Origin of the sequence: Levilactobacillus fujinensis, assembly GCF_003946335.1 — a bacterium.
Classification (GTDB): Bacteria; Bacillota; Bacilli; order Lactobacillales; family Lactobacillaceae; genus Levilactobacillus; species Levilactobacillus fujinensis.
Genome location: NZ_RHNX01000022.1, coordinates 1 through 52,378 on the forward strand (window position 1 = coordinate 1; position 52,378 = coordinate 52,378).

Genomic DNA, 52,378 nt, shown 5'->3' on the forward strand with positions numbered 1-52,378 from the left:
ATATCTGTCTAACTTTAGTTGAATCAATGAGCATCGTTGAACACCGCCTTAAGGACGGCATCCACAATATAGCCATTGGCTTTATTGTAGATGATGACTGACTTATTCTTGCCAATTTTTAGTTGGATTGCCCGGCTGGGAACAACTGTCGTTGTTCCAGCAGCCTCATGCGGCATTTTGATTTGAACGATATCTTGTTTCTCCATAATAAAAACCTCACCAATTCTATTTGATGAGATAATCATATCGTGGATTTATTATCAATCATAGACGGTCAGTTATTAGGTGCTTACTAAATACTAGCTAGTATCACAAGTATACTAGAATTTTTTCGCAGATTCGAGCGTTATGTTTTAGTGCGCCCAAATATTCTTTATTTCATATAAAAGAGGCCCAATTCGTAAATGAATTGAACCTCTGAAATTCCCTCCATCAACACCGGTTGACAAAGAGCCTTTTATTTGATGAGGTAATCATATCGTGGATTTACCGCCAATCATAGACGGTCAGTTATTAGGTGTTTACTATCATAGGACTAACTCCGATTGCTACTAAGATCACACTCAACGTTTTACCAATACCATCCACAAAATATTGTAGTTTGGATTTTGATTAGCCTTCACTAAAACGCCGATGGCAACGCAATCTTCCCTGTATCCTTATGGGAAAGTGCAAGCCCATCACGTACGAAATTAGTAACCCGTTGTAGTTCAGTCTTATTCATAACCTCAAGACTTTGACCATTAATCATCTTTCCAGTACCTTGCAGATGAGTCTGTTGAATTGAACCAGTAGCTGAACGATAATTTTTAACTAATGATGTCAAATCATCAAAGGACAAATCCGTCTGTACCTGCTTAGATAAGGAACTAATAAAGTCTTGGTTCAGCAATGTTGAAACTGAACCGCTTTGCTTAACTAGCGCTGTCAAGACCGCACGTTGTCGTGTCTGACGACCATAGTCTCCCTGTGGATCGTCATACCGCATTCGAGAATATGCTAGAGCCTTGCTACCATCCATATGAGTTTTGACACCTTTTTTAAACGTGTATCCTTCATAAGTAAAACTAAGAGTAGGCGTAACATCTACCCCCCCAATCTTATCAATTACTTTTTCCATGCCTCCCATATTAATCAGTGCATAGAAATCAATTGGTACATTTAACATGTCCTGAACTGTTATAATTGTAGTTTTTGCTTGCCCCCAAGCGTAAGCAGCATTAATCTTAGAGGGCGCTGCATCAGTAAATCCAGGAATACTGACAGCCGTGTCCCTTGGGATACTCGTCATTGTAGTCTTGTTATCCGATGGATTAACAGTAATAATCATCATACTGTCTGTCCGTCCCTTGTAACTACGACCCAAAGCACCAGTATCAGTTCCTAACAGTAAAATTGAAATTGGTTTCTTCGCGCTTAGCTGACTGCTAACATCTCGTTCTTTAGTCATACCTGCTGATTTAAAACTGTTGTTCACTGAGCTCTTAATGCTTTGATAACGGGTCATCCCATAAGCACCCGTTCCAATAAGTAATAACAGGATTACAATCAAAATTGTGTTTCGAACCTTATGTGTCTTTTTCCCATGTTGCATACTACCACTCAACCTTTCATACTCCCCAATAATGTGAACTAATCATATCTCACTTGATTTGTCGTTGAAACGCATGCAATGCGTCCTGCCACGAAATAATTTTAAATCCCGTCGCTTTAGCTTTATCCAAATTCATTACAGAGTGCTTAGGACGATATGCTTTTTGTGGAAACTGCGTTGAATCGACCGCGTTAACTTTAACATCCTGATTCTTCAAAATTTCACACGCAAATTCATACCAAGAACAACTACCTTCATTTGATAATTGATACAATCCATAAGCGACTCTTTCATTGACACAATACATCATAAATTCAGCAAGCGTCTTAGTCCAAGTAGGTCGACCTACTTGATCATTCACTACAGACAACTCATGATGTGTCTTAGCCAGATCTTGCATGGTATACACAAAATTCTTACCATATTCACCAAACACCCATGACGTTCTTATAATATAATGCTTAGACACTGTTTCTTGAACAGCCCGTTCACCAGTAAGTTTTGCACGTCCATACTCATTCTTAGGCTTTGGGGTGTCATCCTCCAAGTACTCCGCCAAATTGGTTCCATCAAATACATAGTCTGTACTGATATAAACTAAAGTCGCACCAATACTTTCAGTCGCATGTGCTAGGTTCTTAGTTCCTTGAACGTTAACCGTTTGGTTTACAGTTCTACCCGGCTCCTCTTCTGCAGCATCTACAGCTGTAAAGGCAGCACAGTCATAAACCACTTCTGGCTTCTCTTGATTAAAGAAACTAACTACCTGTTCCTTATCAGTGATATCCAACTGAGATGTATCTGTTGCCTTATAAACAATCCCATTAGCATCTAACAAGTGGCATAGCTCCGTACCAAGCTGGCCACTAGCCCCTGTTATCAAAATTTTCATTTTAATCACTCCACTATTGTCAGCCTTGAATTATTGTGCTTTTCTTATCGGCTTCCCATTTGCGCATAAATAATTGAGCCCACTAACTTACTTCTAGCACGATATCAATCGGCTCAGGCACAATCTGCTTACAATTAGCATTTCGCAGCCTACTGGCCGTTTCTAGCATACTTAGCTTCAACCTCAGCCTTTTCAGACTGCCACCACTTTTCATGGCTACGATACCAGTCAATTGTATGCTGTAAGCCTTTCTCAAAGTTAGTGAATTCCGGCTTCCAACCAAGCTCTGTTCGCAACTTAGTTGAATCAATTGCATAGCGCAGATCATGCCCTGGACGATCCTTAACATGATCATATGCATCTGTTGGTTGACCCATTAGCCGGAGAATTTCTTCTAACACTTCTTTATTATTCTTCTCACCATCTGCGCCGATTAAGTAGGTTTCACCAATCTTTCCTTGTGTTAAGATTGTCCAGACTGCCTGTGAATGGTCATTTGTATGAATCCAGTCACGAACATTTTTACCACTACCATAAAGTTTTGGCCGAATACCACTTAAAATATTAGTAATCTGGCGCGGAATAAATTTCTCGATATGTTGATAAGGTCCATAGTTATTAGAACAGTTGGAAATCGTTGCCTTCAGACCAAAGGAGCGAACCCAAGCCCGCACCAACAGGTCTGAGCTAGCTTTTGAAGATGAATAAGGACTACTTGGACGATAAGGACTGTCTGGTGTGAATTTCTCGCCCACTCCTTCGCCATGACCGGGTAAGTTTTCGCGAAGCGGTAAATCCCCATACACCTCGTCCGTCGAAACATGGTGAAACCGCACATCATATTTACGACAAGCCTGAATCAATGTGTAAGTGCCAACAATGTTAGTTTGAATAAAGGGTGATGGATCAATCAGTGAATTGTCATTATGGCTCTCGGCAGCATAATGAACAACAGCATCTGCTTTCTGAACTAATTTATCAACTAATGGTACATCACAAATATCTCCAACTACTAATTCGACACGGTCAGCTGGAAGACCAGCTAAGTTTTCACGATTACCAGCATAAGTTAATTTATCCAGCACGGTTACATGGACTTCTGGATGATTTTCCACAATGTAATGAACAAAGTTGGACCCAATAAATCCGGCACCACCCGTTACAACTAAGTTTTTCATCCTAAATCTCCCTTAAATTTCACCATAAACAAATGGATTATTCTTCTCAAATTCAGCAAATGTTGGTTGATTGGCATCCTTCTCTGAAGTGATGGCCTGATCAAAATCAATTGGCCATTGAATTCCTAGCTCCGGCGTCTTAAATGAAAATCCGCCATCGGCTGCTGCGTCATAATAATTATCGCACTTATACAAGAAGTTAACATTATCCGTCAACGTTACAAATCCATGTGCAAAGCCCTTAGGAACTAATAATTGTCGATGATTGCTTGCAGAAATAATATACCCTTCCCATTGCTTATATGTAGGTGATCCTGCACGTACATCAACAATTAAATCTAAAACAGCTCCTGAAACAACCCGAATCAGCTTAGTTTGTGCAGCCTTTCCTCGTTGAAAATGCAATCCACGTAGTACACCTGCATCAGCTGACAAAGATTGATTGTCTTGAATAAAATTAAAATTAATCCCAGCTTCTTTAAAATCACGATCTGAATAAGTTTCCGTGAAGAAACCACGCTTATCGCCAAAAATTGCTGGTTCGATGATCTTAACATCTTGTAATTTTGTTTCAGTTACCTTTAATTTTCCCATACAATCTCCTCCAATACCTTTTCATCATAGCACAGCTCCATATGACACTAACATAATTTCAGAACTTAATAACCGAACCTTAAGCTCCTCCATTCTGTAAAATAAAAGCCGCAACTCGCAAGCCAATGATATGATACCCCTTCTTATTAGGATGCAGAACACCATCCCAAGTTAGTTGGTCCACATTATTTGCATTTATAACTGAGTCAGGTCGCCAATCCAAGGTCGGAACGTTACTTTTTTTATATACAGCCGCCAAATTATCACACAGTTCACTTTCAGTATAATTAGCCTTATTCTTAGTCTGCATAGCATCCCCAGCAGTATTCGCTGCAGGTACCGGAACGATAAATGCATTCTGTGGTAAAACCCCCAGTATTTTTACTTTCGGATATGTTCTTTGAATATACTGAATTGCCGCCAATAACTTTGCTGTAACCGTATTTAATTCTGCATTGTCACTATAGTCATTAATGCCATAAGCCAGGACAACTGTGTGCACCCCTTTTAAATTATGCGTTTTTAATGCTGAAAGTAAGTCCCTATCAGAGTCGCCCGTGTTTTTACCACCGTCACGTCCATAGTTTTTTATTCTGACATTTAAGCTCTTTCCAACCCACCAAGGATAGCTTTTCTGTGCATGTTGTCCGCCAGGTAGCAGCCCGGCAGTTATTGAATCGCCAAAAAAAGCAAGGGTCTCTTCTGGTGAAGTTGTCGTTGAATCTGAAGTTGTTCTTTTTTGAGTACATCCCGTAGAAGACAACAAAATGACAAGTACAGCAAGAAATGAGATAACAACGTTCCTATGCCTTAACATTTTCATTCACACCTTTCCTCTTTCTAAATGGGTATGCTCTATTAAGAAAGAGAGAGCGCACAACGGGAATGTGGGGTATCACTACTACTGCCAGAATAGGAATCATCATTCTATACAGAATGACCATTATAATCTTTAAATATACATTAGTAGTAAACCCAGCCGCCATAATAAGAACCGGAACATTTGAATATATAAGATCAATACTGTAAAAACACAAAATAATTATGGAATTTCTTCCCAAAAGGGCTAAAAACCTTGATGTTATCTTCAAGTGCTCTAATAACTGTGACACCTTGACAATCACAAACGTTCCTGCCACAGCACTTACAATGGCTAAAAGACTATCTGGCGTTTTAAGTGACACCAAGCCAAAAGTCTGTTGCGTAGAGACTACAAACCAAATAATTAATGCCACCACAAATAACTTTCCACTTTTCCATTCGAGTAGTTTTCCCTCCTTCGCCAAATATCCAATATACATAAACACTGACGCAAAGAGTGCAGAGTTGATAGACAATGGTAAAAGCCAATAAATACTAATAAGCCTACCTAACACCGCTAGTGTACAAAATATGAGCAATCGACTTATATTTTTTGACGGAGAATCTTGTGTCTTCACAATTACAAAATTAAAAATTAATTCCGTAATTGCTAATGCCATCAAGAACCATATTGGACCTATAGCGAGAACGGTCGTTGAAAAGGGCATCCGAGGAGGAACGCCTACGCCATACAAAGTCATATTCAGTAGTGCCTTCACTGACGGAGGAAAGCCGATAGATAAAAACTTCGGAAAAAACTCTCTATATAGAAAAACTAATCCCATTAGTCCTGCAGTTGTATAGTATGGTAGTAGAATATTCGACCATGCCCCCCGTGCTTCCTTATCAAAAGTTTTCATATGATAAAGGTACCCACTAAAAATAAAAAAGATTGGCATATGAAAATTATAAATCATTCGTCCAAATGTTGAATCAGTATATTGATACAGTGAGTGCCCAATAATGACACATAGCATAGCAATAGCACGTGCGATATCAATCCACATTATTCTTTTTTTCACTATCTCACCCTTTTTTACGTATTCTAACGTATTTCAAACACGCTAAAATGACGAATCATAAAGTCAGCTTTCAGCGGATAACGTTTAGACACTACACGATTATTTTTAAAGATAACAGCTTGAACCCCATAAAATGTTTCATGTTTATTGTACAAATCGAAATATAGAAGATTTCCCTTTCTACGATATAATTCAGTTGGGCCTTCTGGTGTCTGTCCAGATTGAATAGGCAGCGTAACCGATTTAGTCCTTTTAAAAACATTTCCATCGATTGATGTTGCTCTCACAATCCGATGCCGCTGTTCATCCTTAGCCCACAATTTATACACACCATGTTGATAAACCACATGTGGATCAATTAGATTTGAAAAATCACCGTTTACTTTAATCTTTTGCAAATCACTCAATTCTCCAGTTTGAGAATTAAATGAATAGCTATATAACTGGAATGTTGACCCATCTATAGAGTTTGAACTCACGACACGGTAGGCACCACTCTTCAGTCGATAAATTTCAGGAGCCCAAATTCTCTGAAATTGACTACCTAGATTAAAACCTGGATTAATGACATAATGCCATTTTTGAAAATTTGACGTCCACATGAGCCCTTCTGTATAAATAATCCACCATCGATTCCCAACCTTAGTTATATTCGGATCACGGACAGCAATATTAGGGTAGTTTATAGCCAACCGAGTCCACTTGATACCATCATTAGATAGTAAAATACGTAGCCGATCCGTCTCACTAGTCAACTTCTTGTAATTTTGCTTATATCGACCCAAGCCCTTATTGAGTACTTGAAACGATGCCCCTATATAGTGATAATTAGCTATCTCTCGTTTCAATTGTTTGCTATTTGCTGTTGGTTTATACCGAACGACGACTTTTCTTTTCTTAGTCTCAAACCTCTTTTTTGGCTTGAAACCAATCTTATACCCCGTTATAGAAAGCTGTTTTTGACTTAACCGGCTTCCAACTCTTCCCTCAATCACTTTTTTCGGCTGAATCTGAGTACCCAGCTGGTCCAACATCGTAACTTCAATTGTAGACTTCGGCCATACTAACCAAGCACAAACACCAATCAATATTAATGAACTCACTATCAGAATTGCTTTTCGCTTTAACTTCAAGTTAATGTTCACCTACCCCTTTGGTACAAAATGCAGGCCACTAAACGTCCCCTTTAAGACCGTCAAGCTTCTTCTGAAGCGATGATTAGGCGCAACAATAATTACTTTCAGGCTAACATACAAATCACGCATAAAAGTTCTTAATGTTGTTATTCGACTTTTATGCTTACGACAAATGTACATTTCATTTCGATAGAGATAGTAATACCGTGAAATTCGACTAGCATTATCTCGATATATTAAAGGAGCTTGATTACTAGCTGATTCATGTATCACTATTGCACCAGGAACATAATACCCATTTCCAACCTTGGCTAGACGTAATGTAAATTCTGTATCATCATGCCAAATAAAAAAGTCCTCAAAAGGCAATCCAACTCTGTTTACACGCGTTCGACTGAAAAATAACGATACAAAGCTTGCTTCACGGACCTTGATGATTCCCTTCATTGTCGATTCTGACCAATCGTTAGCGATGGGAGGCACATTCATCGGGGAATTGTCTTTCCAGCGCACATTCGCTGTTAGAAAGCCAAAATTAGGTACTTGCTTACGGGCCTTGAGTAATTCCTCCAACGCTTTTTCTGTTGGAATAGTATCATCATCCATCACCCAAAAATACTCTGCTGAAGTTTCACTTATAGCTGAAGAAATTCCCCGTTTGAATCCACCTGCACCACCATAATTATTATCTAGTCGATGATAAATGAGCCGATCATCATCCATATGCTCAACAATATCTTGCGTGTCATCTGTACTATGATTGTCAACCACAAGAACATGCTCCACACTTACCGACTGACTCAGAATAGCATGTAAACATTTTTGTAGTAGTTTAACCCGGTTGTAGGTAACTACAACCGCACAAACTGAACTTTCCACAATACTAAATCCCTTCATCCTTTAAAATTCTAATCAAATACTGCCCATAATCATTCTTATTGAACCGTTGGGCTAACGCTTCTAGTTGTTGTGCATCAATATAATGCATCCGATAAGCAACTTCTTCAATGGATGCAATCTTCAAATTCTGCCTACGCTGAATTGTAGAAATAAAGCTAGCAGCGGACAGTAGGGAATCGTGTGTCCCAGTATCTAACCATGCATAACCCCTACCCAGTAAAGTTACGTTCAACTCATGATGACTTAAATACCACTTGTTCACATCAGTAATTTCAAGTTCTCCACGACCTGAAGGCTGTATATTCTCAGCGATATCAACAACATTGTGATCATAAAAGTACAATCCCGTTACTGCATAATTACTCTTAGGACTTTTTGGCTTTTCTTCAATAGAAACTACTTCATGCTTTTTATTAAAGCTCACAACCCCAAACCGTTCTGGATCAGTCACTTGATAGCCTAAGACAGAAGCACCACTATCCAATTTTGCTGCCTTTTGTAATAACGTACTCAATCCACTACCATAAAAGATATTATCTCCTAACACCAGACAAACGGAATCATTTCCGATAAACTTCCGACCGATAATGAAAGCTTCAGCCAAGCCATTGGGTTTTTCCTGAACAGCATACTGCAGGTTAATTCCAATTTGACTACCATCACCTAACAATTTTCTAAATTGGTCTTGATCTTGGGGCCTAGTAATAATTAAAATATCACGAATTCCGGCCAACATTAAAACAGAAAGTGGATAATAAATCATTGGTTTATCATACACAGGCACTAATTGCTTAGACACACCCAACGTGATTGGATAAAGTCTTGTACCGGACCCTCCGGCTAAAATAATTCCCTTCATAACTAGTCTCCCCCTCAGATACTACTTTTCAAGCTTGAGTAATTAAGCATTATTTTTAAGATAAAGGACGTCGTCGCCAAGAAAGAATGCTTATAAATTCGATTTTTTTTGATTCGCCATAGCGACTTGAACAAAGATACCTTTCCCAGTTGCGATAAAGTTATCAGTGTTTTTCTTTCCTCAATACTAAAATAATTACCATATTTCTTTAAAAGCTCTCTTGCCGTCAAAACTGTTGTCATTAATCGATTCTTTTCTGAAATAGAATTAAATCCTTTAATTTTTGCCATTTTGTTAGTGGTTGACCCCACAACATTGTTCCCATGTTGCCTATATAGCATAGTTGACGCTTTTATATAATCAACATTACCAAACTGAGCTGCTATCAAACCTAACCACATATCATGCATACATGGGATACTTATTTGGTACTTAACTAAATCTCTCAACTTACGATTTATCATTACTGTACAACCAGTAATGTCATTCGCTAAAAGTATTGACTGAACATCATCAAAGGCTGTTTTACTAAAACTGGGAGCAGATACCTCTAACTCCCTATCCGTCAATGATAAATTCGTATGCACTAAATTAGGTTCATGTTGATTTAACCGTTTCATAACTAGCAACGTCTTTTCAACCTTATCACTTAGCCAAAAATCATCTTGATCCGAGAATAAATAGTAATTTGCATCGATTCTTGACAGCATCGTCATAAAAGACTCAGCTGGTCCTAAATTAACTGGCTTTTCCTCCTCGTACAATACAATTCGATGATCATTTTTCATAAACTTACGAATAATATTTAATGTTTCATCAGTCGAACCGTCATCGCGTATATAAAGTGTCCATCCTTCATAACTTTGCTCACAAATAGATTCGATTTGTTGCTCAATAAAATCTGCTCCATTAAAAGTCGACATTAAGATAGCAACATTTTCTATACTTTTCAACTCACTCAACTCCATCTACTGCTGACTGTAAATATCTTCAAATGCACTTATAAACCTTTGCGGAGAATATTGTTGTACAGCCCGCTTTCGTGAAGCCGTCCCCATTTTAGAACGCAAGTTTTCATTTACAACTAACTTTTGAATACAGCGCGTTAAATCATCAATCTCAATTGGATTAACAAGAAAGCCATTGACGTCTGCCTGAACCATTTCAATTACGCCACCATGCCGGAACCCCACAACGGGTTTTCCCGACGCCATAGCCTCCAAAACGACCGTAGGTAGCGGATCAGGATTCGTACTTGGTAAAACAAAAACATCAAATAGTTGATATACACTAGGTAAATCGTTTCTAAAATCTTTTAATACGATTTGGCTGGCTACTCGACTCTGCTCAATTGCCATCACCAACTCTTTCTTTCTCTTTTCCTCACCAGCAAAAACACCACCAATAAAAATGAGCTTTAACTTCGAATTTTTCTTTAACAAGGGAATCATCGCCTGCAGTAATGTTGATTGTCCCTTCCAAGCGTTGATTCGGCCTATCATCCCCACCACAATATCATCATCGCTCACTTGAAATTCTGATTTCAAACCCGCCGAGACTGGCATTGGTTTGAATTTTTCCGTATCCACACCATTATAAATAACTTTAATTTTTCGCGGATTAACTAACCTAGAACTCACTAAATGATTCTTAACTTCCTTTGAAACTGCTACAATCTGATTTGCAAATCGTCCAACCATAAACGAAGTCACTAGGAACGCAATGCGTGGACTAGTAATGATTTCATGAACATGCCAAACCAGTTTAGCTCGAAATAACTTTTTGAGGTAGATTCCCTCTAAAACAGCTAAAGTATTTGCATGAATAATTGTCACATCTTGATCTTTAATTAAATCAAATATTTGTCGACAACTATGCCGATATTGTTGCAAATAGCGTAGCATTCCACGTAAATTAAAGTACTTCCGTCTCAAAATAGGGTATTCAACGATATGAACCTCAATGTGTTGTTTCCTCAACTCATCGACCAATGGCCCCTCAGTTGGTAAGACCACGATTGAATGGAATTTTTGAGGATTCAACTCAGTTACCAAGTTTATTAGAATCCGATCAGCGCCATAGAGTTCTGCTCCGGCATGAAGAAATAAAATTGTCTGCATTATCTCTCCCCTAGAAAAATGTCTTCATACTTACTAACAATGTCGTCCCAATTATAAGCTTGCCTAATTCTATTTTTTGCAAGATCACCATAGTGTTTACGTTTTATTTCATCCCACGTATCAACTTCATTAATTAAATTAGACAATACTCCCTTGTCCTTAGTCCAATACTTAGCTGCATCTTCACCTACCTCATGATTAAAACCAACATTTAATAATAAGTTTAATGACGTTGAAGCTAGTGCTTCAAGTAGAGACGGATTTGTTCCACCAACTTCGTGACCGTGAAAATACGCTAACGCATTTTCTCGAATTACTTTTAGCAACTTTTGATCATAAACTGTACCCACAAATTGTATGCGTTTATCCTGACTAAAATGTGTTTTTTGTTCCAAATAATTGTAGAACTTGTTATGCACTACATTGGTGACAATGACCAGCTTCCGTTGTGTTTTACTCTGCATAAACTCTGTAATCATCGTTTCATAATTATTTTCTGGTACAAATCTACCAACAATCAAATAATAATTATTAAGCTCTACGTGATGCTTGTCAAACCAACCTTGTTCCTTCTCTGTAATGATACTTTTTTGGTTTTCTACAGTTGCACCATAGGGCACAAAACAAGTCTTTAAACGGTCATTTTCATAATTTCTATGAATATATTTCTCAATATTTAGGCTATCACAAATTACCAGGTCCGCCTGTCGAACCATCTTTTTCTCGGATATCTTCCAATAATGACGTACTGGTTTGCTCCACTTAGCACGTAACCATTCATGACCATCTGGATTAAGATAATAAGTAACTCCTAATTGGCGCAACTTCTTTAAATACGGTGCCAGAAACGGTCCAATTCTACATGCCAATATGTATACTACAGCTGATTTGACATTATTTTTTTGGACGTGGTTAATGATCCATTTTAAAGACTTTAAATCATATAGGATTGCCTTTCCCGGTCCCACATTAGGGACGGGAATATTAAAACATGTTGCGCCATTATACGTAAATGTATTATTTTTTTTGCTATTCAAACAAGCGACATAATAATGTAGGTCTTGCGATTTCTTTAATAGTGTTAAATTTTCAACAAATGTTTCGAACCCACCATATTTAGCTGGAATACCCTTTGAACCGATAATATAAACATTTTTCATTCTCTAACGCCGTCCTCAATATTATTAGCTAAAACACAGATAACAAATGGATTATAGGCTATATCCAGCAAGTGATGATCAATAATGCTAGAGATACAAATAATTCCTAAAACTAATGGCAACAAATATTCTTGATGTTCTACGTTAAATCGAATAGCATTAATCATTCCTGACAGATAGAACACTAGAAAAACCACACCAAACCCTAGTAACATCTTAATGTATGAAGAATCAATAAAGAAGTATGATAAATTAATTCCATCTGGTGTTAACCCCGTTGGAAATGTAAGTCCCCCACTTCCTTGCTGTGAAATATATTGTCCAAACCACCGAATAGGATACTCATACAGGGCTAAATGTCCCATTGCTAATCGATGCGTAAATATACTATCAAGCTTTACAAAGATTGAATTTGTTGGTGAAAACAACCATGACAGCACAACCGACAAAAACGCCATAAATACTGGGAATAGATACAACCAACGATTAAACTTCTTCATTTGTAAGTTTGAAAGTCTCCGATAATCTATCGCAGCCAGTAAGACCAAAAATAATAACAATGTATCTAACTTAGCCCTCGTAAACAGAAACACAAGAGCTGCTAATACAATCGGAATTAATAGTTCCACGTTCCTCAGATTTTTCCCTCGAACGTACACATATGTCAAGCAAAGATAAAAAATATGGGCCGCAAAGTCCGTAGTGTACAGGAATCCCAATGCATAGCGTGTGCTACCGTTAACGAGATAATGATAATTACTGAGTACACCAACAAGGGAACTAGCAATGGTTACAACACTCAACACTAATGCAATCCAGAAATATATTCTAACTACATCACGTAATTTACAATTAAAACTACTTAACAAAAAAGTCATCAAAACGATAATAGAAGTATCTCCAGAGCTTTGATAAATTAGAATACTCATTAACAAGCCACTCAAAATAATCAGTAACTGCTTGTCAATATATTTATTCGTTAAGATTCGTATAATAAATAATGCTAAGCATATGTACTTGGCCATACTAAACAGTGCATTGGGGACCAGTGTTGAAAAGAGTGTCGTCTGCAAGAAGGTATATATGATATATATAAACGTCCCCAAATAATAGGCACCTAATGACCAGTTAAGTTCTCTGCCTCTTACATGACTAGTCATCCAACTCCCCCTCTACCCTTTTATGCAATGTTATTTGTAAAATTTTACCGATAATAAGTCCCAATAAAGTTGATATTAAAATTGAGTAAGCAACACTAGCGCCTTGCTTTTTTAAATCCGTATTCTCACTAATTCTAATTTTTTTTGTTGGTAAATATGATTTCAAAGTAAAGTACATACTTTTCGTAACCTGCTTACCCATTGCAATCGCTAACTGTGAATCCCTTGACTTGGATTCAACCAATATTGTATTTCCATGAACAACTGGCTTCGTAAAAATGCTTTGAACTAGTTGTTCTTGACTTACATCGATATTGTAGTCTTTCTTCAACGCAGACTGTGCTGCCTTAATAACAACTGGATTTTTTAGCATTGTTTGGTAGACCGGTATTGAAAGTGAATCCCACTGTCTCGTTCCCTTATTTTGAACACTAATTCGACTAACAAAAACAGACTGGTTATTACCAATAAAAATACTTGCAAATGCTAAACAAAAAATTATCGGGAAAAGGAATAATGGCCAATCTCTTTTAACACTTTTAAAAAAAGTATATAAATTCTCCAAGCGTCTTCCTCCTAATCAGCACCTAACTTCATTAGTCCAAACTTTTGAAAAGCAAAGTCTCCCCTTAAAAGGATAGGCTTAGCCTTAACCGCAACTTTTGACTGGAAAAAGGCACCATTATAAGCCAAATCATTTGAATCATTATAATAATATGAACTATATGTTAAACCTTTGACTTTTCCAGCTTCATCTAGTGCAAAGCCCGGTGCATAATAATAGCTACCCTTTTTGGGTATTATCTTTCTAACTAATTGATATTTTCCAGTAATCTTTTTCGATTTTTTAATATAGACAACGCCCGATGCTTTTTCACTATAGGCCAAGTAATAGGCCCTCTTGCCTTTATATAGACTTAAAGAACTACTTTCCCCGTTAGTTCCTTTGATTTGCTTAGCCTTTTTCAAATTGGGCTGTCCTGTCACATAATCAAAAGGCGCAATGTAGTTTTCTACTTCATCACCCACAGAAGCAGTAAATACCATGCTCGTCTTATTATTCAAGTGTACCAGGGAAGGAGACATAATTTCTTGGTATCTTTTTGAAGTGTGCGTTTCAATTGCATCCCAATTACTTAGGTCAGTAGAACGTAAGACCCCCCCACTATATGCTACAAACCAAAAATTACCTAGCTTGAATAGTGTTGGATCTTGAATTTCTACATTGGGATAATTAGTAGTAAAAGTATGCCATTTATCCATCTTATCAGCATATAAGACTCGTAATCGATTATGACTATGATCATATGAAACCGACTGTATTTCATCCGAGCTGTTTGTTGTGACGTCTTGCGCAGATACCCCAACATATTTAGCCTGTAACAGTTTTGTAAGAGACTCCATTGTCTTAGGGTGGTACACAACATTACGTTTTACCTCTCCATACGTGTACTTCAATTCATAATGATACCGTCCCAACGTGTACCCTGGAAGGTGAGCAATGTTCAATTTATAAGTTGAATTGACTCTACCAACAGCCTTCAGTGGTGCCATAACTGGTGTACCATTCTCATCTATAAAATTAATAACAATTGTACTTTTCATATTGAAATAATTTATCAGGCCGACAATCATAAAAAAAGAGGCCACAATCAAACTATTATATATAACTCTTCGTCGCTTAGAACTCATATACCACATGATCTCCTATCTTTTAATATAAGCGGGCCTATTCTCTTTTACGTTTTTTAAAAAAATAGATCCCATCTTGGAGAATGTCTGGTTTTAATATAAATATAATTCCAAAATAAATTGCAATTCCCAGAACAACTTGTAGGGCCAAACTAAAAACTGAAATACTCATGTTAAGATTCAACCAAAAAACCGGAATAAACATTAATACAGATGCAACCAGAAACTTCCACATATCTGCAAACAGATAGCGATAACTAATCATATCTCGAATGGAAAAAAGTTGATATGCAGTCACAACAAGCTCCGAAATAACTGTGGAAATGGTTGCCCCACGTACTCCTAATGTCATAATTAATGGAATATTAATTACGATATTGGCCAATGCACCATACGTTACCGAAGCAGTATAATCCTTAACCCTACTTAAGGGCATCAAGTACTGCAATCCAATTACGTTACTCCATCCTATGAGCAACGCTACTGGGGCCTCAATTATAATCAATTGTCCAACGACATTAAACTTTGGACCATAATACAATGGAACTAGTGAACTGGCGATTCCTGCTAAACCAAACATCAACGGCATCGCCAGAAAGCTTGAAAAACTAAAAGACTTATACAGTAACCTGTTTAGCCTCCGTAAGCTTCCCTGTGCAGCAAGATGCGACATATGAGGCAACATAACTGTACCCGTGGCCGTAATAACAGCTAAAACCATTTTTACCAGTTTATCAGCATAATCATAATATCCTGATGCAGTAACCGAGTCCAATTGACCCAGCATTGTTCTATTAAGTTGCAAGTATACTTGTGTTGCAATTTGTGGAATAAATAGCATCATTGTCGGCTTAAAGTGACTGAAGACACCTGACAAATCAATTTTAGGTTTACCCACAACCGAATGCAAATACGGCCAAAGTGTTAGATTTCCTAAGACCTGTGCCAAGCCTAAAATCATAATGTAAACACCAATATCAGACTTGCTTTTGACAAAAACAAATATCGCAATTAAAGACGCTATTTTGACCAATGTATTTCGTAAAACTGTCTTTTTAAAATCTTCCATTCCCATAAATAACCATGAAATATCTAATGCTCCCGAAATGATCCACAAGGACTGGAGAAAGAAATAGACTTTATACTTTGTCTGAAATAAAATGAAGATTAAAAACAATGCATACGCCACTACCACAGTTATGATTTGTAGCAATTCAATTTCCCAGAAGGTTTTTGTCCGTTGCTCAAAATCATCTCGATGATAAGCAATCTCTCGATTACCATAAACTGTTATCCCTAAAGTCCCCAACAATAAAAAATAAGTAATTATTGAATTAGTATATGAATTAATTCCGACACCCTGGGGTCCTAAAACACGGGCAATATATGGCACCGTAATAAGGGGAACTATCAGAGTAAGCAATTGATATCCCGCATTATACAAATAATTCCGAACAACTTTCATGCAATAGACTCCAATCAGGATTAAATATGGACCATATAACCAAAAAACTAAGGCCATCTTTAACATAATAGTTTCCGCTAAAGATGACCACTATATTTCTATACATTATTCAAAGCTTAAGATACCATAACAGCTTAATAGGCATCATTAGGACTGACAATGATGCGAAATGTCTTAAGAAGGATAACAAAATCAATCCATATATTAGCCTCTCCAATATACTTCAAGTCCAGTGCAACCATCGTATCAAAACCAACATTATTTCTTCCACTAACTTGCCACAGTCCTGTACACCCAGGCACAACTAATAATCGTTGCACATCAGACAGCCCATACTGCTTTACCTCTCTAGGTAACGGTGGCCGCGGTCCGACAAGCGACATATCACCCAAAAGTACGTTCACTAATTGCGGTAGTTCATCCAAACTATGTTTCCTAATAAATTTTCCAACCCTTGTAATTCGAGGGTCCTCTTTCATTTTAAACATTGCACCATCAACTTCATTATATTTCAGGAGTGCTTTTAGCTTTTTATCCGCGTCATTTATCATCGAACGGAACTTAAACATTTTAAATTTACGTCCATCTTTGCCAATTCTGATTTGAGAATAGAACACCCCTCCATTTGGATCATCAAGCTTAATTGCTATAGCAATCACTAAAAAGATAGGTGATAAGACAATTAACGCAATCAGGCTAACAAGAAAATCAAATACCCGTTTGCAAAAATGATAAATCTTTTTTTTCTGTACTCTATCTGTATCAATTGTCACTACGAAAATCCCCCAGACCTTAACTAACCCAATTCCTTTTGCGCCATTACTAATGCCGAATGTATCACCTGGTGCATATCAAAATATCGATACTGGCCAAGCCTTCCACCGAAGATTACATTCTTTTCATTCTTAGCTAATGTCGCATACTTTTTATAAAGTTCATTGTTTTTTACGTTATTTACCGGATAGTACGGTTCATCCCCACGTCTCCAAGTTTTAGGATATTCACGCGTAATGATCGTTTTCCCCTTGTCTCCTTTACCAAATTCGAAATGTTTATGTTCGATTATTCTGGTGAAGGGGGTCTCCGCATCTGTATAATTAACTACAGCATTTCCTTGATAGTTATCAGTATCTAACTCTTCAGTTTCAAAATGCAGAGAACGATATTCCAGTGCGCCAAGTTGATAATTAAAATATTGATCAATCATACCGCTGAAAATGACTTTCGGATAACCACTAAGATATTCATCCTTATTATTGAAAAAATCCACTCCAGTTTCGACGTCAATGAGTTCACTATCAAGCATCTTTTCAACTATCTGTGTATACCCTCCGATTGGGATTCCTTGGTATACATCGTTAAAATAATTATTATCAAATGTATACCTGACTGGCAATCGGCGAATTATAAAAGCTGGTAAATTCTCAGCACTCTGTCCCCATTGTTTTTCTGAATACCCTTTAATTAATTTTTCATAGATATCCATCCCAACAAGAGAAATAGCCTGCTCTTCTAAGTTTCTTGGAGTACCTGTTAGCTTCAAACTAGCACGTTGTTTTTCAATCTCCTTCTTAGCTTCCTCTGGTGTTCTAACTCCCCACAATTCACTAAAAGTATTCATGTTAAACGGAAGATTGTACATTTTCCCCTTATAGTTAGCTACTGGACTATTCGTATATCGGTTAAACGTAGCAAATTGACTCACATAATCCCATATTTTTTTATCGGAAGTATGGAAAATATGTGCACCATACTGATGTACCTGAATACCATCAATCTCTTTAGTATATATGTTTCCAGCAACGTGATTTCTCTTTTCAATAACTTTAACCCGCTTATTATGTAACGCCGCTTCACGTGCAAAAACTGCTCCAAAAAGGCCAGCCCCTACAACCAGGTAATCATATTTAATCAACTTAACCTAATCCTCCTAAACACAATGTCTTATGTACACTATTTTAACCCAAACAAATAGACAAAAATTCATGTTCTTTCATTCGCTCAAAAGTACTTATCTTCCCAATAGCATTGTAAATAAATCATTAACAGATCACGAATCATCACCACATTAACTATAAAGCCACAACAGTACTGCCAAATACGCAACGTAATAGCATCTTCCGTAATCAATCACAAGCATATTTCTTATATCATTTTTAATTTTCTTTAGGCTTTACTACACTTCTTAATTTTTCCTTGACTATTATACTATAGTTCAGTGTCTTTGATTAAGACAATCTTATTACGTTTTTTATGATGGCCTTAAGGATTCAACTACTCCTACGTTCGGATTTTTCTACAAATAAAAAAGGAATGTCTCCACACTATCATGAAGTGAGACATTCCTTTTTATAATCATTGCTACGTTGTCATTGCTTATATCTGCTATTCTGCTGACCTTCGAGCCTGTCTGAGTAACTCGACTTGTTTTCTGATATAGTTTAGCATTTGTTATCGTTCGTATTCTGAACTCATTCTCATACTCTACTACTTGTTTAACAAGCCCACAATAACCCTTCATCGATGTATTTTCTGACTGTAGTTCACTTAGGTCAGTATATTTTGTAAAGTACCAGTAATAAACGGGAATTCTATCACTCTTGAAATTCTTTGCTTGAACTCACTAGTCCTTTAATTCTCACCAAACGCCGACGGCAACGCAATCTTCCCCGTCGCCTTATGTGGCAACGCCAGTCCATCCCGCACAAAGTCCGTGACACGTTGCAATTCAGTCTTGTTCATGACCTCCATGCTCTGACCGCCAATCATCTTACCAGTTCCCTGCAAGTGGGTTTGTTGGATGGCCCCCGTCGCCTTACGGTAATTCTTAACTAACGACGTCAAATCGCTAAAGGTCAAATCCGTCTGCACCTGACTCGACAACGAGCTAATGAAGTCTTGATTTAGTAAGGTCGAAATCGATCCACTCTGTTTGACCAGTGCCATCAAAACCTGCCGTTGCCGCGTTTGCCGACCGTAGTCACCTAATGGATCCTCGTACCTCATCCGCGAGTAGGCCAGCGCTCTGCTACCATTCATATGCAGCTTGACGCCCTTCTTGAACGTATAGCCCTCGTACGTAAAGCTAAGCGTTGGCGTCACATCGACACCACCAATCTTATTGATAACCTTTTCCATGCCGCCCATGTTGATCAGCGCATAGAAATCGATCGGCACATTTAACATATTCTGCACGGTCGTAATGGTCGTTCCCGCTTGGCCCCAATCATAAGCGGCATTGATCTTCGACGGTGCCACGTCCGTAAAGCCCGGAATGCTGACCGCCGTATCCCGGGGAATACTGGTCATCGTCGTCTTGTTTGTGCTGGGGTTAACGGTAATAATCATCATGCTGTCCGTCCGTCCCTTATAACTCCGGCCAAACTCGCCCGTATCCGTCCCCAGCAACAAGATGGAGATGGGCTTTTTGCCGCTTAATTGACCGTTCACGTCGCGTTCCTTGGTAATGCCCGCCGATTTAAAGGTCTTCGCCACCGAACCCTTAATGCTCTGATACCGGACCATCCCGAAGGCTCCGGTCCCCACCAGTAACAACAGAATCACGATTAGAATGGTGTTTCGCACCTTGTGCTGCGTCTTTTTTCCATGTTGCATATTACCGCTCCACCTTTCTACTCCCCACAGTATGGGCTTACTTGATCTGTGCTTGAAACGCATGCAGCGCATCCCGCCACGACATGAGTTTAAACCCCGTCGCTTCGGCTTTGGCCAAACTCATCACAACATGTCTCGGCCGATACGCCTTCTGCGGAAACTGTGCCGACTCGACCGCGTTAACCTTGACGTCCTGGTCCCGCAAAATTTCACACGCAAATTCATACCAGGAACAGCTCCCCGTATTCGACAACTGGTACAGTCCATAAGCCACCTTTTCATTCAGGCAATACACCATAAATTTTGCCAACGTCCGCGTCCAAGTCGGCCGCCCCACCTGATCATTCACGACAGCCAGTTCATGGTGGGTTTGCGCTAGCTTCTGCATCGTGTAGACGAAGTTCTTACCGTACGCGCCAAACACCCAAGACGTTCTGACAATATAGTAGGCAGACATCGTCGTCTGCACTACCCGTTCGCCCGCCAGTTTTGCCCGACCGTACGCATTCTGTGGATTAGGCGTATCGCTTTCCAGGTATTCTACTGGATTGGTCCCATCGAACACATAGTCCGTGCTGACATACACCAGCGTTGCGCCAACGCTTTCCGCCGCGGTCGCCAAGTTTTGCGTGCCCCGCACGTTGACCGCTTGATTGACGGCTCGTCCCGGTTCTTCCTCCGCCGCATCGACCGCGGTATACGCCGCGCAATCGTAAACGACGGTCGGTCGCTCGCGGGCAAAGTAACCAGCCACCTGCTGGCGATCCGTGATATCCAGCTGTGCACTGCCTGTCGCCGTGTAGTCGATTCCCTTAGCGTCCAGCAGGTGGCAAAGTTCTGTCCCCAACTGCCCATTGGCCCCCGTTATTAAAATCTTCATTCAGAACACATCCCCGCATTTTTTACTGGTCCCAAATTCACCCCATACCTTAGCACGTCTTCCGTGCCAGGACACAATCTAACTCGCAATTCTCATTCAAAAGTTTACTGACCGTTCTTGGCGTATTTGGCTTCAACTTGCGCCTTGATTGCCCGCCACCAGTCCTCATGGGTCCGGTACCAGTCAATGGTCTGCTGCAAGCCCGTTTCAAAGTCGGTCACCTCTGGTCGCCAGCCCAACTCCGTACGAAGCTTCGTGGCGTCGATGGCATACCGCAGATCATGTCCCGGACGATCCTTGACCCGGTCATAGGCATCTGCCGGTTGCCCCATTAATCGCAAAATGGTTTCCAAAACCGCTTGATTATCCCGTTCACCATTGGCCCCGATCAAATAGGTCTCACCGATTTTCCCCTGCGTCAAGATCGTCCAGACCGCCCGCGAGTGGTCACTGGTATGAATCCAGTCCCGCACATTTTTCCCCGTGCCGTAGAGCTTAGGCCGGCTTCCACTTAAGATATTGGTGATCTGGCGCGGAATGAATTTCTCAATATGCTGATAGGGCCCATAGTTGTTTGAGCAGTTGGAAATCGTCGCTTTCAGGCCAAAGGAGCGCACCCACGCCCTGACCAGCAGATCCGAGCTCGCCTTCGAAGACGAGTACGGACTACTGGGACGATATGGACTATCCGGTGTGAATTTTTCACCCACGCCCTCACCATGACCCGGCAGGTCCGCCCGTAGTGGCAAGTCGCCATACACCTCATCGGTCGACACGTGATGGAAGCGCACGTCGTACTTACGACAGGCCTGAATCAACGTGTACGTCCCAACGATATTCGTCTGAATAAACGGCGCCGGATCGATCAGTGAATTATCATTGTGGCTCTCGGCCGCGTAGTGCACGACGGCATCTGCCCGCCGGACCAACTGCTCAACCAAGGGTGCATCGCAAATGTCACCGACTACTAATTCCACCCGGTCCGCTGGCAGGCCGGCCAGATTGGCCCGATTTCCCGCATAGGTCAACTTGTCCAGCACCGTCACATGGACCGTCGGCTGATTTTCAACGACATAACGAACGAAGTTGGACCCAATAAAGCCGACACCGCCCGTCACAATCAAATTTTTCATCATCGTTCTCCCTTAGATTTCTCCATAAACAAATGGATTGTTCTGCTCAAATTCCGCAAATGTCGGTTGATTGGCGTCCTTGACCGACGTTATTGCCTGATCAAAGTCGATTGGCCAGTGCAACCCCAGTTCCGGCGTCTTAAACGAAAAGCCACCGTCGGCCGCCGCATCGTAATAATTATCGCACTTATAGAGAAAATTAACATTCGCCGTTAACGTCACGAAGCCATGAGCAAACCCTTTTGGCACCAACAGTTGGCGATGATTACTGGCCGAAATGATGTAGCCTTCCCACTGCTTATAGGTCGGTGAACCCGCCCGCACGTCAACGATTAAGTCTAAAACTGCTCCCGAGACCACGCGAATCAGCTTAGTCTGTGCCGCCTTACCCCGCTGAAAGTGCAAACCACGCAGGACCCCCGCATCGGCTGACAAAGATTGGTTATCTTGAATGAAGTCATAATCAATGCCCGCCATCTTAAAATCTCGATCCGAATAGGTTTCCGTGAAGAAACCCCGTTGATCACCGAACACGGCTGGTTCGATAATTTTGACGTCCTGTAACTTGGTTGTCGTTACTTTTAGTTTTCCCATATTATTTCCTCCAATACTGCCCCACTCGTAAGCTACTGCGCAACTCTATAGCTGAAATCACCAGGTTATTTGAATTTCCAGCCGCTCCTTATCAAACCGGGTGCCTGTGGGTGGACAGACTTGCTGCCACCTGACGAGACGACCAAAGCCCACCACGTGCTGGCCCCATAATCTTCATCGACTAATCGCTCGTTGGCACCCACTTCTTAAGCGTCACCGTCCTGCAGGATAAACGCCGCCACGCGTAACCCAATGATTTGATACCCCTTGGCGTTCGGATGCAACTCGCCATCCCAGGTAAGTTGATCAACGTTATTCGCATTGATGACCGAATCTGGCCGCCAGTCTAGGACCGGTACATTCAGTTTCTGATAGACGGTCGCTAAGTTGTCACACAATTCACTTTCCGTATAATTGGCCTTATTCTTGGTCTGCATGGCAACCCCAGCGGTATTTGCCGCGGGAACCGGGACGACAAAGGCACTCTGTGGAAGAATACCGATTATTCTGATCTTGGGGTAGCTTTTCTGAAGATACTGAATGGCCGTTAGCAGTCTGGCCGTCACGGCATTTAAGTTCGAATTGCCACTATAGTCATTGATTCCATAAGCGAGAACCACCGTGCGAACGCCCTTCAGATTATGCGCCTTCAGTGCCGGTAACAAGTCGCTATCGCTGTCGCCAACGATTTTACCGCCATCACGCGCATAGTCGCTGACCTTGACCCCCAGACTCTTGCCGACCCACCACGGATAATTTTTCTTGGCGTGTTGGCCGCCGGGTAATAGCCCCGCCGTGATTGAATCACCAAAGAAGGCGATTTGTCCCGGCGGCGTCGTTACTGAATCCGATGCCGTTTGTTTATGCGTACAGGCCGTGGCGGTCAACAACACGATAACTGCCACCAACAGTGACACGATAATATTTCTAGGTTTTAGCATTTTTATTCACACGGCCCCTCTTTTTAAATGGATAGACTCTATTGAGGAAAAGCGAACGCAGAACGGGAATGTGGGGGATCACGATGGCCGCAATAATCGGAATGATCATTCTGTACAGCACGACTAACACAATTTTTAAATAGTCATTGGTCGTGAATCCAGCCGTCATGATCAGATTCGGGACGTTTGAAAACATAATATCGATGCTGTGGAAGCACAAAATGATGATCGAATTTCGTCCCAAGAACGCCATGACCCGTGACGTTAGTTTTAAGTGCGTCAATCCCTGCGCTAACTTGACAACCGCAAACGTTCCCGCGACAGCACCCACAATGGCTAAGAGGGTGTCTGGGGTCTCGAGCGACACCAGATAAAATGTCTGTTGGGTCGAAACGGCCAGCCAGATAAGCAACGCCATAATGAATAATTTGCCACTCTGACGTTCAAGTAGCGCCCCATCCTTTGCCAAATAGCCAATGTACATGAATACCAGCGCGAAAAGTGCGGAATTGATCGACAACGGCAGTAACCAATAGGTACTGATCAGCCGGCCCACCCCTGCCAGCGTGCCGAAGATGAGAAGCCGACTAATGTTTTGTGAAGGAGACCCTTGTGTCTTAATCATCACAAGGTTAAATACCATATCGGCAATGGCCAGTGCCATTAAAAACCAGATGGCACCGATAGCCAGTACGGTCGTAGGAAAAGGCGTTCGCGGCGTCACACCCACCCCGTACAAGGTCATATTCAGCAGTGCCTTAGCCGATGGTGGAAACCCGACGGCCAAAAACTTCGGAAAAAATTCCCGATACAGAAAAACTAATCCCATTAGCCCAGCGGTCGTATAGTACGGTAGAAGGAGATTTAATCCTGCACCACGGGCTTCCTTATCCCAATGCTTCATATGATAGAGATACCCACTAAAGATAAAGAACAGTGGCATGTGGAAATTATAAATCATGTTCCCAAATGTTGAATCCGTATATTGATATAAGGAGTGCCCAATGATGACACACAGCATCGCAATCGCCCGCGCAACATCGATCCACATGATTCTTTTCTTCACGATCTCACCTTCCTTACCCGGACCTAGCGCATGACGAACACGCTAAAGTGACGAACCATAAAGTCGGCCTGCAGCGGATACCGCTTGGACACGGCTTGATTGTTTTTAAAGACCACGGCCTGCACACCATAGAACGTCTCTCGCTGGTCATACAAATCGAAATACAGGAGATTCTGCCGGCCATGCTGTAATTCGGTCGGCCCTTCTGGTGTCTGCCCAACTTTGATGGGTAACGCCACCGCCCGCGTCCCTGTAAAGGTGTTGCCATCAGATGAGACGGCCCTCACGAGTTGATGACGCTGCTCATCTTTTGCCCACAACTCATAGCTTCCATGTTGATAGGTAATGTGGGGGTCAATTAAATTCGGAAAGTTTCCCCTCACGTTTAGTGCTTGCGGAGCAGTCATTGCCCCAGTTTGGGGGTTAAACCCATAATCGTACAGCTGAAAGGTCACCCCGTCTGTGGAGTTGGCACTGACGACGTGGTAAGCCCCATCCTTGGCACGATAGATTTCCGGTGCCCAAACCTTCTGGAACTGCTGATTCGGGTCAAATCCCGGATTGACGACCTGATGCCACTTTTGAAAGTCGGTCGTCCACATGAGCCCTTTCGTATAGATCACCCACCATCGATCGCCAATCTTGATGATGTTGGGATCACGGACCGCGAGATTCGGATAGTTTACGGCTAGCCGGTCCCAGTGGATGCCGTCGTTAGACAGCAGAATTCGTAAGCGGTCCATCTCGCTTTCAAGCTTGTTGTAGTTCTGTTCATGGCGACCTAACCCCGCGTTGAGCACTTGAAACGACGCGCCGATATAGCGATAGTCCCGCAACTTTTGGTTTAGGCGTTTTCCAGTTAAGGCTGGTTGATAGCGGATAATGCGAGCTTGCGGGGTGGTCTTAAACTTTATTTTTGGCCTAGCACTAATCTGGTAGCCCGTCTCGGCGAGTTGTCGTTGACTTAACCGACTGCCGACCCTACCCCTGACCGTTTTGACCGGTTGAATCTGCGTGCCCAGCTGATCCAGCATCGTCAGTTTAATGGTTGATTGTGGCCACAGTAACCAGGTGCCCGCGCCAATCAGCAATAACGCGCTCACCGCCAGCAGCATCTTCTGCCAAAATTTCAAGTCACCGTTCACCTACCCTTTTGGTACAAAGTGCAAGCCGCTCATCGTTCCCCGTAAGACTGTGATGCTCCGACTCAAACGATGGTCGGGGGCGACCAGGATGACCTTTAAGCTCACATAGATGTCACGCACAAATGTCTTGACCAGCGTCAAACGACTCTTATGCTTGCGACAAATGTACATTTCGTTGCGATACAAATAGTAATAGCGTGGAATCCGGTCGGCCACATCCCGGTAGATCAAAGGGGCCTGGTTGCTCTGTGATTCGTGGATCACGATGGCACTCGGTACATAGTAACCGTTCCCCGCCTCGGCCAACCGCAAGGTAAATTCGGTATCATCATGCCAAATATAGAAGTCCGCAAACGGTAAACCCACCTCATGAACCCGCGCCCGACTAACAAATAGCGAGACAAAACTGGCCTCATGCACCTTGATGACGCCATTACGCGTTGACTCCGCCCAGTCACTGGCGATGGGAGGCACGTTCATTGGCGAATCATCCTTCCAGCGCACATTGGCCGTTAAGAAGCCAAATTGGGGAACCTGTTCACGTGCCTGAAGTAACGCCGCCAGTGCTGTCTGGGTTGGCATCGTATCATCGTCCATGAGCCAAAAGAAGTCGTCTGCCGTCTCGCGGATGGCCGCAGAAATCCCGCGTTTAAACCCACCGGCACCCCCATAATTAGCATCTAGCCGCCGATAAATAAGGCGACTGTCCGTCATGCCGGCAACGACTTTGGGCGTCCCATCCGTACTATGATTATCTACGACGAGAACGTGGGCCACCCCCACAGACTGTGTTAAGATGGCGTGCAAACATTTCTGAAGTAGGCCAACGCGATTATAGGTCACGACCACGGCGCAAACTGAACTTTCCACCATACTATCCCCCATCGTCCTTCAGGATTCTCAGCAAATACTGACCATAATCATTCTTCTCAAACCGGTGCGCTAAAACCGCTAACTGCGACGCATCGATATAGTGCATTCGGTAAGCCACCTCCTCGATCGCGGCAATTCTTAGATTCTGGCGGCACTGAATGGTCGCAATAAAGCTGGCGGCGGCCAACAAGGAATCGTGCGTTCCGGTATCCAACCAGGCATAGCCCCGGCCCAGTAAAGTGACGTTCAGCTCATGATGGGCCAAGTACCACTTATTCACATCGGTAATCTCAAGCTCTCCACGACTAGACGGCTGCATATTCTCCGCAATGTCGACAACGTTGTGATCATAGAAGTACAACCCGGTGACGGCGTAATTACTCTTGGGTTGCTTGGGTTTTTCTTCGATCGAGACGACCTCGTGCTGATCATTAAAACTCACAACACCAAAACGTTCCGGATCCGTGACCTGGTAGCCCAGTACGGAAGCTCCGCTTTTTAACTTTGCCGCCCGCTGTAGGAGCGTGCTTAGCCCACTACCATAGAAGATATTGTCGCCTAGCACCAGACAGACCGCGTCATTGCCGATAAAGGTTTTTCCAATGATAAATGCCTCGGCCAGGCCATTGGGCTTTTCCTGAACGGCATAGTCTAAATGAATCCCCAGCTGACTGCCATCCCCCAAAAGATTTTTAAATTGCGCTTGGTCCTTCGGCTTCGTAATAATCAAGATGTCACGAATCCCCGCCAACATCAACACGGACAGTGGATAATAGATCATCGGCTTATCATATACGGGCACGAGTTGTTTAGATACCCCTAATGTGACCGGATAAAGCCGCGTTCCAGAACCCCCAGCTAAAATAATCCCCTTCATACACAGTCTCCCCCTAGATGTTACTTTTCAAACTTGAATAGTTTAGCGTTAATTTTAAGATGAAAGACGCCGTTGCTAAAAAAGAATGTTTGTAGATGCGATTCCTTTTGATTCGCCATAGGGACCTCGGCAAAGACACCTGCCCTAGTTGTGCTAACGTTAGCAAGGTCTGTCTCTCCGCTGCGCTGAAATGGTTCCCGTACCGTTTCAGTAGTGTCCTTGCTGTTAAGACAGTTGTGACCAACCGCTCTTTTTCTGCCGGGGAATTAAAGGTCCTGACCTTAGCCACTTTACTGGTGGTTGACCCCACGACATTGCTCCCATGCTGCCGGTACAGGATCGTCGGTTCCTTGAGATAGGCAACGTTGCCAAACATGACAGCTCGCAATCCTAACCACATATCGTGCATGCAGGGAATATCGCAATCTTGTCTAACCAGTTCGCGCAGCTGACGATTGATCATGACGGTACACCCCGTGATGTCGTTCGCTAACAGCAGCGACTGAACATCGTCATAGGCGACGTCGTTAAAGCTAGTGACCAGCACGTTTAGGTCCTTGTCCGCCAATGATAAGTTGGTATGCACGAGGTTCGGGTCATGCTGGTTCAACCGCCGCATCACGTTCAGCGTCTTTTCAATCTTATCAGGCAACCAAAAATCGTCCTGATCCGCGAATAAATAGTAGTCCGCCTCAGTCTGCGCCAGCAACGTCATAAACGACCGCGCCGGCCCCAAATTAACAGGATTCGGTTCTGCACACAGCACGATTCGTTGGTCGGTCAACATGAGCTGACGAATGAGACTGACCGTGGTATCGGTTGACCCGTCATCGCGGATATAAAGGGTCCACGCCGTATAACTCTGTGCCCGAATCGTATTGATCTGCTGTTCAATATAGTCTGCGCCATTAAAAGTCGACATTAAGATAGCAACATCTTCTGCTTTTTTCAACCCATCCAACTCCATCTACTGTTGATTGTAAATATCTTCGAATGCCCTGATAAACTTCTGCGGCGAATAGCACCGTATAGCCCGTGCGCGTGAAGCAGCCCCCATTCGGGAACGCAGGTCAGCGCTGTCAACCAATTTTTGAATACACTGGGTCAGCTCGCCCACGTCAATCGGGGTGGCGAGAAAACCATTAAGGCCTTCCTGAACCATCTCGATTACGCCCCCCTGTCGGAATCCCACGATTGGCTTGCCCGCCGCCATTGCTTCCAAGACGACTGTCGGCAGCGGGTCGGGATTCGTACTGGGCAACACAAAGACATCGAACAGGTGATACACGCTGGGGAGGTCGTTCCTAAAATCCTTTAAGACTATCTGATTGGCCACCTGACTCCCAGCAATCGCTGTCTCCAAATCTTGCTTACGCTTTTCTTCACCGGCAAAGACACCACCGATAAAGATAAGTTTTAGCTTGGGATTGCTCTTCAGTAAGGGAATCATTGCCTGGAGCAAGGTCGTTTGCCCCTTCCAAGCATTGATGCGTCCAACCATACCGATGACGATAGCATCGGTATGCACTTGAAATTCCGCTCTCAGGTTCGCCGAAACCGGCATTGGGCGAAACTTTTCCGTATCGACGCCATTGTAGACGACCCGAATTTTTCGCGGATTCACCAGTTTCGAGCTCACCAAATGGTCCCGAACTTCCTTTGAAACGGCCACAATTTGATTGGCAAACCGGCCGACCGCAAACGACGTTACCAAGAATGCAATCCGGGGACACGTAATGATCTCATGGACGTGCCAGACTAGCTTTGCTCGCAATAACCGTTTGAGATAAATGCCCTCCAAAACGGCTAACGTGTTGGCATGGATAATGGACACGTTCTGCTGTTTAAGCAACGCAAATATCTGGCGACAGCTATGCCGATACTGCTTCAAGTAACGTAACATCCCCCGTGGATTGAAGTATTTTCGCCGCAGGATAGGGTAGTCGATGATGTGGACCTCAATGTGTCGTTGCCGTAGTTCATCGACCAACGGCCCCCGTGTTGGCAAGACCACGATTGGATGAAATTCGTGTGGATTCAACTCGGTGACCAAGTTCAATAGGATTCGATCGGCACCGTAGAGTTCCGCACCAGCGTGGAGAAATAGAATTGTCTTCATGATTTCTCCCCCAGAAAAATCGCCTCGTACTCGCTGACAATGTTGTCCCAGTTGTAGGCTTGGGTAATTCTATCCTTGGCAAGCGTCCCGTACGCCTGGCGTTGGGGGTCATCCCAGGTATCAACCTCATTGATCAGCTTCGACAACGAGCCCTGATTCTTGGTCCAATACTTCGCCGCTGCTGCCCCGACCTCATGGTTGAAGCCAACGTTCAGCAAGAGATTTAAGGGCGTCGACGCTAAGGCCTCCAGCAAAGAGGGATTCGTCCCCCCCACTTCATGGCCATGCAGGTACGCGAACGCATTCTCCCGGATAACCTTTAATAACTTTTGATCATAGACCGTGCCGACAAATTGGATGCGGCTATCCTGACTGAAATGCGTTTCTTGTTCCAAATCGTCGTAAAACCTATTCTGTTCGACGTTGGTGACGATGACCAATTTACGCTGCGTCTTGCTTCGCATGAACTCCTTAATCATGGTTTCATAGTTGTTCTCTGGGACAAACCGCCCCACGACTAAGTAATACGCGTTCAGCTCTACCTGACGATGATCAAACCACGCTTGTTGGTCCACCGTGACCTGGCCTTTTCCGTGCGCCACGGTTGCTCCGTACGGCACGAAACAGGTCTGCAACCGGTTACTCTCATAGTTCTTGTGAATGTATTTTTCGATATTGATACTGTCACAGATGACCAGGTCAACCTGACGAACCATCATTTTCTCGGACAACTTCCAGTAATGACGCACGGGCTTGCTCCATTTCGCACGCAGCCACTCATGACCATCCGGATTGAGATAACAAGCGACGCCCAGTTGATGTAACTTTCTTAGGTACGGGGCCAGAAAGGGACCAATTCTACAGGCCAGAATGTACACCACCGCCGACTTCACGTTATTTTCTTTGACGTGGGCAATCACCCATTTCAAAGCCTTCAAATCATACAGAATCGCTTTCCCCGGCCCAACGTTTGGCACGGGCACATTGAAACAGGTGGCGTCATTATACGAAAAGGTGCTCTCTTCTTCGCTTAAGCAAGCCACATAGTAATGTAATGCCGGTGACTTCTTTAGCCCCGTCAAGTTCTCAACAAACGTTTCAAACCCACCATAATTAGCGGGAATCCCTTTTGAACCAATGATATAAACGTTCTTCACTTCCAACACTCCCCACAGCATTATTAGCTAAGACACAGATGACAAACGGATTGTAAGCAATATCTAGCAGATGATGATCAATGATGCTTGAGATACAAATGATGACTAAGACCAGTGGTAATAAGTACGCTTGATGTTCCACGTTGAAACGAATGGCATGACTCAAGCCAAACAGGTAACACCCCAGAAAAACGATTCCAAAACTCAGTAAGACCTTGATATACGAGGAATCAATGAAGAAGTACGACAGGTTTGTGCCGGCCGTTGTTAGTCCTGTTGGAAAGGTCAGCCCCCCACTTCCCTGCTGGAAAACATACTGGCCAAACCACCGCATGGGATACTCGTAAAGCGCCAAATGCCCCATTGCCAAGCGATGCGTAAAGAAGCCATCGATTTTGACAAAAATTGTATTTGTTGGCGTAAAGAGCCACGACGCACCAATCGATAAGGCGGCCATGAGTACGGGAAATAGGTATAGCCAGCGATCGAACTTCTTCATCTGCGTGTTCGACAGTCGCCGGTAGTCCATCGCGGCTAACAGAATTAAGATCAGCAGTGCAGTATCCAACTTCGCCTTTGTCAGCAGGAACACGAGTATGGCCAATACCACTGGAATTAGGAACTCCAACTTTTTTAGACGTTTCCCGCGAACGTACACGTACGCTAGACACAGATAGAAAATATGCGCCGCAAAGTCGGTGCTGTACAAAAAACCGAAGGCATAACGCGTACTCCCGTTAACCTGATAGTGATAGTTATCGACGATGCCGACCAAGGCACTTCCAATTGTGAGTGCAATCAGTCCCAGTGCCGTCCAAAAGTAAATTTTAATCACGGTACTGGACCGACAATTCAGGCTGCTGAGCAGAAACAGCATCAACACCACGATTGACGTGTCCCCCGAGTTTTGATAGATCAATACCGCCAGTAGCAAGCCCCCAAAAACACCTAATAGCTGCCGGTCGCTGTATCTATTCGTCAAAATTCGCCCGACAAATAGTGCCAAACAGAGGTACTTAGCCAGACTAAAGACGGCGTTTGGGATCAGAGCGGAGAAGAGGGTTGTTTGCAGGAAGGTATACGCAATATACAGGAACGTTCCCAGGTAATAGATGCCCAGCGACAACTGCGCTATTCGCTGCGGATGTTTCAAATGATTAGACATCTAACTCCCCCTTTCCCCGCCGCCTGATCAGTAGCCGTAACACCTGGCCAATTTCCAATCCCAAGAGAAGTGATATTATCAACGCATAGCCGACACTGGCGCCTTGCTGCTTGAAACTCGTGTGCTGATCAATTCGCACGTCTTTGGTTGGTAAGTAGGTCGTTAACGTGTAATACATGCTCGCCGTGACCTGTTTTCCCATGGCCATCGCCAACTGGGGGTCACGCGCTGTCGATGTAATTGTCAGCGCGTTGCCGTGAACAACGGGTTGCGTCTCGATGCTACGAATCAATTGCGCTTGGCTGACCTCAACGTTGTAGTCCTTTTTCAAGGCAGTCTGCGCCGAGCGAATCACCGTTGGATTCTTTAACATCGTCTGATACACCGGAATCGATAGCGAATCCCACTGCCGGTTCCCCCTATTTTGAACGCTAATGCGGCTCACAAAAACCGACTGATTATCGCCAATAAAGATGCTAGCAAATGCCAGACACGCGATGATTGGGAAAAGGAATAGTGGCCAGTCCTTTCTAATGGTTTTAAAAAAGGTGTATAAAGTTTCCAACCGACTTCCTCCTAATCAGCGCCTAGCTTGATAACGCCAAATTTTTGAAAAGCAAACTGACCACCTAACGTGATTGGCGTGGTCTTCGTCAAAATCTTGGACTGCATAAACGCGCCATTGTAAGCCAGATCACTCGATTCATCGTAATAGTATGAGCTATAGACGATGCCCCGAACCTTGCCAGCCTCATTCAAAGCAAAACTCGGCGCATAATAGCAACTGCCTTTTGCTGGAACAATCTTCCGGACCAACTGATATTTTCCAGTAAGCGTTTTGGATTTTTTAATGTAAATAATCCCCGAATCTTGCGCGCTATAGGTCAAGTAGTAGGCATCGCGGCCCTTATACAGGCTGGCGGACATACTTGCCCCATCGACGCCGCGAATCCGCTTCGCCTTTGTCAATTTGGGCTGACCGGTACTATCGTTGAAGGGGGCCACGAAACTTTCCAACGTATGGCCCTTAGGCGCCGGTGCCATAAACACCATGCTGGTCTTCGTATCAACGTGCACCAAGGCCGGCGCGATAATCTCTTGATACTTCTTGGACGGATTCGTCTTAATCACTTCCCAGTTACTCAGATCCGTAGAACGGAGGACGCCACCGGTATACGCGATGAACCAAAACTCCCCTAGCTTGAATAAGGTTGGATCTTGAATATCAACGTTGGGATAGTTGATACTGAAGGTATGCCAGTCACTCAACTTGTCGGCGTATAGAATCCGTAACCGGTTATCACTTTGGTCGTATGGCACCGACTGGACACCATTGAACGTTTTGGTTGTGACGTCCTGCGCGGAAACGCCAATGTATTTGGCCTTCAACAAGTTGTCCAGTGACGCCACCGTCTTGGGATGATAGACCACTTGTCGCTGCGTGGTCCCGTACGCATACCTAAACTTGTAGTGGTCCCGCTTGAGGGTGTACCCAGGAATCCGTGAAGCCGTCAACTTGTAAATTGAATTCGTTCGCCCAACCGTCTTTAGCGGTGCCGTCATCGGTGTCCCATTCTCATCCACAAAATTAACAATAATGGTACTGCTCGAATTAAAGTAACTTACTAGACCGATGACGAGCAGGAGGGCGGTCACAATCAGGCTATTCCACATAACACTTCGTTGTTTCGGATTCATCTAACAAGGACCTCCACTTCTCCCATCACTTCTGTCGGCTTTTCAAAAAGTAAAGACCATCCCGAAGAATATCTGGCTTCAATATCGACAAAATCCCAAAGTAGATTCCGATTCCTAATGTCACTTGTAGTGCTAAACTAACGGCCGTGACACTCATGGTCATGTTCAGCCAAAACACAGGAATAAACATTGTCACAGCGGCAACTAGAAACTTCCACCCATCGGCAAATAGATTGCGGTAACTAACCATATCTCGAATCACAAACAGCTGATACGCCGTCACGACCACTTCCGAAATAACCGTCGCAATCGTCGCGCCACTCACCCCTAAGGTCATGATCAACGGCACGTTGATGACAATATTAGCCAACGCCCCGTACGTGACCGAGGCGGTATAATCCTTGACGCGTTTCAAGGGCATCAGGTACTGCAAGCCGATGACATTACTCCACCCAATCAGCAGAGCGACCGGCGCCTCGATGATGATCAACTGGCTGACAATGCTAAACTTTGGCCCGTAGTACAGGGGAACCAGCGAGTTGGCAATCGCCGCTAAACCAAACATCAAGGGCAACGCCAACAGGCTTGAAAAACTAAATGATTTATACAGCAGTCGGTTCAATCGCCGCTGACTTCCCTGCGCCGCTAGATGTGCCATGTGTGGTAACATCACCGTCCCGGTGGCAGTAATCACCGCCAAGACCATCTTGACCAGCTTATCCGCAAAATCGTAGTAACCGGCTGCCGTCACGGAGTCGAATTGTCCCAGCATGGTTCGATTCAGCTGCAGATAGACTTGCGTCGCAATCTGTGGAATAAATAACACGATAGTTGGTTTAAGATGACTTATCATGCCTGCAAAATTAATTTTCGGTTTTCCCACGACAGTGTGTAAATACGGCCAAAGCGTTAGGTTACCTAAAACTTGGGCTGCACCTAAAATCATGATGTAAATGCCAACGTCAGACCTACTCTTAACCAGCGTGAATATCGCGATCAAAGAGGCAATCTTCACCAATGAATTCCGCAAAACCGTCTTTTTAAAATCCTCCATCCCCATAAACAACCATGAGATATCGAAGACACCCGCGATGATCCACAGCGACTGGAGCAGAAAATAACCTTTATAGGTGGTTTGAAATAAAACGAAGATTACAAACAACCCATACGCGACAACGACCGTGACTACTTGCAGGAGCTCAATCTCCCAAAAAGTTTTGGTGCGTTGTTCGAAATCATCACGATGATACGCAATCTCTCGGTTACCATAAACCGTGATTCCTAAGGTTCCCAGTAGCAAAAAGTACGTCATTATGGAATTGGTATACGAATTAATGCCGACACCCTCAGGTCCGAGAACCCGGGCAATATAAGGGACCGTGATAAAGGGAACTATCAGCGTCAGCAATTGATATCCCGCGTTATACATATAGTTGCGAACAACATTCATGCCATTAAACTCCAATCGCCCTTACGTATCAGTGAATCATTTAATTATCGTCACCATTAACGTCCTGTTTTCCAGCAAGGATGACCATTATCTGTCGGCGCCGGGTTCAGCTGACTAAGTTACTTACCAGTAAGAATCAATCCCGTCCGCCAAACATTCATACCATTAGGTTCATGTGAGTTGCCCGTACCCTTCCGGTCCATATCCGGCGGCCGGTAAGGCGTAGGGCTCACTGAACTGCCCCCCAACATCAGTAAGTCACCGCGAAGCTTACTAATAGGCATCATTGGGACTAATAATGATGCGAAATGTCTTGAGCAGAATCACAAAATCGACCCAGATGTTGGCCTCTCGGATATACTTCAGGTCCAACGCAACCATCGTCTCAAAGCTCACATTGTTTCGCCCACTGATCTGCCATAAACCGGTACAGCCTGGCACGACTGACAACCGCTGCACGTCTGCCAAGCCATACTCCTTTACCTCCCTAGGCAGTGGTGGTCGCGGTCCGACCAGTGACATGTTACCCAAAAGGACGTTCACCAGCTGGGGAAGTTCATCCAGACTGTGCTTGCGAATAAACTTTCCCACCCTGGTGATTCGGGGATCCTCTTTCATCTTGAACATGGCGCCATCAACATCGTTGTACTTTAACAACATTTTTAATTTTTTGTCGGCATCCGTCACCATTGACCGGAATTTAAACATCTTAAATCGACGGCCATCCTTGCCGATCCTGGTTTGAGAATAGAACACACCCCCACGCGGATCGTCGATTTTAATCGCAATCGCGATGACTAAAAAAACTGGCCACAAAATAATTAAGGCAACCAAACTCATAATCAAATCAAAGACACGTTTACAAATGTGATAAGCTCGTTTTTTCTGGACGCCATCTGGATCAGCTGTCACTTTGGAGATCCCCCTTCCCCAAACTTTCATCACTCTAATTCCTTTCTTGCCGCTACCAACGCCGAATGAATGACCTGGTGCATGTCAAAATACCGATATTGCCCCAGTCTGCCCCCAAAAATGACATTCTTTTCATTCTTAGCCAAGGCTGCATATGCCTTATAAAGGTCATTGTTTTTTACAGTATTGATTGGATAGTATGGCTCATCGCCCCGTTGCCAGGCCTTTGGATACTCGCGGGTGATAATCGTCTTGCCTGCGTCACCTTGACCAAATTCGAAATGCTTATGCTCAATGATTCTGGTAAACGGCGTTGCTGCGTCCGTGTAATTAACCACGGCATTTCCTTGATAGTTGTCAACGTTTAACTCTTCCGTTTCAAATTTCAGGGACCGATACGCCAGCTCACCCAGCTGATAGTTAAAATATTGGTCGATCATGCCACTGAAAATAATTTTGGGATATGTCTTCAGGTATTGCGCCTGGTTATCAAAAAAATCCACACCCGTTTCAACCGTAATCAGGTCGCTAGCCAGCATCTTTTCCACAATCTGGGTATAACCCCCGATTGGAATACCCTGATAGGTGTCATTAAAATAATTGTTATCAAACGTGTACCGGACCGGTAAGCGCCGAATGATAAAGGCGGGCAAGTCCTTGGCCTGTTGGCCCCACTGCTTTTCTGTGTACCCTTTGATCAATTTTTCATAAATATCCGTGCCTACCAACGAAATTGCTTGTTCTTCCAGGTTTCTCGGTGCACCGGTCAATTGCAGACTGGCCCGCTGACGTTCAATCTCTTGCTTAGCCTCAGCCGGTGTCCGAACACCCCACAGCTCACTAAAGGTATTCATATTGAAAGGCAAGTTGTACATTTTCCCCTGGTAACTCGCCAGCGGACTATTCGTATAGCGATTAAACGTCGCAAATTGATTCACATAATCCCAGATTTCCTGATCGGAAGTGTGGAAAATATGGGCGCCATACTGATGGACCTGAATCCCATCGATTTCTTTGGTATAAATGTTCCCAGCAACGTGGTCCCTTTTCTCAATCACTGTGACCCGCTTATGATGTAACGCCGCTTCATGCGCAAAGACCGCACCAAAGAGACCAGCCCCGACAACTAGGTAATCATCCTTAGTCAACTTAACTTAATCCCCCTAACTACAATGCCAGTCGTGCACCATGCCTAGCGTGGACACAAAAAAATGGCGTTCTATTACTCCCCCAAGACTGCTTGTTGTTCTCAATAATGATGTAAACCAAACTGTAGCCTAAAACCGAGTATAAATTGACACTCGTAAAAGTAAATCACAAGTACCCTATAAATGGTATATATGTTAGTTAATCGTCATAACATATCCCCACTATCACTAGACTAAACGCTGTTTACAACAGAAATTCCAATTTTTCTCCATCATTATACTATGGATGAACTTCTCTAATTAAAACGATTACGTTACACTTTTGCTTATATGTGTATCTCGTTAACTGATGTTATCCTTATCTTTTCAGGTACACAAAAAGTCTGCCCCAACACCGTTTTGGTGTGAGACAGACTCTTTGTGATGCTATGCTAATAACCGCTGTTCGGGTCCCCATTGTTGGTATTACTATCACCGGTCGACCCTGAATTACTCGTGGTCCCATTACTATCCGTGTCCATCTGGGCAATCGTTCCCGTCGTGGCATGACTCAGCCCCAGGGCCTTGCGAATGTAGTTTGTCACCCGCTGGAGTTCGGACTTCGAAGCCACTTCCATGCTCTGATTGTTGATGGTCTCGCTTGACCCCTGAATATGGGTCGTTTTAATGTTCTTGGCTTGTGTCGCCTTGCGGTAGTTGGTCGCCAAGGCCGTTAAGTCGTCAAACGTCAGATCCGTTTGTGTCTGCTTCGTCAGTGAACTGATGAATTCCTCATTTAGCAGCGAGGATACCGACCCCGACTTGTTCAATAGGGCCATAATGACCTTCCGTTGCCGCGTTTGCCGACCATAGTCCCCCTTGGGATCGTCGTCGCGCATTCTGGAGTAGGCCAACGCCTTCTTACCGTTCATGTGGGTCTTCACGCCCTTTTTGAACGTGTACCCCCCATAACTAAAGCTCAACGTTGGTTTCACGGTCACACCACCGACCTCATCGATGATCTTTTCCATGCCACCCATGTTGATAATGGCGTAGAAGTCGATGGGGATGTTCAACATCTTCTGAACCGTGGTAATCGCCGTCTTAGACTGCCCCCATGCGTAGGCCGCATTGATCTTCGCCACACCGTAATCCGCAAAACCCGGTACGTTGACCGCCGTATCCCGTGGAATACTGGTGATCGTCGTCTTATTGGTCTTGGGATTAATGGTCACGACCATCATACTATCCGTCCGGCCCTTAAAGTTTCGCCCCAAGGCCCCCGTATCCGTCCCTAACAGGAGGATGGAGACCGGCTTCTTCGCCTGCAGGACTGCACTTGCATTTCGCAGCTTGGTCGCTCCTGAGGCTTTATACGTCGTTTTAACGGTATTTTTAATACTCTGGTATTTATTCATCCCGTAGGCCGACCCTCCCGCAACTAAGGCGAGAATCAAGACGATGATGATGTTGCGAATGGGATGACGCTTTTTATGCGGCCGTTGCCGCCGTTTCATATCCATGGTTTGTAACCACCCTTTCAGTCCGTCCGCAAGACTACCGGGCGGTTGATGCTTTTAATTATTCTGGTCATTATCGACTTGACCATTATAGGGGTTGAGACTTAATACTTCCTAATCTCTGGTGAAGCTTAAGGAAAATATAGAAATATTTGTGGTACGAGTGACCTTGGCAAAAGCTGGCGATGAGCGTTATTACCGGCCAGTCTAATGCGCAGTTGACCATCATCCTTGCCTGGTCTACCCCGCTGAACCTCTTGCTACCATCGTACCGGGTTCAACGCCGCTAATCGCTTTACCCATTTTGCAATCAACACCCCACACTACTGGCTTAAAAACGAAGCGTTACCGTCTCTGCAGTAACGCTTCAAGTCTGCTGTCTTTACTTCCCCTGCGGCTGACGCGTCAACAGGTCGACCAGCTCCTTAGCCGAAATCTTGCCAAAGTAGCTCGGCACATCTAAACCGTCGAAGACTGCTTGGACGGCCGCAGACGTGTACGTCACTCCGGTCAGCTTGGCCGTGACGTCTGCAATCGGCAGTTGACCGAAGAAGTCGCCGTGAATTTGGATGGCTTGAATCTTCCCCTGATCAACGTTCAAATCAAATTCAACCGTCCCCGCCGTAAAGTGTTGCCGCCGTTTCAACCTGTAAGCCGGGTCATTGCCGTAGATCCAGTCCCAGTTCTTGAAATATTGGGCACTGAGATTCGCCACACCTTGTTTGTCGGCCGCGGTCAGGTGATACTGATGGGCTTCTTGCAGGTCCGTCACGTTCAAAATTTCCTTGGCTAACGTATCCCGGAACTCCGCAATTGTCAGGTGTTGGTAAGCGGCATCAAAGTACGGTCGTAGATTGGTCACCCGGCTTCGTACCGACTTGACGCCTTTGGACGCTAGCTTATCGGCTGGCACCCGCAGCGACTTGGCGATTTGTGTCTGATCGACGTCGTACATCAACGTCCCATGAGAGAACATTCGGCCGTTCTCCACGTGCATGGCATTGCCAGAGAACTTCTTGCCGTCAATGGTCAAGTCGTTGCGTCCGGTCATCGCCGCTCCGGTCGCGCCCATCTTATGCAGCGCGGCAATCACAGGGTCGGTGAAGCGTTTAAAATTGCCCACGGCATCGCCATCGTCCTTGGTGATAAAACTAAAGCTGACGTTACCGAGGTCGTCATACACGGCGCCCCCGCCGGACGTCCGCCGCGTCAAGATGATGTGGTTGTCATCGACATACTGCTGGTTGATCTCCGCCAACACGTTTTGGTAGCGGCCCACAATGATACAGGGCGAATTGATGTAGAAATACAGAATCGGTTCCGTGAGATCGGCGTGTTCCATCAGATAAGTCTCCAACGCCAGGTTCTCTCGAATGTCTAAACTCTCACTTGCTAGGTAACGCAACTTAGGTCATCCCTCTTAGGTTTACTTATTTTTGGCGGTGTTTGCTCGTGGTAAAAACAAGGTAGTGGTTGTGTTCGCTCGCTTCTGGCCTTGATGGACTGGAACGCTGTGAGCGCAGCTTTCAGCTGAAGGACCGTTCTTAAAGCTCGGCTTTCCCTACCCGGAGAAGTTTACTCCGTCAAGAGAATTCAACGGCTAATCCCCGGCCGCCAGAGCGCTGAATACTAACCGTCACTGCCTAGCTAGTTAATACCACAACTTTAGCGCAATGACAGCCCCTAGCCAGCAGTTGACCACTACGCTACTCGCAAACACTGAAAGCGCTAAAACTATTCTACCACGAATGTAAGCGCTACACATTAGACGACTTACAATCCGTGACCGACTTCATGGACTAACGATTTCTACGCTTAGTCCATCAGTTCGCGCACCCGGCTGTGATGATAGCCGTAGGCGGCGTAAACGATGAGACCCAACACGACCCACACGCCAAACGCTTCCCACGTGAACGGCTGTAGTTGCGTCATCAAGTACAGACAAGCTAAGAACGACGCAATTGGCAGGAACGGATACCAAGGTACCTTGAAGGAGGTATCTAATTTCTTGAATCGCTCGTCGTGACGCAGGAATACGATGCCTAGCGATACCATGGCAAACGCCGACAACGTCCCGATGTTGACCAATTCCGCAATTTTATCGATTGGAATCACGGCCGCAAAGATGCTGGCGATAATCCCAAAGATCCAGGTATTGGCCACCGGTACGTGTGTTTTAGGATTTAATTTCATCAGCGACTTTGGCAACAGGCCGTCACGACTAATAGCAAACAACAACCGCGTACCACCGTAAGACATGACAATAAGCACGGTCGTCATCCCCACGATAGCTCCAAATGAGATCACGCCGGACGCCCAGTTTTGATGGATCAGTGTCAGCGCCAAGGCGACCGGATCGGCCACGTTTAATTTCGTATAGTGAACCACCCCGACCAACACTGCCGACAGACTGATGTAAAGCACGGCGGCTACCAACAGCGAGCTGATGATCCCGATGGGCATGTTACGCTTGGGATTCTTGACTTCCTCACTAGCGGTGGACACGGCGTCAAATCCGATGTAGGCGTAAAAGGCGACTGCGGCCCCCTTGAAGATTCCTTGTGTCCCAAATGGGAGAAACGGGTTGTAATTGGCTGGCTTCACGTAAAACACCGCAATCCCGATAAACAGAAGAATAACTAGAATCTTAACGATGACCATGATGTTATTGATGCGTGCAGACTCACGAATCCCCTTGGACAAGAGCCAAGCAACAATCATGGTGATTGCCAGGGCTACGATATCGATACCGCCACCCTTAACACCCGCGGTCCCCGCCGCAGCTTGGAAAAATGGTGGCAATTTTAACCCGAAGCCCGCCAGCAGATTTTGAAAATACGACGACCAACTCACGGCCACCGATGACACAGCGAAGAGATACTCGGAAATGAGCGCCCAGCCGAGAATCCAAGCGGCGAACTCACCGAAGACGGCGTAAACATAGGTATAGGCACTCCCCGCTAGTGGAATCGTCGAGGAAAACTCGGAATAACACAGCGCGGCCATGGCACAGACGACCACGGCAATCAGGTAGGAGAGCATGACGCTGGGACCGGTATAGTTCGCGGCAATCAGGCCGGGCGTGATGAAGATCCCGGACCCAACGATGGCACCGATTCCCATCGTGGTCAGGCTGAACGCCGTTAAGGTCTTCTCCAACCCCGTTTTCTTATACAAGTCCGTTTGTACTTGTTTTTTGATAAATAGTTGATGTGGTCGTCCCAAGCCAATTCCTCCTTTTTGATTAATGATTAAAATTCGATTAGACTAATTATCATAGTTTAATTATTTTTGTGTGAATTGTCAAGGGGAAAGTGGCTTAAAAACGCATACTGCGGGGATTGTTGGGGTAGTTGCAGTGACATTAGCACCAAGCCCAACAACGGTCGGCTGACCAGTCGAAATGGCAGATCTTCCGTCGCTAAACACCTTGAAAGGTCTAAAACACCTAGTGCGACTGTTGGAGCAGCAATACTGCAGCTAGAATTAGGCAACACAGTCCAATTGCCGCCTTACCGGCCAGCAGATATGGGCGAGATTGGGCGAACGCAACTTAAATTTTTAAAACGATTTTTGTCCTTATGTACAATCTCAATCATTTCAGTATCCCCGCCCAAGCACATATGATACGATTAATGAAAAGCCGAAAGAAGCTGATACCGATGAAGTTAGGTGTGATTTTGGAAAGCAGGGATCCGGAAACGGTGTGGAACGCGCTACGCTTTGGCGTTGCTGGCTTGGCGGCTGGGCACACGGTCCATTTGTTTCTGATGGGTGGCGGCGTTGAAATCGAATCCGTTGGCAATGCCCGCTACGACGTGACCGGCGAGCTAGCACATTTTGAAACTGCTGGCGGTATCGTGCTCGCCTGTGGCACTTGTCTCAAGAATCGTCAGCTGACAGGTTCTGCTGCTTGTCCCGCTGGTACCATGACTGACTGTGTCGATTTAGTCGTCTGGGCGGACAAGACCGTCACGTTTTAAAAAAATTTCAAAATCCCGTTGCGCCTATTTCTGGCGTGGATTTGCACGCTCATCTTTGGTGAGAATTCTTGCCGATTTTTAATTTAGTTATTTACATCTGACCAAAACGTGCTAGGATTAAGCCCATAAGATAAAAAACGGAGGAAAGAGGAGTACGTTAAGTCGACCTGCCAGTGAGTTGGGAGTTAGTGCAAACCCAATCAGTGTTCACCTTAGCCGAAAAACACTTTCTTAGTTGCTACCTGAAATGACGTTGTCAGAGTAGGCGTGGCCGTTAACCGGTACGTTACCATCGGTGGAGTATGTTTGTACTCTATTTTTGAGCTGGTCTATCCTGCAGGTAGACAACTTGGGTGGTACCGCGAGAGTTTCTCGTCCCTTGATTTTCGGGATGAGAGACTCTTTTTATTTTATCTAAAACCCAAAGGAGATTATGACCATGCATTTAATTATTCCAAAGGACTACGATCCAAAATTATCCGTTAAAGAAACGCAAGCAGCTATCCGCTACATTCGTGAAACCTTCCAAGAAGAATTTGGAAAGCAACTGAACCTCTCCCGGCTGTCCGCTCCTATGTTCGTTGAGAAGTCGACCGGCCTCAACGACAACCTGAACGGCGTGGAAAAGCCCGTTTCATTTACCATGGCCGACATGGGCGACGAAACTATTGAAATCGTCCATTCCCTGGCAAAATGGAAGCGTGTGGCGTTGCAGCGTTATGGTTTTAACATGCACGAAGGCCTCTATACCAACATGAACGCCATTCGTAAGGACGAGGACCTCGACAACTACCATTCCGCCTACGTTGACCAATGGGATTGGGAAAAGGTCATTAGCAAAGACGAACGAACCATCGAGACGTTGCAGACTACCGTCCGGACTATTTTCAAGGTCATCAAGCACATGGAACACGAAGTTTGGTACAAGTTCCCCCAAGCCGTTCACCATTTGCCAGACGAGATCCATTTCGTGACGACGCAAGAACTCGAAGACATGTATCCCACGATGACACCGAAGGAACGGGAAAACGCCATTACGAAGAAACTCGGTTGTGTCTTTCTGATGAAAATCGGCGGCGCATTGAAGAGTGGCAAGCGCCACGATGGCCGGGCTCCCGACTACGACGACTGGGAAATGAACGGTGATATTCTATTCTGGTACGAACCCTTAAACCAGTCAATGGAAATCTCCAGCATGGGAATCCGGGTCGACGCCGCCGCCATGTTGAAACAACTGAAGATTGCGCACGCCGAAGACCGCCTGAGCCTTCCCTACCACAAGATGGTCATGAACGAAGAAGTGCCGTTCACGATTGGCGGTGGGATCGGCCAATCTCGGCTGTGCATGCTGCTACTAGGCAAGGCCCACGTCGGTGAGGTTCAAGCTGCCCTGTGGCCACAAGAAATGATTACCAAGTGTGAAGCTGGAAACATTCACTTACTGTAAACCCGAGTGATTGCGAGTGGCTAGTCGCAAGTCCTGCCAGCCAGATCATCGGTTGCCGAGTTGCGCAGACTATTCGTGACCAAACTCCACATTATATATAGAAGAAAGTGCTACTCACTGGACCGAAGTTTATCGGTGTGGTGGGTAGCCTTTTTGGGTTTTAGTATATTTGTATTGGATTCTCAGTGGAATTAGAGAGATGGCTTAATCTTTAAGTCAGAACGTGATCAAGGATTGTGTTAGCGGCAACGATGACAATATATGTTGATGCCACTTTCCAATCAAAGGAAAGCGCGATTAGGAAAGCTGTACTGCCAAAGATAAGAAATTCAGCAATCATACGAGCGGATTCAGTCAATCTGGCGGCCGACATTGGTGCCATGTAATGTGACCAAAATAGCATGATGATTACTGGCATGATGATCCCAATGCCTATTTTTAAAACAAGGTTACCATTTTTAAGGCCACTAGCGACGAGTAAGCCAAGACTTGTCATTTCTACTAAAAAACGAATAACGTTATTAATTTCTTTAAACATTCGAAGAATCACCCAAGCTTGCTAGCAAGCCGCTGAACTTAGTGTCATTCTTGCTTTTAAGGGCCAATGATAACTGGGTTGCCATGTCAGCTAACTTGACATCAGATAAAGATAATTCTGCACGCTGTAGAAAACGGCGTGTGCCATGTGTCGTGTTTATCTTGGTGCAGACCTTGGATATATTCATGGTTGGTTGACTGCCCTTCTTTTTTGTGCCGATTGATGAGCATGCCAACTAACGATCTTTTTTGACATGCTGATGCGTATGTGTCGTCGTAAAGGCTGAACTAATCGACGTGAGGTTGATATAAGTGGTCTCGAAAGTTGGTCCCAACAAGTGTTGCAAGCGGCGTTCACTCGCTTCAAAGAAAGCTTCGATTTGGGCGGCAAGTTGGCGGGCTTTGGGCGTTAATAATAGTCGTTTATATCGGGCGTCATTAGTGGCCGGTACGCGGATCAGGAGTTCTTTAGTCACCATTGTTGTGCCTAAGCTAGAAGCGGTGGCTTTACGCATGTTGAATTCATGTTCTAAATCACGCTGAAAGATATCTTGCGTCGTTTCATGATCGGCAATAAAGTTAATGGTGCTAATTTGCATGCCGGTCAGTCCGAGTTGCTTGGCAAAATAATCAGAATCACGGGCCAACACTTAGTTAGCTAATCGCTAATGTCTCCCATTCTAGGTCATTTTCTCCTTCTGCCTACCGCAGACTATCGAACACACAACGCCTTCGCCATCTTACTTACTCAGATAACTTAGCACCAACGGAATCATAACACCCAAAACTGTCGCAATTTCGGCCAAATGTTCGACGTCAATCGAAGACGCCTTATGTGGATGTTGTTGCATGCGACTCACCTCGCTTACGTTTAGTCAGACTTAGGACAAGGGCCACTCCCGTCGCCGACTACGCGACGGTTGATTCGGTGTGGCGCGGTCAAAGAATTGACTGAGTTTATTTTCAAACGCCGCCTCTTTACTTGGAAGTTGGCGGTGAACCTTGGCGGTGCGCACCAACTGCTGGTACCCTTGTGCGCCTAATGCAGCAACTTCTCGATCACGATCATAAATGACTTTCTCAACGACACTCAGGGCATTTTGCTGACCATACTGAAAACAGCGGTTCTCCAGCTGGAAGCACAGTCGCCGGTCACGGTCCGTGCGGATGTCGTACCCCACTCTATGCCAAGATTTTTTCCCGATACCATGGTCACTGATCCGGATTTCTTTTAAGATATCGTTGTCCAGGTGTAGGTACAGGCTAGTTGTCTTGTGGCGGGTCACATTGACGTGAATTCCCGCATTACGTAAACGAGCAATAAGCGTCTGAATCAGGTTGTCGGTCGTGGTGTCGCGCGTCATTGTTCCATCCCCCTAGTCGATCGGTTGCTTACCTTTAGGATAACGCAGAGTGTCGTTGATTGGGTGGTTGAGGACTTGGCTATGCGGAAACTTAAGGTCTTACGAATTTAATTATCGTTTTAAGCGATCGCTAATAAAATCACCCCCTGCCGCCAGCTAATCTTGGTTCACGACATGCTCACGAAAATATGTCGTAACCACGTCCAAATCTAAAGCCTCTCCCCGCGTTGTCTGTTGCCACGGATCATCTCGCCGCACCCGCCACATTAACTGCAGGGCCGACAAGTCTCCCAGATTTTGCCAAACGCCTTCCAAAATGGACGTAAATGGCTCACAGGTCGCTAACTCATCATAGTCGGCCAATGTCCGTTCGGTCAGATAGCCAACGATGCCCCGGACCCCCGGATACTGAGTATTCAATCTTGCAAGTTCCACACCCCGTTTGCCAGCAATCATCTTGTCCGTAAAGGCACTCACACCATAGATGGCCAAACAGGTCCCCTGAACATAATAGAGTAGCTGGGCGGCCCGCGCACGGTTTAGTTCATCGCCCTCCTGGGTGACCATCTGTTGCTGGCTCTTGACGCGTAGCCAATTGGTGATTTTGAATAGGTCATCGTTCATTGGATCATCCCCCGCCTAGTAGCCATTTAATCCAACTATACCCACTCGAATGACGAGAGGCAACGGCAACCGCACCGACCCCGTTAGTCGTCAAATGACTGTACAAGAAACGGGCGACCGCATAAGAAAGGCGCTCACCCTTCAGTAAGCGCCCGTTTCCCGTCCAAACTAGGCTTTTACTTGACACTCTGGTAAATCCGCCGTCTGCCGTAAGATACGGATACCATCCCGGTACGTCTCTTCTAAAATCTGTGCGACCGGTTCGACCTGTTTCACCAATGGTACGACCTGTCCAGCCATAACAGCACCCCGATCGGTGACATTGCCCTTCTCCGAAGCCTGGCGTAGCGAACTCACAGCAATCGTCTGCAGTTTTTCAGCTGCTACACTCGGCTTATCGGCACGTTCGATAGCGGCCATTTGATCCGATAGCTGGTTTTTCAGCTGCCAGCACGGTGCACCAGTCGAGGCCCCAGTCATGACAACATCCCCGTCTTGAGCCGCCACGACAGCACGCTTAACGTTCTCGTGCGTACTACCTTCCGTCGCAGCCATGAACCGCGTGCCCATTTCAATACCGGCACAGCCAAACATTCTGGCAGCTGCATACCCACGACCATCGGCGATACCCCCGGAAGCCACAACTAGTGCATGCTTGACCACATCCATCACTTGCGGTAAGAGTGCCATAGTGCCTTCCAGCGAGATGTGACCGCCACCTTCCCAGCCTTTGGCGATGATGACGTCGGCACCACAGTCATCCGCGACCTGCGCTTCATTACTGGTCATAACTTTGGTCAGCACAGTCATCCCCAACGCATGCCATTTGTCGAACCATTTCTGGGTGAAATCACGTTCGAGTCCGGCCCCATTGTCCGCGTAAATGTAGCCAACGCCCTCACGTGCAGCAATGGCTGTCACCCGTTCCAGATTCTCCTCGACTTCCGGAAAAATAGTGACATTAATGGCAAACGGCTTGTCCGTCAACTGTTGTGTCGCCTCAATCTCGTGCGCAACGACTTCACTGGGTGAAAAGCCAACCCCGAGAACACCGAAACCACCAGCATTGCTGACGGCACCAACGAGCGGCGCCATCGAGGTCCACGCCATGGGGCCACTAATAATCGGGTACTTAATGTGCAACGTTTCCTGTAAACTCTTCATAAATTGTCACTCCTTGTTAAGAATGACACAAGTATAACTAACCCCTCTAAATACCGGTAGACACTTTTACGATTGTGTCAGGAGCCCTGACATCCCTTGGAAAACACAGGTATCAATGGCCGCAACCACCTCAGCTTCAGTCGCATCTTCGTGTTGAAAGAACCAGAGGATGGTGGTGATCATGGAGGACGCGAAGAGCTGCGCAAAGTAATCAACCTTGCGGGCAGGTGTTTGTGGCCAATATTGTTGGACTTGCGCGCGGATCAGATTGGCCACTTGTTGCTGAAACTCGGCCCGTAGATGGACTTCTCCCTGCTGTACCGCAAACAATAGGCGAATTTCGTGACGATGATCCCGCAACACTTGCAAGCTAGCCAGTGTGGTCGCCGTATTCATGGTCCGGTTCGGGGTAAATACCTTGCTAGCCCGCAAGATAACGCCTTCCAACAAGGTGCTCAACGTCACTCGTGCCAAGTCATCCTTATTATCAAAATACTCATAGAAAACGGTCCGTGTTAACTCAGCGTGGCTCATAATCGTCCGCACGTTGAGCTTCGCGTATGGCTGCTCCGCGAGTAAGTCGAGAAACGCCGCAATAATTTTATCTTCTGCCATTGATTCTCACCTGATTTCATATTCGCTCACAATACGTGTTAGTCAAAAGGACGGTTGGCCGGCGAGCATTAAGACTGCTAGCTGAACAATTCAGTTCCGGGCTTATTAGAAAATCAAGCTTGGAGACTCGGTCCTTTCGAGGCTTCAAGTTGTGTTCGCACCGATTCGGCCCATATCTGCCGGCCGGTAAGACGATGGTTAGACAACGTTGCCTACTTTTAGACCCAGTATCGTTGTGACAACCGTCATAACGTATGTTGGGACTTTCAGCTTGAAGCTACAAAAAAGGGAGCCTGGACTTTTCCCCAGACTCGCCCCATTATTTTTTCAAAGATTCATCCAACGACTCCACGCTCTTTATCGGCCCAACCACCGTCAACACGTCATGTAATTGCACAACAGCGGATGGTTGCGGCGAAATGTTGATCTTACCGTCATGTTGAATCGCAATGACGGTCAAATCGAACCGTTGTCGCAGATTCAGCGCGACCAAGTCTTGATTCACAAAGTTCGGGTCCGTGATGACCACTTCGGCCAGTGTGTATTCGTCGCTGAGGTCGATGAAGTTCAGAATGTGATTGGACAGCAATTTCCGCACAATGCCGTGCCCCATGTCACGTTCAGGAAAGGTCACCTGGTCGGCCCCCACCCGCTTGAGCACCCGCCCGTGGTCGCTGGTTTCAGCTTTGGCAATGACTTTCTTGGCGCCGAGTTCCTTGGCAAGCATGGTAGTCAGGATACTGGCCTCCATGTTATTGCCGATACCAATGATGACGTAATCAAAGGTATCGATGTTCAGGCCGCGCAAGACGTCCTCATCACGCGTATCCGCAATCAGCGTCTGGGTGGCGATATCCATCATCGCATTGACTGGCTCCTCTTTGACGTCGACAGCCAAGACGTCCTGATGCGCAGACGCCAACGTTTGAACCACACTCTGACCGAAACGACCGAGGCCGAGGACCGCAAAACTCTTCTTCATTTTCACATGCTCCTTAACCGATTAAGATATTTTCTTCAGGATAACGAATCTGGTTGAACTTAGTCTGACGCTTCGACAGCGAGTACAGCGACGTGAAAATGCCGACCCGACCGATGAACATCAGCAACATAATGATGACCTTGCCGATAACCGTTAAATGTGGCGTGAGGCCAAGACTCAGCCCGACCGTCCCAAACGCGGAAAGTACCTCAAAGACGATATACTCGAGACCAAACTCCTTGGGAATCCGCTCCGTTTGCGTCAGAATCAACGTGGCCAAAGCAATGACGACGCTGGCCAAGAAAACCAGTAGTAGTGCCCGACTGATGTTGGATTGACTAAATCGTCGATGACTGAATTCGACATCTTTTTTCCCACGAAGTTGCGCGATACTTTGCAGCATCAGCACCCCAAACGTGGTCGTCTTGATCCCACCAGCGGTCGACCCGGGCGTCCCACCGACAAACATCAAAACCATTAGGATGAAGACACTCCCAGACTGTAGACTACTCGTCGGTAACGTGATGAGGCCGGCCGTTCGGGGCGTCACACTGAGAAATAACGTGTTGATAGTCCGATTAAACCAAGAAGTTCCCTTTGGCAACAACGACAAGTCCTTTTCCGTCACCAACAACAGAACGAAGCCGGCAACAAACAGTGTCCCGGTAGTCATCAGCGTTAACTTCGAGTTTAGGCTTAGACGGTGCCGTTCATGAAACAACAGTAGATCGCGCCAAACCAAGAAGCCTAGACCGCCGCCGATAATTAAAATGATGGTTACAATAAGCAGGTAGCTGTCGTCGCGAAAGCCCATCAGGCTATTGCCGAAGACGTCAAAACCGGCGTTACAAAAGGACATGACTGCGTGGTAAACGGACACGTACAGCCCCCGTTTCCACCCAAAACGACCGACAAAGTCGAAGGACAATAAGACGGCCCCACCAATTTGAAAGAGCGCAGAGAGGCCCACAACGTACTTCATGACACTTTTGGTATCGCTTAAATTTTCTAGGTTCAGTGATTCCTTGACCATCAGTTGTGTGGAGAGGTCGAGATTGCGCCGAATGATGTTAAAGAGTAAGACGGCAAACGTCATATACCCCAGCGCACCGACCTCAGATAGAATCAAAATGACGACCTGACCAAAAAAAGACCAGTGCTGCGCGGTATTAACCACCGTGAGGCCAGTGATACAAGTTGCGGACGCCGCAGTAAACACGGTGTCGATAAAGGATGTTCCTTGCATCCCCCGTGTGGCCACCGGCAAGCTCAAAAAAATTGTCCCCAACGTGATCAGGAAGATAAACCCCCAGACCATTTTTTTGGATAATGTATCAAATAACTTAGATTGCTTAATTTTTTCCATGATTTTCCTATCCTGTCAAAGACTTCCCATTCAGCTTAAGACAAAGCGCCGGGGAAAACAATACCTACTTTGCACAAAGGACAGTGTGGTGAGAGGTGAATTAGACACTGATACTCTATATAGATGGGTGAAAGCTAGTGACAAAGTATCTTCTACGACCCTTGTCCCCTCAAAATTTACTTTTAAAAAATCCAATATTCAAAATAAAAGACTCCTAATCTGATTTTGGGTGAAATAAAGCTACCACAGGAAAAAATCAAACTATGAGTCTTATATGAATTAACTTAACAAAGTGTTACGCTACTAATCCGTTATACTATGGCGTCGTCAATCCACCATCAATCACAAACTCTTGACCGGTAGCATAACTGGCCTCGTCCGACGCCAAGAAACTAACCATGTTCGCTAATTCAGCCGGACGACCTACGCGTCCCATTGGAATTGCGGACTCAGTGGCTTTCAATGATTCTTCACTAGTTGTATCCAGAATTGGCGTCTTGATAACGCCTGGGTGGACAGAATTTACACGAATTCCGTACTTAGTAAACTCAAGTGCTGCACCTTTACTCATACCGCGGACAGCCCATTTGCTTGATACATAACCACTCAGGTCTGCGAAACCTGCCATCCCAGCAACCGAAGAGATATTGATAATTGATCCATTACCATTTTTCTTAAGTGATGGTAAAGTATACTTCATCCCGTAAAAGACACCATATTGATTTATCTTAACAACTTTATCATAATCTGCGATTGAAACGTCCTCAATAGAGTTTTGAATCGCAATCCCGGCATTGTTTACTAAAATATCAAATGACGTGGAAAAGTGCTTTTCACCCTCACTAACAACCTTTGGCCAAGTTTCAGCCTCAGATACATCCTGCTTGATGAAATAAGAATTTTTGCCTAACTGATCTTGAATTTTTTTACCAGCCTCAACATTACGACCGGTAAATACTACTTTGGCACCATTCTTAATAAAGTTTTCTACAATAGCGGTCCCAATACCACTTGTGCCACCCGTAACTAATGCTGTTTTACCTGATAAATTTGCCATGCTTTTACCTCCATAAACCCATAAATAGCAACAAACATCCTGATAAATCGAACATCTTAGTAAAGTGAAAACACTAACATTACGAGATTATTTTAGCATACCTTTTTCAAATTGCACGCAGAGAATTTAGAAACATGAAAATAACAGATAATGTTCTTCCATGCAATGTTAAGCTGCCAAGCACTTACCATCTGTTTTAGAATTTAATGTTGTTACGGTTCTATGATATTTGGTGTTGATAGAGAAATCTGTCGACGCCATTTTCTGTATAATAAAAGGGGCACACTGCCCCACATCAACATCGTCGACCAAAACTAATTGAAAGTGAGAATGA

The 52,378-nt window shown here is 44.8% G+C and carries 51 protein-coding genes and 1 other annotated feature; of the genes, 2 read left to right on the top strand and 49 right to left on the bottom strand.

All coding sequences use genetic code 11. The features are described 5' to 3' along the window. Positions 1–23: 23 nt before the first annotated feature. From EKM89_RS08660 to EKM89_RS08855, 40 genes are all read right to left on the bottom strand, one after another. The gene (locus tag EKM89_RS08660; RefSeq protein WP_125687669.1) at positions 24–206 is read right to left on the bottom strand and encodes a hypothetical protein; all 183 of its coding nucleotides are present in this window, start codon (positions 204–206) and stop codon (positions 24–26) included. A 416-nt stretch (positions 207–622) separates the two neighbouring features. Further along, entirely contained in the window at positions 623–1,594 is a 972-nt protein-coding gene (locus tag EKM89_RS08665; protein WP_125687671.1) for an LCP family protein, read from the bottom strand. Positions 1,595–1,643: 49 nt separating this feature from the next. Further along, the gene (gene rfbD / locus EKM89_RS08670; protein ID WP_125687673.1) at positions 1,644–2,486 is read right to left on the bottom strand and encodes a dTDP-4-dehydrorhamnose reductase; all 843 of its coding nucleotides are present in this window, start codon (positions 2,484–2,486) and stop codon (positions 1,644–1,646) included. Between the two features lie 149 nt (positions 2,487–2,635). Next, complete coding sequence (rfbB, locus tag EKM89_RS08675; protein WP_125687675.1) at positions 2,636–3,664, bottom strand: dTDP-glucose 4,6-dehydratase; 1,029 nt, start codon at positions 3,662–3,664, stop codon at positions 2,636–2,638. Between the two features lie 12 nt (positions 3,665–3,676). Further along, on the bottom strand, positions 3,677–4,258 hold the full coding sequence (gene rfbC, locus EKM89_RS08680) for a dTDP-4-dehydrorhamnose 3,5-epimerase (protein ID WP_125687677.1): 582 nt from the start codon (positions 4,256–4,258) through the stop codon (positions 3,677–3,679). Positions 4,259–4,337: 79 nt separating this feature from the next. After that, the gene (locus tag EKM89_RS08685) at positions 4,338–5,081 is read right to left on the bottom strand and encodes an SGNH/GDSL hydrolase family protein (protein WP_125687679.1); all 744 of its coding nucleotides are present in this window, start codon (positions 5,079–5,081) and stop codon (positions 4,338–4,340) included. Next, positions 5,062–6,141, bottom strand: coding sequence for an acyltransferase family protein (locus tag EKM89_RS08690; protein ID WP_164510553.1), 1,080 nt, complete (start codon positions 6,139–6,141; stop codon positions 5,062–5,064). The genes EKM89_RS08685 and EKM89_RS08690 overlap by 20 nt, the downstream gene beginning before the upstream one ends. A 23-nt stretch (positions 6,142–6,164) precedes the next feature. Continuing rightward, complete coding sequence (locus EKM89_RS08695) at positions 6,165–7,274, bottom strand: glycoside hydrolase family protein (protein WP_125687683.1); 1,110 nt, start codon at positions 7,272–7,274, stop codon at positions 6,165–6,167. A 12-nt stretch (positions 7,275–7,286) separates the two neighbouring features. Next, on the bottom strand, positions 7,287–8,156 hold the full coding sequence (locus EKM89_RS08700; RefSeq protein WP_164510554.1) for a glycosyltransferase family 2 protein: 870 nt from the start codon (positions 8,154–8,156) through the stop codon (positions 7,287–7,289). A 4-nt stretch (positions 8,157–8,160) separates the two neighbouring features. After that, positions 8,161–9,036, bottom strand: a complete 876-nt coding sequence (rfbA, locus tag EKM89_RS08705; RefSeq protein WP_125687687.1) for a glucose-1-phosphate thymidylyltransferase RfbA — start codon at positions 9,034–9,036, stop codon at positions 8,161–8,163. A gap of 14 nt (positions 9,037–9,050) precedes the next feature. After that, complete coding sequence (locus EKM89_RS08710) at positions 9,051–9,989, bottom strand: glycosyltransferase family 2 protein (protein WP_164510555.1); 939 nt, start codon at positions 9,987–9,989, stop codon at positions 9,051–9,053. 15 nt (positions 9,990–10,004) lie between these two features. After that, positions 10,005–11,156, bottom strand: coding sequence for a glycosyltransferase family 4 protein (locus EKM89_RS08715; RefSeq protein ID WP_125687691.1), 1,152 nt, complete (start codon positions 11,154–11,156; stop codon positions 10,005–10,007). Continuing rightward, positions 11,156–12,316, bottom strand: coding sequence for a beta 1-4 rhamnosyltransferase Cps2T (gene cps2T, locus EKM89_RS08720; protein ID WP_125687693.1), 1,161 nt, complete (start codon positions 12,314–12,316; stop codon positions 11,156–11,158). The genes EKM89_RS08715 and cps2T (EKM89_RS08720) overlap by 1 nt, the downstream gene beginning before the upstream one ends. Continuing rightward, positions 12,313–13,476, bottom strand: a complete 1,164-nt coding sequence (locus EKM89_RS08725; protein ID WP_125687695.1) for a hypothetical protein — start codon at positions 13,474–13,476, stop codon at positions 12,313–12,315. Before EKM89_RS08725 ends, cps2T (EKM89_RS08720) begins: the two co-directional genes overlap by 4 nt. Next, positions 13,469–14,041: a hypothetical protein gene (locus tag EKM89_RS08730; protein ID WP_125687697.1), complete on the bottom strand. Its 573-nt coding sequence runs from the start codon at positions 14,039–14,041 to the stop codon at positions 13,469–13,471. The genes EKM89_RS08725 and EKM89_RS08730 overlap by 8 nt, the downstream gene beginning before the upstream one ends. An 11-nt stretch (positions 14,042–14,052) precedes the next feature. Further along, a complete protein-coding gene (locus EKM89_RS08735; RefSeq protein ID WP_125687699.1) occupies positions 14,053–15,168 on the bottom strand; it encodes a MucBP domain-containing protein in 1,116 nt (371 codons plus the stop codon). Positions 15,169–15,205: 37 nt separating this feature from the next. Then, positions 15,206–16,633, bottom strand: a complete 1,428-nt coding sequence (locus EKM89_RS08740) for a flippase (RefSeq protein WP_125687701.1) — start codon at positions 16,631–16,633, stop codon at positions 15,206–15,208. 134 nt (positions 16,634–16,767) lie between these two features. Then, positions 16,768–17,406, bottom strand: a complete 639-nt coding sequence (locus EKM89_RS08745; RefSeq protein ID WP_318530997.1) for a sugar transferase — start codon at positions 17,404–17,406, stop codon at positions 16,768–16,770. Between the two features lie 23 nt (positions 17,407–17,429). Next, positions 17,430–18,548, bottom strand: a complete 1,119-nt coding sequence (gene glf, locus EKM89_RS08750; RefSeq protein WP_125687705.1) for a UDP-galactopyranose mutase — start codon at positions 18,546–18,548, stop codon at positions 17,430–17,432. A 716-nt stretch (positions 18,549–19,264) separates the two neighbouring features. Continuing rightward, positions 19,265–20,248: an LCP family protein gene (locus tag EKM89_RS08755; RefSeq protein WP_125687707.1), complete on the bottom strand. Its 984-nt coding sequence runs from the start codon at positions 20,246–20,248 to the stop codon at positions 19,265–19,267. A 37-nt stretch (positions 20,249–20,285) separates the two neighbouring features. Continuing rightward, positions 20,286–21,128, bottom strand: coding sequence for a dTDP-4-dehydrorhamnose reductase (gene rfbD, locus EKM89_RS08760; protein ID WP_125687709.1), 843 nt, complete (start codon positions 21,126–21,128; stop codon positions 20,286–20,288). 104 nt (positions 21,129–21,232) lie between these two features. Beyond that, positions 21,233–22,264, bottom strand: coding sequence for a dTDP-glucose 4,6-dehydratase (rfbB, locus tag EKM89_RS08765; protein ID WP_125687711.1), 1,032 nt, complete (start codon positions 22,262–22,264; stop codon positions 21,233–21,235). 9 nt (positions 22,265–22,273) lie between these two features. Further along, the gene (rfbC, locus tag EKM89_RS08770) at positions 22,274–22,855 is read right to left on the bottom strand and encodes a dTDP-4-dehydrorhamnose 3,5-epimerase (RefSeq protein ID WP_125687713.1); all 582 of its coding nucleotides are present in this window, start codon (positions 22,853–22,855) and stop codon (positions 22,274–22,276) included. A gap of 206 nt (positions 22,856–23,061) precedes the next feature. Beyond that, positions 23,062–23,796, bottom strand: coding sequence for an SGNH/GDSL hydrolase family protein (locus EKM89_RS08775; protein WP_125687715.1), 735 nt, complete (start codon positions 23,794–23,796; stop codon positions 23,062–23,064). Next, positions 23,783–24,862, bottom strand: a complete 1,080-nt coding sequence (locus EKM89_RS08780) for an acyltransferase family protein (protein WP_125687717.1) — start codon at positions 24,860–24,862, stop codon at positions 23,783–23,785. The genes EKM89_RS08775 and EKM89_RS08780 overlap by 14 nt, the downstream gene beginning before the upstream one ends. A gap of 23 nt (positions 24,863–24,885) precedes the next feature. Next, complete coding sequence (locus tag EKM89_RS08785; protein WP_125687719.1) at positions 24,886–25,995, bottom strand: glycoside hydrolase family protein; 1,110 nt, start codon at positions 25,993–25,995, stop codon at positions 24,886–24,888. A 12-nt stretch (positions 25,996–26,007) separates the two neighbouring features. Next, positions 26,008–26,880, bottom strand: a complete 873-nt coding sequence (locus tag EKM89_RS08790) for a glycosyltransferase family 2 protein (protein WP_164510556.1) — start codon at positions 26,878–26,880, stop codon at positions 26,008–26,010. A gap of 1 nt (position 26,881) precedes the next feature. Beyond that, positions 26,882–27,757: a glucose-1-phosphate thymidylyltransferase RfbA gene (gene rfbA / locus EKM89_RS08795; RefSeq protein WP_125687723.1), complete on the bottom strand. Its 876-nt coding sequence runs from the start codon at positions 27,755–27,757 to the stop codon at positions 26,882–26,884. A 13-nt stretch (positions 27,758–27,770) separates the two neighbouring features. Continuing rightward, positions 27,771–28,709 (bottom strand): glycosyltransferase family 2 protein, encoded by a 939-nt coding sequence (locus tag EKM89_RS08800; protein ID WP_164510557.1) that lies wholly within the window; start codon positions 28,707–28,709, stop codon positions 27,771–27,773. Positions 28,710–28,724: 15 nt separating this feature from the next. Further along, positions 28,725–29,876 carry a glycosyltransferase family 4 protein gene (locus EKM89_RS08805; protein ID WP_125687727.1) on the bottom strand — a complete coding sequence of 384 codons (1,152 nt, stop codon included), beginning with the start codon at positions 29,874–29,876 and terminating at the stop codon, positions 28,725–28,727. Next, positions 29,873–31,033 (bottom strand): beta 1-4 rhamnosyltransferase Cps2T, encoded by a 1,161-nt coding sequence (cps2T, locus tag EKM89_RS08810; RefSeq protein ID WP_125687729.1) that lies wholly within the window; start codon positions 31,031–31,033, stop codon positions 29,873–29,875. Before cps2T (EKM89_RS08810) ends, EKM89_RS08805 begins: the two co-directional genes overlap by 4 nt. Next, positions 30,990–32,198: a hypothetical protein gene (locus EKM89_RS08815; protein WP_125687731.1), complete on the bottom strand. Its 1,209-nt coding sequence runs from the start codon at positions 32,196–32,198 to the stop codon at positions 30,990–30,992. Before EKM89_RS08815 ends, cps2T (EKM89_RS08810) begins: the two co-directional genes overlap by 44 nt. Beyond that, positions 32,191–32,763 (bottom strand): YveK family protein, encoded by a 573-nt coding sequence (locus EKM89_RS08820; protein ID WP_125687733.1) that lies wholly within the window; start codon positions 32,761–32,763, stop codon positions 32,191–32,193. Before EKM89_RS08820 ends, EKM89_RS08815 begins: the two co-directional genes overlap by 8 nt. A gap of 11 nt (positions 32,764–32,774) precedes the next feature. Next, entirely contained in the window at positions 32,775–33,896 is a 1,122-nt protein-coding gene (locus tag EKM89_RS08825) for a MucBP domain-containing protein (RefSeq protein ID WP_125687735.1), read from the bottom strand. Positions 33,897–33,921: 25 nt separating this feature from the next. Beyond that, on the bottom strand, positions 33,922–35,346 hold the full coding sequence (locus EKM89_RS08830; RefSeq protein WP_125687737.1) for a flippase: 1,425 nt from the start codon (positions 35,344–35,346) through the stop codon (positions 33,922–33,924). 273 nt (positions 35,347–35,619) lie between these two features. After that, positions 35,620–36,258 (bottom strand): sugar transferase, encoded by a 639-nt coding sequence (locus EKM89_RS08835; protein ID WP_225421859.1) that lies wholly within the window; start codon positions 36,256–36,258, stop codon positions 35,620–35,622. 29 nt (positions 36,259–36,287) lie between these two features. Then, positions 36,288–37,406: a UDP-galactopyranose mutase gene (gene glf, locus EKM89_RS08840; RefSeq protein WP_125687741.1), complete on the bottom strand. Its 1,119-nt coding sequence runs from the start codon at positions 37,404–37,406 to the stop codon at positions 36,288–36,290. Between the two features lie 431 nt (positions 37,407–37,837). Beyond that, positions 37,838–38,902 carry an LCP family protein gene (locus tag EKM89_RS08845; RefSeq protein WP_125687767.1) on the bottom strand — a complete coding sequence of 355 codons (1,065 nt, stop codon included), beginning with the start codon at positions 38,900–38,902 and terminating at the stop codon, positions 37,838–37,840. A 385-nt stretch (positions 38,903–39,287) separates the two neighbouring features. Beyond that, complete coding sequence (locus EKM89_RS08850) at positions 39,288–40,310, bottom strand: lipoate--protein ligase (protein WP_125687743.1); 1,023 nt, start codon at positions 40,308–40,310, stop codon at positions 39,288–39,290. Positions 40,311–40,720: 410 nt separating this feature from the next. Then, on the bottom strand, positions 40,721–42,130 hold the full coding sequence (locus EKM89_RS08855; protein WP_125687745.1) for an APC family permease: 1,410 nt from the start codon (positions 42,128–42,130) through the stop codon (positions 40,721–40,723). Between the two features lie 437 nt (positions 42,131–42,567). On the opposite strand from EKM89_RS08855, the gene EKM89_RS08860 reads away from it, so the two are divergent. Continuing rightward, the gene (locus EKM89_RS08860; protein ID WP_125687747.1) at positions 42,568–42,888 is read left to right on the top strand and encodes a DsrE family protein; all 321 of its coding nucleotides are present in this window, start codon (positions 42,568–42,570) and stop codon (positions 42,886–42,888) included. 131 nt (positions 42,889–43,019) lie between these two features. Further along, positions 43,020–43,271 (top strand) — a binding site (T-box leader). A gap of 56 nt (positions 43,272–43,327) precedes the next feature. Next, entirely contained in the window at positions 43,328–44,335 is a 1,008-nt protein-coding gene (gene asnA / locus EKM89_RS08865) for an aspartate--ammonia ligase (RefSeq protein WP_125687749.1), read from the top strand. Positions 44,336–44,546: 211 nt separating this feature from the next. Here asnA and EKM89_RS08870 read toward each other — a convergent pair whose 3' ends face one another. From EKM89_RS08870 to EKM89_RS08910, 9 genes are all read right to left on the bottom strand, one after another. Continuing rightward, a complete protein-coding gene (locus EKM89_RS08870) occupies positions 44,547–44,873 on the bottom strand; it encodes a YrdB family protein (RefSeq protein ID WP_125687751.1) in 327 nt (108 codons plus the stop codon). Positions 44,874–45,108: 235 nt separating this feature from the next. Further along, entirely contained in the window at positions 45,109–45,522 is a 414-nt protein-coding gene (locus EKM89_RS08875) for a MarR family winged helix-turn-helix transcriptional regulator (protein WP_164510558.1), read from the bottom strand. Positions 45,523–45,753: 231 nt separating this feature from the next. Then, positions 45,754–46,236: a hypothetical protein gene (locus EKM89_RS08880; RefSeq protein WP_125687753.1), complete on the bottom strand. Its 483-nt coding sequence runs from the start codon at positions 46,234–46,236 to the stop codon at positions 45,754–45,756. Positions 46,237–46,392: 156 nt separating this feature from the next. After that, complete coding sequence (locus EKM89_RS08885) at positions 46,393–46,860, bottom strand: Cro/Cl family transcriptional regulator (protein WP_125687755.1); 468 nt, start codon at positions 46,858–46,860, stop codon at positions 46,393–46,395. Positions 46,861–47,028: 168 nt separating this feature from the next. Next, a complete protein-coding gene (locus tag EKM89_RS08890) occupies positions 47,029–48,024 on the bottom strand; it encodes an NAD(P)H-dependent flavin oxidoreductase (RefSeq protein WP_125687757.1) in 996 nt (331 codons plus the stop codon). A 66-nt stretch (positions 48,025–48,090) separates the two neighbouring features. Beyond that, positions 48,091–48,639, bottom strand: coding sequence for a TetR/AcrR family transcriptional regulator (locus EKM89_RS08895; protein WP_125687759.1), 549 nt, complete (start codon positions 48,637–48,639; stop codon positions 48,091–48,093). 319 nt (positions 48,640–48,958) lie between these two features. Further along, positions 48,959–49,621 carry a potassium channel family protein gene (locus tag EKM89_RS08900; protein WP_125687761.1) on the bottom strand — a complete coding sequence of 221 codons (663 nt, stop codon included), beginning with the start codon at positions 49,619–49,621 and terminating at the stop codon, positions 48,959–48,961. Between the two features lie 13 nt (positions 49,622–49,634). Beyond that, the gene (locus EKM89_RS08905; protein ID WP_125687763.1) at positions 49,635–50,987 is read right to left on the bottom strand and encodes a TrkH family potassium uptake protein; all 1,353 of its coding nucleotides are present in this window, start codon (positions 50,985–50,987) and stop codon (positions 49,635–49,637) included. A gap of 316 nt (positions 50,988–51,303) precedes the next feature. Next, the gene (locus tag EKM89_RS08910) at positions 51,304–52,044 is read right to left on the bottom strand and encodes an SDR family NAD(P)-dependent oxidoreductase (protein WP_125687765.1); all 741 of its coding nucleotides are present in this window, start codon (positions 52,042–52,044) and stop codon (positions 51,304–51,306) included. Positions 52,045–52,378 lie beyond the last annotated feature (334 nt).

Bases quoted from the DNA above. Each gene is read 5' to 3' on its own strand.
- cps2T (WP_125687693.1), bottom strand. From the start codon at position 12,316: ATGAAAAATGTTTATATTATCGGTTCAAAGGGTATTCCAGCTAAATAT.
- asnA (WP_125687749.1), top strand. From the start codon at position 43,328: ATGCATTTAATTATTCCAAAGGACTACGATCCAAAATTATCCGTTAAA.
- rfbD (WP_125687709.1), bottom strand. From the start codon at position 21,128: ATGAAGATTTTAATAACGGGGGCCAATGGGCAGTTGGGGACAGAACTT.
- EKM89_RS08860 (WP_125687747.1), top strand. From the start codon at position 42,568: ATGAAGTTAGGTGTGATTTTGGAAAGCAGGGATCCGGAAACGGTGTGG.
- rfbA (WP_125687723.1), bottom strand. From the start codon at position 27,757: ATGAAGGGGATTATTTTAGCTGGGGGTTCTGGAACGCGGCTTTATCCG.
- EKM89_RS08885 (WP_125687755.1), bottom strand. From the start codon at position 46,860: ATGAACGATGACCTATTCAAAATCACCAATTGGCTACGCGTCAAGAGC.
- EKM89_RS08775 (WP_125687715.1), bottom strand. From the start codon at position 23,796: ATGCTAAAACCTAGAAATATTATCGTGTCACTGTTGGTGGCAGTTATC.
- EKM89_RS08900 (WP_125687761.1), bottom strand. From the start codon at position 49,621: ATGAAGAAGAGTTTTGCGGTCCTCGGCCTCGGTCGTTTCGGTCAGAGT.
- EKM89_RS08895 (WP_125687759.1), bottom strand. From the start codon at position 48,639: ATGGCAGAAGATAAAATTATTGCGGCGTTTCTCGACTTACTCGCGGAG.
- EKM89_RS08790 (WP_164510556.1), bottom strand. From the start codon at position 26,880: ATGGTGGAAAGTTCAGTTTGCGCCGTGGTCGTGACCTATAATCGCGTT.
- EKM89_RS08825 (WP_125687735.1), bottom strand. From the start codon at position 33,896: ATGAATCCGAAACAACGAAGTGTTATGTGGAATAGCCTGATTGTGACC.
- EKM89_RS08685 (WP_125687679.1), bottom strand. From the start codon at position 5,081: ATGAAAATGTTAAGGCATAGGAACGTTGTTATCTCATTTCTTGCTGTA.
- EKM89_RS08830 (WP_125687737.1), bottom strand. From the start codon at position 35,346: ATGAATGTTGTTCGCAACTATATGTATAACGCGGGATATCAATTGCTG.
- EKM89_RS08905 (WP_125687763.1), bottom strand. From the start codon at position 50,987: ATGGAAAAAATTAAGCAATCTAAGTTATTTGATACATTATCCAAAAAA.
- rfbC (WP_125687713.1), bottom strand. From the start codon at position 22,855: ATGGGAAAACTAAAAGTAACGACAACCAAGTTACAGGACGTCAAAATT.
- EKM89_RS08880 (WP_125687753.1), bottom strand. From the start codon at position 46,236: ATGACGCGCGACACCACGACCGACAACCTGATTCAGACGCTTATTGCT.
- EKM89_RS08740 (WP_125687701.1), bottom strand. From the start codon at position 16,633: ATGAAAGTTGTTCGGAATTATTTGTATAATGCGGGATATCAATTGCTT.
- EKM89_RS08870 (WP_125687751.1), bottom strand. From the start codon at position 44,873: ATGTTTAAAGAAATTAATAACGTTATTCGTTTTTTAGTAGAAATGACA.
- EKM89_RS08715 (WP_125687691.1), bottom strand. From the start codon at position 11,156: ATGCAGACAATTTTATTTCTTCATGCCGGAGCAGAACTCTATGGCGCT.
- rfbB (WP_125687711.1), bottom strand. From the start codon at position 22,264: ATGATGAAAAATTTGATTGTGACGGGCGGTGTCGGCTTTATTGGGTCC.
- rfbB (WP_125687675.1), bottom strand. From the start codon at position 3,664: ATGAAAAACTTAGTTGTAACGGGTGGTGCCGGATTTATTGGGTCCAAC.
- EKM89_RS08890 (WP_125687757.1), bottom strand. From the start codon at position 48,024: ATGAAGAGTTTACAGGAAACGTTGCACATTAAGTACCCGATTATTAGT.
- EKM89_RS08910 (WP_125687765.1), bottom strand. From the start codon at position 52,044: ATGGCAAATTTATCAGGTAAAACAGCATTAGTTACGGGTGGCACAAGT.
- EKM89_RS08725 (WP_125687695.1), bottom strand. From the start codon at position 13,476: ATGACTAGTCATGTAAGAGGCAGAGAACTTAACTGGTCATTAGGTGCC.
- EKM89_RS08805 (WP_125687727.1), bottom strand. From the start codon at position 29,876: ATGAAGACAATTCTATTTCTCCACGCTGGTGCGGAACTCTACGGTGCC.
- EKM89_RS08755 (WP_125687707.1), bottom strand. From the start codon at position 20,248: ATGCAACATGGAAAAAAGACGCAGCACAAGGTGCGAAACACCATTCTA.
- EKM89_RS08735 (WP_125687699.1), bottom strand. From the start codon at position 15,168: ATGAGTTCTAAGCGACGAAGAGTTATATATAATAGTTTGATTGTGGCC.
- EKM89_RS08660 (WP_125687669.1), bottom strand. From the start codon at position 206: ATGGAGAAACAAGATATCGTTCAAATCAAAATGCCGCATGAGGCTGCT.
- EKM89_RS08665 (WP_125687671.1), bottom strand. From the start codon at position 1,594: ATGCAACATGGGAAAAAGACACATAAGGTTCGAAACACAATTTTGATT.
- EKM89_RS08815 (WP_125687731.1), bottom strand. From the start codon at position 32,198: ATGTCTAATCATTTGAAACATCCGCAGCGAATAGCGCAGTTGTCGCTG.
- EKM89_RS08845 (WP_125687767.1), bottom strand. From the start codon at position 38,902: ATGAAACGGCGGCAACGGCCGCATAAAAAGCGTCATCCCATTCGCAAC.
- rfbA (WP_125687687.1), bottom strand. From the start codon at position 9,036: ATGAAGGGAATTATTTTAGCCGGAGGGTCCGGTACAAGACTTTATCCA.
- rfbD (WP_125687673.1), bottom strand. From the start codon at position 2,486: ATGAAAATTTTGATAACAGGGGCTAGTGGCCAGCTTGGTACGGAGCTA.
- rfbC (WP_125687677.1), bottom strand. From the start codon at position 4,258: ATGGGAAAATTAAAGGTAACTGAAACAAAATTACAAGATGTTAAGATC.